Here is a 57,671-nt window from a genome sequence, read left to right as displayed (position 1 = left end):
AAATAGTGGGTGCATGTTGTGGGTTCGTCACGGATCGACCTTGCCTCGCATTTGCTTAACCCGTCCGCGCTGGGTTTTCTGGTCCATACGCTTGCGTTGCGAATTCTTGCTGGGTTTTGTTGGGCGCCGGATTTTTTGCCGCACACCCGCCTGCACGATGAGAGTTTTTAAGCGTTCAAGCGCATCTTCGCGGTTTTTTTCTTGGGTGCGAAATTGCTGCGCCTTAATGACCACGACACCGTCTTTAGTGATGCGCTGATCGTTCATCTTCAGCAGTTTATCTTTGTAAAAGGCAGGCAGAGTTGAATGCTGTATATCAAAGCGCAGGTGAGCCGCGCTCGCGACTTTATTAACATTCTGGCCACCGGCTCCTTGCGAGCGCACATAGGATAAGTCAATTTCCCAGTCGGCTAGAATTATCGAGTTTGAAATGCGTAACATTTAATAATTGTCATTACTGAGCAGTGCGTGTGCTTGCCAGTCTACAATAAAACGTGCTTAAACCACAGCAACCCCTTTTGGGGTTGCTGCTTTTGAGGCGGGGCTGTGTGTTGTGTTGGCGAGTTATTCGGTCGGGGGTGCCTGAGTGTGGGCCGGTTTATGTTTTAAAGCTTCCTCGGTTTTGGCAATTAATCGGTGTCCGGTAGCACGCAACTTTTCAAACACCAGTAGACAGCCGCCCAGTGCAATCAAAGAGATAATAACCCCGAGCCAGCCAAGCGCGCCAAACTCGGCAAAACAGGTCCAGATAAACTGACCGACGCACAGCGCGGCGACCACCAACAAAATGGGTTTGCGCCCCACACGCTCGACGATAAAAACCCCCAGCGGTGCGCCCAGTGCCACCACTGGGGCCGCCGCTAGCCAGTTTTCATACACCCCGGGTTGCCAGCTGTGGGTGATACTCTTAATGATTACGCCATACACCGATCCTGCCGCCATAATGACCACCGAGGTCGGAATTGCGATTTTGAGGTCAGCGCGGCACAGCAGTACCAGTGCTGCGTAGAGCACCATATCGATACCGACCCCGGTTACTGAGACGGCCAAGAGGCTGGAACAAAAACCCAGTGTCAAGCCCACTTTTAAATCCCAACGCTCGTCAAACTCCGTCATCCCGATATTGGATGAGATCTCATTAATACGGTACAGGTGAAGGATGCCAAAGCTACCCCAAAGCACGGCGAATATAATCTTAATCCACAGGTCAGGCACTAGTGGCGCGAAAAATAAAATACCGGGAGGCAGACCGAGTAAACCACCGATTAAGGCGCCCTTGAGCATAGCCCAGGCCAGTGGTTGTCGGCGAGCCAAAATAAAAATAGACGCACTCACCATACCGATGGACTGCACCGCAAAGCTAAAGTCTCGCCCTAAGGTGGCGGGCATTTCAAATAATAAGACCAGAACGGGAAAGCCCACTGTTCCGCCCCCCATGGGGGTGGAGCCTGCTGCATAGCTGCCCACCGCCATAGCCAGTGCCATCGGCCAGTGGCTAATGGCCTGTTGTATTGCCCCCTCTGTTTGCAACAGTAGCACCCATATTAGATAAAAAAGCGCCAGCCATAAGAACCAAACCCATAAGTGTTGTTTTTTTGCAGGGGTAATAGACATAAACCAATCATTCTTTGTTTTGTTATAGAAGTGGCACATTTTTAAGGGTTTACGTCGGAGGTACAAGCATTTGCTCATTGTTTATGGCTATCGTATATTGTTTCAACTTACAAGAAGAGTGGACTATGACGCTAACAGAATTGAAATATGTGGCGGCGCTGGCCGACGAGCTGCACTTTGGCCGCGCCGCCGCCGCGTGTCATGTCAGCCAGCCGACCTTGAGTATTGCCGTTAAAAAATTGGAGCAATCCCTCGGCGTGTCTCTATTTGAGCGCACACGGCGTGGCGTGGGGTTGACGCCGCTCGGCCAGCAGGTTGCCGAGCGCGCGCGCGAGTTGTTGGCGCAGGCAGCGGGTATTAATGATTTAGTTCAAAGCGCGCGCGAGGCCCCCCACGGGCCGCTGGCAATCGGTGCACTGCCTAGTGTTGGCCCCTATGTGTTACCGCAGTGCATTCCTCTATTGCAAAAAACGGCGCCAGCTATGCCGCTGTCAGTGTATGAAGGGCCGTCTTCGGAGTTGGCGCGACGCCTACGCAGCGGCGAGCTGGACGCCGTAATCACAGTGGCGCCTTTTACCATGGCCGATATTGTCTGCCAGCCGCTGTTTGACGAGCCCTTATTGGCCCTGTTACCAGCTCATCATCCGCTGGCTAAAAAGGCCTGTATTGATACGCCAGATCTAGATCCCACACAAATGCTACTGATGGCCGAGGGCGATGAGTTGCGCGAATCGTTACTGGCTATTTTCCCACACCTGCAAACCTCCGTGGCCGGAGAGCATGTGCGAGCTCGGGTGCAAGGGAGTACACTGGAGAGCTTGCGCCATATGGTGGCTTCGGGCCTGGGTATTAGCGTGTTGCCGCAAATGGCTGCGCAAAATAGCTTTTATTCACCCTCGTTGGTTGCCAGTCGACCATTGGCCGACCCCACGGCGATGCGTAGCTTGGTGTTGGCGTGGCGGGTGAGCTTTCCCAGACACGGGGCGATTGAGCTGTTAAAGCAAGCCTTAACCGCTTGTAATGGATCAGGTTGGGCGGGGGAGCCAGCAACTCGCTCGATGGGTTTGTTGGTGGATAATAACGATTGGTAAATAAGTTTATGCAAAATAAACCCATTCAGAAAATAGTAATTGTCGGTGGTGGCACCGCGGGCTGGATGGCAGCAGCAATGTTGTCCGCTCAGTTTGATTCTACCCAATGCAGTATTGAGCTGGTTGAATCGCAAGCGCTGGGAACCATTGGCATTGGCGAGTCCACGCTACCGCCTTTTGTGGGAATGTTGCGTCGCTTGGGGATCGATGAGGCCGAGTTTGTACGCGAAACTCAGGCAACCTATAAGCTGGGCATTAAGTTCTCTCACTGGCAGCAGCGCCACACACAATATTTTCATCCATTTGGCCGGTTGGGGCGGCCGGTGGGCAGTTACGATTTTTATCAGTGCCTATTGCGTGCGCGCGCTGCTGGTGAACCCCTGGGACTGCAAGATTTCTCACCTTGCAGTGTGATGGCAGAGCAGGGGCGTTTTTTCTTTCCCGAGCAGGCACGGCACACGCCAATTGGTGGGGCTAACTATGCCTTACACGTTGATGCGGTCCGTGTGGCTCGCTATTTGCGCCGCTATGCCGAGGCGCGCGGAGTTAAACGTACACAGGGTTTGGTAGAACAAGTGCATCGTCACGACTCGGGTTTTATCAGTCGTGTTCAACTGCAATCCGGTCAGAGCATTGCGGGTGATTTCTTTCTCGATTGCAGCGGCTTTAATGCCTTAATAATTGGTAAGACCTTGGGCAGCGAATTTATTGACTGGCGTCGTTACCTGCCTTGCGATCGTGCGATTGCGGTCAAAACGGCGGCCACGGAAACCATCGCACCTTATACTTTGGCTGCTGCAGAAAAAGTTGGTTGGCGCTGGAAAATTCCGCTGCGCGATAGCACCGGCAATGGTTTGGTGTATGCCAGTGAGTTTAGCTCAGAGCGTGAAGCTCGGGGGCAATTACTAAAGTCGCTGGCCTCTGAGCCTGTGAATGACTTTAAAACCATTCCCTTTGTCAGTGGTCATCGGCGTGAAATGTGGAAGCACAATTGTCTTGCGCTTGGGTTGGCGTCGGGCTTTTTAGAGCCACTCGAGGCAACATCAATTCATTTAATTACCCGCGGTGTAGAGTTATTTCTGCGCTATTTCCCTAATGCCGATTGCCATCGCGCGTTGGTGCGTGAGTACAACCGAAAAATCAGTGCCGATTATGAAGAGGTGCGCGACTTCCTTATGTTGCACTACTGTGCAACAGATCGGCAAGACACGCCATTTTGGCGTTACTGCCGACAATTACCGATGCCTGATTCATTGGCCGAGCGATTAGAATTGTTTCGTGCATCGGGTAATGTGGGGCAAACCCGCGATGAATTATTTCGGCCTAGTAGTTGGCAGTCGGTCTTTGAAGGTATGGGAGTTCGCCCCCAAAATCACAGCGCGCGGGTGAATCAGCTTAATTTACAAGAGTTAAAGCAAGCGCTATCGCTGGACAAGCATGCAATTCGCGCGATGGTGGCTACCTTGCCCAAGCATGAGCAAAGCCTAGGTTAATCAACAGCGGAGCTGAGCCGGGGATGGTGACGTAATGAGTCGGCTAAGAAGAGGGGGTATTATTTTTTAGAGTAGGCCACTGTGCGCGCATCGCACGCGCACAGTGGCTGTTAGCGTATTAAGTATTTTTTAAAGGCTTGTACTTAACGCGCTTAGGCTGCGCGTCTTGCCCTTTACGCTTGACGAAGTCTTCGTGGTAATCGGTGTAGTTACCTTCAAAGAACACCACCTCGGACTCGCCTTCATAGGCAATAATATGCGTGGCGATACGGTCGAGGAACCAGCGATCGTGCGAGATCACCATGACACAGCCGGGGAAGGCGAGAATAGCATCTTCCAGTGCGCGCAGGGTTTCAACGTCCAGGTCGTTGGAGGGTTCATCCAGCAACAGAACGTTGGCACCTTGCTTGAGTGTGTTGGCCAGGTGTAAGCGGCCGCGCTCACCACCGGATAGCTCGCCCACGCGTTTTTGCTGGTCGGAGCCTTTAAAGTTAAAACGGCCCACGTAGGAGCGAGAGCTAACTTCGTAAGTGCCGATGCGCAGAATATCCTGCCCGTCAGAAATTGCCTCCCACACGGTTTGTTTGTCGTCGAGGTTTTCGCGGCTCTGCTCGACATAGGCAACTTGTACCGTATCACCTAAGGTGACGGTGCCACTGTCGGGCTGCTCGGTGCCGGCAATCATACGGAACAGGGTCGATTTACCCGCGCCGTTGCCACCGACAATACCGACCACAGCACCCTTAGGAATGCTCATGGTGACGTCGTCAATCAATAAGCGGTCGCCATAACCTTTGCTGACGTGCTCCAGTTCTATGACTTTATCGCCTAGGCGCTCGCCCGGTGGAATATAAATTTCATTGGTTTCGTTGCGGGTTTGGAATTCCTGGCTTTGCAGTTCATCAAAACGGGCCAGACGTGCCTTGCTTTTAGCCTGGCGCCCCTTCGGGTTTTGACGTACCCATTCCAATTCGGCTTTTAACGCTTTTTGACGGGCCGCTTCGCCGCGCTCTTCTTGCGCTAAGCGGGCTTCTTTTTGCTCCAGCCAAGTGGAATAGTTGCCTTCATAGGGAATACCATGGCCGCGATCCAGCTCTAAAATCCAGCCCGCTGCGTTATCGAGGAAGTAGCGGTCGTGGGTGATGGCGACCACAGTACCGGTAAAGCTTTGCAGGAATTGCTCTAGCCAGTGCACGCTTTCGGCATCCAGGTGGTTGGTTGGCTCGTCCAGCAGCAGCATGTCGGGGCGCGATAACAGCAACCGGCAAAGTGCAACGCGGCGGCGTTCACCACCGGACAGCTTAGTGACATCGGCATCCCAGGGCGGCAGACGCAGTGCATCGGCGGCTATTTCCAACGTGTTATCTAAGTTGTGTGCATCCCAGGCCTGGATAATATCTTCACAGCGCGCCTGTTTTTTTGCCAATTCATCAAAGTCGGCATCGGGCTCGGCGTAATCGGCGTAAATTTGTTCCAGCGCGGCCAGGGCGTCTACCGCTTCGCGAACACCGTCTTCAACATTGCCGCGAACATCTTTTTCCGGGTCCAGTGCGGGTTCCTGTGGTAAATAGCCAATTTTGATATCGGGCATGGGGCGGGCTTCACCGTTATATTCGGTGTCGACGCCCGCCATGATACGCAGCAGGGTGGATTTACCGGAGCCGTTCAAACCCAATACGCCGATTTTGGCGCCGGGGAAAAAGGACAGGGAGATGTCTTTTAAGATTTCGCGCTTGGGCGGTACTACCTTGCCGACGCGATTCATGGTGTATACGTACTGTGCCATTTGTCTGTGCCTCGTGCCTGCCGCAGGGAGCTGTGAATTGCGGTCGATTAGCGATAAAACGCGCAAGTTACCGAAAGGCGAAGGGCTTTTCAATCTTTTGTCGATTTAAGGCTCTAAAAGAGGGAAAAGGAGCAAAGCAGCGTTAAAAATGCCCCAAGTTAGATCATGCTGCAGGAAACATACAGCCGAACGAAACCTCGCCACAAACCTGTAACAATCGCTCGTTAGGCTCTGGCCGACCCGTTCATTCGATAACAGGAGCTAACAATGAAAAAGAGTTTTCCGTACATACTAGCCGCATGCTCGGCTTTGGCTTTAGTCGGTTGTGGCAGCGATAGCGACGATGACGATAATGGCAACCCCGATCCCGGCACGCCGGTGGTCGAAACCCCTTCGTCTATAGCGCTAAGCCTGGTGGGGCGCTACAGCACTGGTCAGTTCGACGAGTCGGCCGCCGAAATTCCCGCTTACGATGCCGCGAGCCAACGCCTGTTTGTTGTCAATGCCGAAAAAGGCATGATCGATGTGCTGGATATGTCTGACCCAGCCGCCCCCGTCTTTATTGATACACTCGATGGTGGCAGTGTCGTTACCGATGGCGAGGTAAACTCCGTCGCCGTGCACGACGGGCTGGTGGCACTTGCCATCGAGGCCGATACCAAAACCGATAATGGCGCTATAGCCTTGTTTAACGCGGCAGACTTGAGCCTTATTTCGAGCGTTGCTGTCGGCGCCCAACCCGATATGGTGACTTTTACCCCCGACGGTAACTATGTATTGGCGGCCAATGAAGGTGAGCCGAGCGATGACTATCAGGTCGATCCTGAAGGCTCTATTGCTGTTATCGATGTAAGTGACAACGCCAACCCCGTTGTTGCTACCGCCGACTTTAACGCATTCAATGGTGACAAGGCGTCTCTTGTTGCCGATGGTGTTCGCATCTTCGGCCCCGGTGCCAGTGTTGCGCAAGATCTGGAACCTGAATACATTGCCGTATCTTCTGACAGCGCTACGGCTTGGGCTGTATTGCAAGAAAATAACGCTATTGCCCGCATCGACATCGCCTCGGCAACCGTTGAGTCAATCGCATCGCTCGGTTACAAAGATCATGGGGTAGAGGCGAATAACTTTAGTTCAGGCAACTTAATGGATGTCAGTGACGAAGGTACCGTAGAGGTGAAGGCTTGGCCGGGTGTACGCGGCTTATACCTACCCGATGCGATGGCCTCGTATGAAGTTGAAGGCACAACTTACTTGGTGACCGCCAATGAAGGTGATGCCCGTGCCTGGGGTGAAGACGATGATGATTACTGGGCCGGCGATGCCAGCAAAGGTTTTGTCGAAGAGTTTCGCGTTAAACACCTAGTGCACAGCGATGGTTTTGATCGCCGCGCCGACGACGACTTACCGCCGCAGCTGCGCGAGCTGGCTGCCGGTGGCTTACTCAATCACGACACCTTCGCATACTGCGGCGCAGAGGCAGGTGATGCCGGTGATTGCCGCGATGATGAGGTGTTGGGTCGATTGGGTATTACCTGGACCATGGGCTATCGTCAAAATGCCGACGGCACGCCAGTTATGTTCGACGCTGACGGTAACGAAGATGCTGCGGGTGACCGCATGATGTACGACAATCTGTACAGCTACGGTGCGCGTTCTTTCTCTATCTGGGATGAAGACGGCGGTCTGATTTGGGATTCTGGCGATATGATGGAGCAATATCTCGCTGGTGATGATTGTATGCTGGGTTCGGCGCGCGATATTCCCTGTAAAGATTTCTTCAACAGTGCCCACGACGAAGGCGACCAGCTCGATAGTCGTTCCGATGCCAAGGGTCCAGAGCCAGAAGGCGTTGCACTCGGCACTATCGGTGACAAAACACTTGCCTTTATCGGGTTGGAGCGTATGGGCGGTATTATGGTGTTCGATATCACCGACCCAGAAGTGCCCGCGTTTATGGATTACTTTAACACCCGCGATGACTGGATGACCGAAGACGCTGAAAGCGTACTCGATACCATTGGTGATTTGGGTCCCGAAGGTCTGGTGTTTATTTCTGCCGAAGACTCACCAACCGACGAGGCTTTGCTGGTTGTTGGTTTTGAGGTTAGTGGTACTACCGTGGTGTATCAAATCGATCAAATGTTTGAATAATATTTGGTACAGCGAGATAAAAAAGGCGCCTATATTTAGGCGCCTTTTTTTTGTTGCCAATTTGTAGGGGGTGGTTCATTTCGGCTTATAATGGCCGAAACAATCAATAAAAGGGCGTAAAATAATGAAGAAAAATGGATGGTTAATGGCCGCAGGTGTATTGACGGCCGGAGCCGCATTAATGCATATCGCGATTATCTTTGGGGGCGCGCAATGGTATCGTTTTTTTGGCGCAGGTGAAAAAATGGCTCAAATGGCGGAGCAAGGTTTGGCTTACCCTGCACAACTCACAGGGGTGATTGCGTTGGTATTGTTTAGTTGGGCGCTGTATGGGTTCTCGGGGGCTGGAGCCATACCAAGGTTGCCCTTTATGCGCGCCGCCTTGGGGTTGATTAGCTTTGTATTTCTGCTGCGTGGGTTGTTTGGTGTTTATGCTGTATTGTTTTTCAATACGCCGTTTATTCAAGGCTTAGGGCACAGCCAGATGTTTTTACTGGTTTCCTCCGCGATATGCCTGCTGTACGGGTTGTGCTATGCCATAGGTACTTGGCAGGTGTGGACGCGACTGTCACCGCCAAAATAGTATTAGCAATTTAGCTCGAAGGTGGCTGCTCTTCTTCGTGGTTTTTTATCTTGGCGCCGGCTTTAATGGCGGCGCTCTCTATCAAAGCCCCCACCTTTAACGGTTTGCGTACGCAGCGAATGCAAGGATGAATGTCGTCTTCTTCGTTTAACACCAGTAAAACCCAGCCCAGCGAGAATACATGCCAGGGCACATCGTTAATGATGTAAATGTTAGTGATATCTTTTAATGCTAATGCCGTTGGTTCAGCACCCAGCAGGCCACCGGCCACTACCATCTCTTCATCTGTTAATGTATAGCGCGTCGTGTAGGCGTCCATCATAAAACCCACCATAATGGCGAACCCCGCAGCACTTAACAGAGGGTGAATGGGAAATAGGGCCAGAGTACACAGGGCAATAAAAAAATAGGGGTATAAATACACCAATACCGAGCAGCGTCCTTGCCAAATAATATGGTTCATATGAATGCGGTTTCCTTTGTTATTTACTGCTTATCTGGTAATACGTTATGGCATTAAACGCGCGATTATCAATGATTTATTAAGTTGGGGTTAAATGTTTCGATCGGCAACTCATCACCAGTATGCAAGTGTACCTGCCAAGCGCCTGCTCCCAGTGCTAGTTCTTGGTATAGCCGGGTCTCAATACCGGTGACGCCGCCCTCGAGTTTTTCTCGTGGATGCATAACCACAATAGGACTGGTAAGCATTGGTTTGAACTGAGTGTGGCTACGCAGTGCGTGGCTCAAAACCTGCTCCGCCTCAATAAAGTGGGCCACCAATAATCGCGGGTGTGAGAATGGATTCAAAACCCGAAGGCTGGTGCTGGCGCGAAGGTCGTAAGCGGCGTTGCCTATAGCGACGATCTTAGGTTTTTTGGCGTGTATGTTGAGGGCGATAAATGGTTTCTCGTCAAATGCTTCGCAGGCGCCAAATGGTTGAACTCTCAGCCGGTTCTCCCACATTTGGACGTAAAAAGTCCGAACAAAAATATTTCTTATTGATTTAATCATAATTTTTTCTGCTATGTAAAACTCAGAAGGTCTTGACGATATCGTTAAGATAAGGCAGACCGGTGCTAGGCCTCAATGATTGAGCGCTGTTTAGTATAGTGCCCGGCTCGGTTTTTAACCTTATCTATGATGGGGCGATACCAGTAGCATAGTTTATATGAATATTTGCCGAGCTACAGCTTCTGCAAGTGTTGAGGCTAACGGCTAAGCGGATTTTAAAGGTAATGTTTTGATGTGACTTTCGAGTATTATCTTAACATCGTCAATAGTATCTTGGCTTAGCTGCTTTTGTTGTAAATTCAGACGTCGCAATAAAGGTGTTCGGCCAGTCAGTAAAAATATCACCTGACCTATTAGTAGGTGTGTTTGCAAAATTGCTTTGCGGTTGTCATTGGGTAATTGGCAAAAACGTGCAATAAGTTGACTTAAAAACGAATGAGCCGAATGAAAAGCGTTTTGGTAGAGTTCATCAAAAGCCTCCGATGGAGATATTTGCTCACGTTGCACAAACATAAGCCACTGTTCCGCTTCTTTGTCTGCTGCAAATAGATCCACGAGACGATGGAGAAAGTGGGTGATTTCTTTTTGAATTTGGTCGGGGCTTAGGGCGTCAGGCGATGGCATGTGGTCGAGTTTTAACTTCTCCGTCAGCCGGGTATTAATTTCCCGAGCGATCGCGATATACAGCCCTTGTTTGTTACCGAAGTAGTAGGCAATGGAGCCTATGTTGGCGCCGGCTTTATCGGCAATCATACGTGTAGTGGTGCCTTTAAAACCCAGATCGCCAAACAAGTGCATGCCGGCGATAAGCAGTTTTTGTGCGGTCAGTTCACGTTCAGGCATGAACATCTCCCCGTGCCGGTTTGTGTTTAATAGTGTCGACAGGAATGTTAAATGCGTAGCTGTATAGCACCGGTACAACCAATAGGGACATTACCGTGCCAACGGCGAGCCCAAACGCCATGGCGCTTGCCATGCCGTAAAACAATGGGTCGTGGCTGAGTATCAGTGGCAAAAAGCCTAATACTGTGGTGACGGTAGACATAATAATCGGGCGCAGCCTGCGCACAGATGCCCGGACAATAGCTTCGGCCGCCTTAAGGTTGGCGTCTTGCCGGTCAATATCGATGCGGTCGATTAATACAATGGCGTTGTTAATAATAATACCCGCTAAGCTGTACAGACCCAGCAACACCATAAAGCCAAAATCGGCCCGCATAATTAATAAACCGGTAGCAACACCGACAATCACTAGAGGAATAGTTAACACAATAAGCATGGGGCGTTTAAAGGAGTTGAATTGGGCCACCAGTAAAATAAAAATCAAACCAATACACATAGGTAAATTTTTCTGTAGGGCGGACTGCCCTTCCGCCGACATTTTGACCACACCGTCGTATTCTATCCAGTGGCCGCTTGGTAGTGAGGCCTCCAGTGTTTTAAAGTCGTTTGCCACAATAGGCTGTAGTTGTTCGGCGGTAAACTCCGAGCTGCGCGCTTGTACCGTGATGGTTCGAACCAAGTCTTCCCGGTCAATGCGACCGTAGCCACTGGTGAGTTTAATTTCCGCCACTTGGTTGAGGGGAACACCGCGACCATTGGATTCCAGCGGGTAAACGGTCAGTGAGCGCAAGCGCTCCAGGTTGTTGCGCTCTTCTTTGTCGTTGCGCAGCACAATAGGTATTAGCTTGTCGCCTTCGCGGTAGCGTGACAGCTGATAGCCGTCGATGGCTCCCTGCAGCGAATGGGCAATGTCTTCGGAGGTAACCCCAGCGGCTCGCGCCTGAGCCTGATTTACATCCACATCAATAGCTGATACCCGTGCTTCCCAGCTGTGCTTAATGTCTTCTGCACCTGCTTGACGGGCCAAAATGGCTTTGGCTTGGCTGGCGGCATTGAATAACACTTCGCGATCAGGCCCTTTGATTTGTACTTCCAGTAAATTGCTATCGGAAGGGCCTAAAAACATTTTGACGACTTGTGCGCGTACTTCCGGGTGGCGCTCACGCATGTAGGTTTTGATTCGGTCAATGATCGTGTCAACCTGATCGCGCTGGCTGACGTTAATAACTAAAAACCCTTTGTTAACCGCCGGGTCAATTGGGGTAAGTGAGAGAACAAAGCGAGGCCCGCCAAAGCCTGCGTAGCCTGCTACGCTATCAACGCCGTCGGAAAGTTCTGGGGTGTTAAGAATATCGGCGCTGAGAAATTGAATAGATTCGTCAGCTAGGGTGGGCGATATATTAACGGGGAAGTCGAGGTAAACTAAGACTTGATTGCGGTCCGAATCCGGGAAAAACTTTTTGGGGACCAGCTGCATTAAGCCTACACCCACTATTAATAAAATGGCCATGCCACATAAAAAAATGATGCGATGGGCGAGTATGTGTCGAATTAAACGGTCGTAGCGGCTGCTCATTACCTGGAATAATTGATCAGATAGAGTGGCTTTAGCTTCATCGCGTGTTTGGGGCTTGGGGGGGATGGTTAAAAAACGGTGGCACAACACGGGTGTGACGGTCAGAGATAAAAACCACGAGGTGCTCAGTGTTATGGCGATGACGATAGAAATAGAGCGCGTGTACTCGCCGGCTACATGGTTGGCCAGCATGAGCGGTAAAAAGACGAGGATGGTGGTCAGCGTGGAAGACAGCAGCGGTAAGGCGAGTTCTGCACCGGTAGTGCGTAGCGCTTCATCGCGCGAGTCGCCGCTCTCCAGCCGGGTTTTAAAATCCTCCGCCACAACAATGGCGTTGTCCACCAAAAGCCCCAGAGAAATCACCAGCGTTGCGAGGCTCATACGCTGCAGTGACATGTCCATAAAACCCATAATCGCTAAGGTGACCAGCATAACCGCTGGGATTAACGAGCCGACAATTAAGCCTGTGCGCATACCTAAAAATAAAATAACAACGGCGAGCACGATGGCCAAGGTTTGCAGTACGCTGGAGGTTACCCCGTACACAGCATTTGCGACCTGCTCGGCTTGAAAGGTCATGGTCTGTAACTGGTAGCCCGCCGGAAGTTCACTCTGCAGCCGGGTAATAACGTCTTTAACCTGGTGGCCGTAATCCAATACGCTGCGGCCATCGAGCATAGAGATTGCCAATACAATCGCGCGTTTGCCATTAAAGTACGCCGTTTGGCTGGCGGGTTCTTGGTAGCCACGCTCAATTGTGCCTAAGTCGCCTAAGCGCATGGAACCGTCGTTATTGGGTAATTGAATCTCGGCGTTGGCGAGATCTTCCAGGTTGTTGTATGAGCCGCTCACCTGAACGGCAAAGCGTTGCTCGCCCGCTTCTATTTGTGCCGCCGGCGGTAGAATATTGCGCTGTTGTAATTGGGAGGTGAGCTGCCCGGGTGACAATCCTAGCTCTGCCAAGCGAGCCTCCGGTAAATCGATATATATTTTTTCTTCTTGTACCCCGAGTAATTCAACGCGCTTTGTGCCGTCGAGTAGGTAGAGCTCGGCGCGAATATGTTCTGCCATCTCCAGCTGCTCGGCATGGCTATACACATCGGACATTAGCGCAGCGGTGACCACCGCGACATCGCCAAAGTCGTCATTTAATACGGTTTTTTGCGTTCCGCTTGGTAGCCTGGAATAGGCGTTGAGTATTTTTTGCCGAACCTCGTCCCAAATTTGGTCGAGATCGAAAAACTCATCGCGCACCTCAATATGAATCAGTGAGCGGCCGCGCATTGAGGTGGAGCTAATGGATTCCACTTCTCCTACTTCGCGAATACTGGCTTCTAGCGGTTTGGTGATTTTTTCTTCGACTTGCTCGGCCGACAGTCCGGGGTAAGACGTGCTTGCCAGTGCTTCGCGTATGACAATTTTGGGGTCTTCACGGGCAGGCAATGCAAAATAATTGCTAATACCGTAAAGTACTGACAGTGCTAGGCAGAGTAGCAATACCGGACGATAACGATAGGCCAGTTGCGAAATATTCATATAGAGTAAACTTCAACGTAAGTGCCCTCATTGCCGTTAATTAACGACCCGGGCTATGTATAAAATAAATCAACATTTTTGATGGAGCTGCGCTCCATACTTGAGCGCAAGGGTCAGTTAAAGCGTTCAGGCCCTTCGCCTAAAATGGCAACCTGTTCTCCGGGGGCAACAAATTCAACACCGCGCGCTACGATTCGGTCGCCCACTTTTAGCGGACCTTTAACTTCGGCTTTTTTCGCCCGGGCTTCTATGACCTCAATTGCTACCGGCTCTAATGTGTAATCACTATTGATTCGCATAACTGAGACGGTTTGCTCTTCTCCGTGCAGCAATGATGTCAATGGCACTAACACGGTATTGGCTTGTGTTGATTGAGTCGACTGGGGTGAGAGCAGCGCCTGGGCTGTCATACCTGAGCGGAGCTCAACGTTAGCGTTGTTAAGTGCGAGCACCAAAGGGTAATTGTTGGACGACTCTGGCCGTGTGCCGATGTGTTCGATGGCGGCCTCCAGTCGCTGGTTACTCAGAGCAGGAATAATCACTTCTTGTTGGCTGCCGCGTTTAAATTTGCTGACTAATGCCTCAGGGACATGGGTGTACACCTCAAACCCGCCGCGCTCAGAGATCGCCTCTAACACAGGCTGATTCGGGCTGACTCGCTGCGCCGGCTCTGCCCGGCGATCGCTGACCGAGCCGGCGAAGGGAGCTTTGATTTGGGTTAAAGCGACGTCGCGCTCGGCAATGCTGACCGATGCCAGCGCCGAGTTTAAACGCGAGCGGGCGGTTTCGAGTGCAGCCCGTGCAGAGTCCAGGTTGGCTTCGCTCACAAAACCCTTACCTTTGAGCTCCTGCAGGCGGTTGTAGTCCAGTTGCTTTTCCGTGAGCGCCGCTTGCGCTTCAGTGGCTGACGCCTGCGCTTGGTTGAGTACCAATCGGTAGCGCTCGGCGTCCAGGCTGGCCAGTACCTGCCCCTGTTCAATCGCGTCGCCAACATCGACGTGAATCTCGGCGATCTCACCACTGACCTCGAAACTTAGTACCGTGCGCTCAACCGCGCGTACTCGACCACTCAGGCTAATACGACTGGCGCCATTTGCCGCCTGTACCTCTGCGGCATCGACAATACGGGGCGCGGCCTGCTCGGGTGGAGCGGTTTTATTGCCGCAGGCGCTCAGCAACCCAGAGGTTAACACCGCCAAGAGGAAAGTTTGCCAGCGTATAGTGAATCGAGCCATCGAGGTCTCCAGGAAAAATTTAATCATTTGATTAGAGTATAATCAAATGATTAAATGTGCAAGTTAGAGAGAGCACTAGAGGGCGGTCTTGTGTCGTGAGGCGCTTTTTACTGTACAACGATCGTTGCGGTGGTAGAGGTTTCCCTCTCGCCGAAAGTTTCTTGAGGCTGCTTATCCTTAAAAATTACACCTATATAAGGTGTTCGTAGCTTGATATTGGGCCAGTCATGCAGAGAAGTCCCAGCAAGCAATTGCTCAACTTCTCGCGCCCCGCATTCAGCGCTGTCATGTGCAAGTATGGCAAAGGCATCATATTTTGGCTGAAAGCGAGCGATCGTATTGGCAAATCCCGAGCCCGGGGGGACACTGACGCTATCCGTTACCTTGCCCGAGCCACAGGAGTCATAGTGGGAAAGTTTCTCCAGTTCACCAGTTTTACTGAGGCCGATAAGCGTGAGTCCGCGTAGCAGCTTAACGGTTTTCTGAGATTTTTCGGATAATACGTACGAGCTTCCAGCAGAATAGGCGGCGGACCTCAAGCTGAAAGTGGCTTTTAACGGCGCAGACAAATAATCGGTATAAATGGAATCGATGCCCAATTCGAAGAAGCTGTCCGCCTCTTCTGGCCTGTTGACTGTATGGACATAGCTCGGTGTGCCGGTGTGTTGTTTGACTTGAGCTCCTAGTCCATCTCTTGCCCGGTGTTTAGGCATTGTCAATGCGTACAAATTCATTGAGCGAATTTGGTCGACTATCTGATGGTTTTCGCCCCGGTAGCGATAAATAGACCATATAATGTCATGGTAACCGGCCAGTTTTGCTTCGTAATATTCTAAAGGTTGATAGATTTGGGGTATAAAGCGTTGCTGTAAACTGGGGAAGTCGGTAGCAATCTTGTTTAATGCTTTAATATTATCTTCTTTGATGTCTGTCACAATCCGGGCATGCTTATTTTTTAATAACCAGTCAGCAAGCGATTGTAATGTGCATTTTTCTACGCTTGAGTGGTTAATGATATTATTCTTAAATTCATCTAATGTTACCTTTCCTTTAGACGGTAAACCGAACGAGCGTGTATAGCTGTCACTCCAGTCATGAATGCAGACTAAGTGTCCATCGGAAGTCCATGAGAAATCAATTTCGAATAATTCATATTTAGATGAATTATCGTTTAATGCATCAATTGAATTAGTGTAAATCTTTTGGTTGTAGCCTCCCCCTGCGTGGGCAACTCTGGGAAGTTTGTGAGTGGTTCGGGGTTTTGTTTTAGGGTGAGCAAGAGGTCGTATAAAATTCGTGGCATTAATTGAAATACTGCTCTGGGGGGAGCCACTTTTTTCAATAATGCCGCCATTGCTAGATAGAATTGCTATGTATGGCGCTCCAGTGCTCAATGATTGCCAGTTTGTTAACCCGGTGTGCTCGAAAAGCAGAGCAAGCTCGTTAGCACTGCAGTTTGTCTGGTAATTGGCAGTGACCGCAAGCGCGCCAAAAAAACCGAAATATCGGGAGATGTAATTTTGAAAGTTAACCCCTGCTGGTGAGAAAGGCGATTTTTGGCAATGATTGATTCGCAACAGCTCGACTGGTGGCGACATTTTGTTGAAGCCGTACAGGGTAATACCTTGCTTGAGATCAATTTCAGTATTGTTTACTAAGTTTTTTAGGTGTGCTTTTCGAGTGCTCTGTTTGCCGGCGGAGGTCAATAAATAATCCCCTGAAAGGGACGGCCGTGGTGTGTAATGTTCGACATCGATCTCACCGTAGATTGCTAGGCTTTGCAGCTTCTCACGGGCTAGTTCGGCACGTTTGGCGGTAGGTTGGCCTTGCTTGAAGATTTCTTGAAGTTCAGAAAAACTTATGGGTGTTTTTTGATTTATTATAAAGGTTTGATTGTTCTCTGAACCCAGAGAGCCAAATACTATACAGTAAATAGACGGGGCTGAAACATATTGGGGGGTTATTGTGCTGTTGTTTTGACAGAGATCAATCCATATGAATTTATCGGAGAACGTCTTATTCTGAACTTGCTCTATAAGCTTTTCTTTTGAGTCGAATTCAAACTCTATATTGACTATCTGTAAGTTTTCATCCAAGTTGATTAGTGCCGGGTAATCAATGTTTCTGTCTTGGATGAGTACAGAGCTTTGCTCGCTGCTTACTACAAAACCACTGCCGATGTCGGGGAAAGACCAAAGGCCCTGAAGGAATTTACGTTGGCTTGCAAGGTAGGTATTTATGTCTCGGGTTGTTTCTGACAGTGAAGGAGTAGGTCTAATAAGCGATCGACCGAAACCAAATGATTCTATGTCTGCGTTTAATAAATCTAATAAAGTTGGGGTGATGTCCAGCAGCGAGCCAGGGCTGAAGTTCCTGTTGGGCGTAATTTCGCTGCCCATGATCAATAATAGGTTTTTTCGGTTGCCATTACTGAGCTGTGAGTAGGCAGTATTTCTCATTGCTAGATGATCAGATGCGATGATCAATATCGTATTGCCGTAAGTTGGGCTTGTTTTTATATGGTTGACTAAGTCAGCAACCAATTTATCGGTGCAGTGAATGGCGTTAAGGATAGGATTTGAGCCATCCCCGTAGACTATATTTTGGCAGGATGAAGATACGTGCCCTTTAGGGTGGTGAGTGTCCAGAGTAAGGGTGAATAGTCCAAACGGTTCTGGGCGGCTAGCGAGTTGGTCATAGCGTTTTTTTACTTGTTTGAAAAGGCTGTCGTCATAGAGTCCCCAGCTGTTTTGGTAATCGAGGTCTTCGAGCTGGGTCTTCAATGTCTCGATGCCTTCTACACGGCCAAATCCGTGAGATTTGTAGAAGTTTCCTTTCCCCGCGAACTTGAGGCTGGAGCCACCCATGTAAACTAGCTGATACCCGTTCGACCTTAATATGTCGCCCAGGCACGTTGCCTTGGGTAAAAATGTGTCCATGCCTCTCATTGAGTTTCCGTTCCCTGGGGTGATTAGGGGTACCCCACACTGCGAGCTTACTTTACCTGCGATAGTCCAGCCAGTTCCGTAGACTTGTTGAATATTGGTGAAACTGAGAGATTCGCTATCAAGTTTATTTAAATTCGGCGTTAAGCCAGGAAACATTTCGTTGTTTAGATAGGTGCGCTCAACGGACTCAAGGTATATGTAAACGATATTTTTTTTGTTAAATTCTTGAATAGAAGGTGATTTGTATAATAAGGGGGGAACTAAACCCTCAGTGTTTGTGGTGTAGGACGAAAAGAGTAATGTAAGGCTTGCGCTTGCGGGATTTAGCGCAAGCGACGCTAAGGCCAACACCACTCCGGCTACATAGGTACGTTTCGATTGTTTGGCTTCTTGCTTGCTGAGAGATTTTCTGTACGCGATGAAGGATAGCAGGGCTGAGATGAGTAAGTACATCAAACTGATGGCAATGAGACCATAAAATTCTTTTAAACCGGCATCTTTTTTACTCATTACGAGGTGGAAATAAACCGATTCATCTATGCCATTGCCTGTAAGATAATGGGCCAGGATTTGAGCTCCAATTAGAAACAGCGATAAAAAAATATAAAAACCAATGGCTGAGGCGGCGGCTCGGCTGGTTGTGGATCGATTAAATACCAGTGCGCTACCAAAAGTGAGCAGCGCTGAAAAGTAAACCATCATTATAATTATCCTGTTTAACTAAGCGGCGCACTTAGAGTGTTGGACTCAGTCCTGTGGGGTAGGTGTCTCTAAAAAGCGCAGGTGCCGAAATTCTATTTGCGTGTGCGTTTACCCTGGCGGCAATTCTTGTATTTTTATTCCCAAACGGCTACAAAGTTTTTCCTGCTCTGCAGTATGATTTGCGTTTGAGCTTAAGCAAGCGGCTAAGCGCATCAGCAGCAGCTCAGGCTTTACCTCGCCTTGTGTTGTGGCGTAGGTGGCGCCGATGCGCTCACGCAGCTCGATGGGCAGGCGCCACTTAAATTTTAGCCGGTTGCCGTAGTGGGCCGCGTGCTTCTGTACGGCTGATTCAATTTCTTCGTCAGTCGCCTCCCCGCCCGAGTCCAGATAAAGTTGAATGGCTTCCAGTGTGGCCAACTCGCCCAGTCTTACCATTAATCCCGCGGTGTAACAGTTGGCCACGCTGACCCTTAATTGCTTGGCGAGTAGGGCGGCACTTTCGGCTAGCTTTTGTGTTTGTTCGGCATAAACTTCGCTCAGGGCTTGCAGTTTTGTTTGCCGCAGCTGGTTTTTGTTGGCGAGTGACAGGGCCAGCACCTGTGACAGTGCCATATCAACACCGACCGCAGAGATGGCTTCGCGCAGTGTGGTTAGGGCGCGGCCGGAGCGGCGCATCAAACTGCTATTGGCGAGCCATATTAAGCGTGTGGTAATAGCGCTATCGTTTTGCCACTGCTGGGCCAGGTCCAGAGCGGAGGGTTTGTCGTCGCGATTGAGAGTCTGCAGCGCTGCCTCAGCGCCCGGCAACAAGGTGAGGCGTGCGAGAACAGCGTCTACGTCGCTAATAAAGCTCTCCAGGCTCTTGCCGCACTTGGGGGCGTGATCGGGTGTGGTTTTATCGTTGTCGAAATAGCGCTGCAAACGCTCCATAACTGAAGCCGGTTCAAACGGTTTGACGATAAATTCATTTACCCGGTGCTGTAAACTGCTTTTTACCGTGGCCCGGTCGCCGCTACCGGTAATCATTACAATGGGCAGTTTGGCATTTTTTTCACGAATAGTTTTAACCAGTGTCAGACCGCTTTCCTGGTTGGGAAGGTTTAGGTCGCAAAGCACCAGTCCGATAGGATGCTTGCGCCAAAAGTTGATGCCTGCGGCGACAGTATCGGCGCGGTAGATGTGTACCTGGCTGTCGATTCCTTTGAGCAAAGAGGCCAGCAACTCTTGCATGGACGGATCGTCCTCAACGACTAATACATGCATGTCTTTGCCTTTGCTAAAAATATACGTCAATCGATTTTTGGGTTACTTTTTAAATAGGAGAAAGTGATCATCCCCTCTGTCACTGGTATCCCAATGGTTTTGTCTAAATAATTTCAGCCAATCGTTCCGTTTATTGCCGAGCATGAAAAAATTGAACTGGGTAGTGTAGGTAAAAAGGTGCATGTTGGAGAAAAGGCTAAGTATTTCATGTTTTGTATACTCTCTAACATGCCCTCTAAAGACACTGGGTGCTTTGTATTCTAGTGTATTGCTGATGGCTTGATAGGAGCAGGGGTTTGGGGTGGTTAGCACTAAAAGTCCATCTTTTTTTATGATTCGGTGAATTTCTTGTGCGTAGCGCTTGGCTCCGGATTCATGGAATAGTTCCAAATCATATATATCTTTTTCGGGCTGGTCTTTAATGTGCTCTAGCACTTCTAATGAAATGACAATGTCTGCAAACTCACTTTCGATATCTAAATTGATTCTTAAGTCAGACTCGGTACTATAGCACTCATTATATCGTCCTAAATATAGTGATATGGGTGAGGCACAGCCTGTTTCGACAATAATTTTATTTTTAATTTCACCTAGTTCCTGCAATAAGGCGCCAAAAGTATTCAGGTAGCGGTAATAATGGTCCGAGGTTAGAAATACTTGATTGCTCGATAAAAAGTCGAAGAACTCTACCCACTGAGGGAATTCTTTATAGGTAGGGGTGAGGTCTTTTTTTACTAAGTGAGTTATATGGGCGAGTTTCTGTTCATCACACTGTGTAGTGCCTTCAATAAAGGTGTTTGGATTAACTTGTATCATTTATTCCCCCAAATCCTCGCCACCGCCCGGTCTTCACCCAGTGCGCCAACAATTAGTCCGTACAGGCCAGCCAATGTAAAGACTAAAACCGGAAAGTAATAACCGAGGTCGGCGCCTTCAGGGATAAGCCAAGCGGCGAGTAAGCCCAGAAAGGTAAAAACCGCGCCAAAGAAAAACAGCACTTTTCGGCTCAAGGGTTTGTAGTGATAAGGTTCTGTGCCCGCTTCAAGCGGTGCCAGCAGGGGCTTGAAAACTTTGCGTAGTGAGGTTTTCACGAATGTTCTCTGTTAGAGGTTGCAGTGTTTGTCGGCGTGCTCTTTTGCGATCAAAGGCCCACTATTGAGCCGTTCCAGTGCACGCGTTTACTCTTTGACAATGCCATACCTCATAATCAAAGTAAACTCAAAACCTTGGGCTACCTCGGGCGCTGCTATACTGAGTTGCTATTGGAGGGAGGTGTTAGGTCATCTTTTGCGTTCGATAATCAGGGGAGTTTTCTCGATGCGTAACCCAAATCGTCAGGTGTTTGTGAAGTTTTCAGCTTTGCTTCTTATTTTGGTGTTGTATTTTGGCTACTTAACCTACCAATATGACCTGCTGACGGGAGGTGTGGCGGCACTGATCACCTGGAGTTTTTTTGTTTTGTGTACGCCAGTGGCCGATGCCGGTTTTTTGCTGGACTTTCCGATCAGGGTTTTGTTCGGGGTGCGGATGATTTGGTCCGAAATCGTGGTGTGGATGATTGCCATTGGGATCAATGTTATTGCAATGACTTCTTTTAGCCATTTTTATGAAGTTACATTTATCACCAAAACGATGCACGCTATTTTGACAAATCCGTGGCCGTATTGGAGTGTTATTGCATTGTCTGCGGCGGGAACTTTTCTCTCAATTCGCTTTGGCGATGAGCTTATGGATGTATTGCACCATAAGGATAGAGCCTTCTACCTGAGTCACCAATTTAAACACGAGATCATTTTATTTTTGTTCTTTATTTTTGTGTTGTTTGGTTATTACGAAATTATCTCTACACTGGGTATTGAGTATTAGCGCAAGCTAATGTGAAATCAGCTATTGCAGCAAGGCCGACTCCTCGCCACTGGGGCGGGGTGTCGGCCCTCTAAACTACATAGTTACTCGTCTTCGATAGCAGCCTTGTAGCCGTCAGCATCTAGGGCGTCGTCCAGTTCAGACAAGTCACTCGGTTTAACTTTGAAAAACCAGCCGTCGTCGTAGGGTGAGCTGTTCACCTGCTCGGGCTCGTCTTCCAGTGATTCATTGACCGCAATCACTTCACCTGTCACGGGAGAGTAGATGTCGGAGGCCGCTTTTACCGACTCTACCACACCGGCATCTTCGCCAGCGGCAACGTTCGCGCCCACTTCGGGCGTCTCAACGTAGACCACGTCGCCCAGGCTGTCTTGGGCGTGCTCGGTAATACCGATGGTCACGGTGCCGTCTTCTTCCACCCGGGCCCACTCGTGACTGGGTAGGTATTTCAGTTCGCTGCGAATCTCGCTCATGGTGTTTTCCTGTGTCTGTTTAAACGAGTGACTGTCCGTGACGGACAAAATTAGGTTTGACTATAGTAACTGGCAAGCGCTTATTGCGCACCTCTACAACGGCCTCTCCCTCGGCTTCGGCAGGTACCCGTGCCAAGGCTATGGAGAATCCCAAGGTAGGAGAAAAGCTACCGCTGGTGATCACACCGGTCGCCTCTACGCCATCGACAATAATAGTCTGTTCCGCGCGCAATACCCCGCGTTCGCGTAAAACCAACCCGACCAGTTTAGCGGGTACGCCTTCGGCTTGCTGCGCTTCTAGTGGGGCGCGGCCAATAAAATCTCGCTCGGCGTCTTTTAGGTCAATGGTCCAACCCATATTGGCTTGCCAGGGGGAGACGGTCTCATCCATTTCGTGGCCGTAGAGGTTCATGCCGGCCTCTAAACGCAGAGTGTCGCGTGCGCCCAGGCCGCATGGGGCTACGGCATTGTCGATTAGTGTTTGCCACAGCGCGGGGGCATCGGCCTCTGGTAGCATAATTTCCAGCCCATCTTCGCCGGTGTACCCGGTGCGGGCGATAAACCAGTCGCCAGCGGTTGCGCCGTGAAAGACCTTTAAGCCGTCAATAAGATCGTTTTGTTCGGGCAATGCTTGTTTGGCTTGTGCCAAGGCTTTGGGGCCCTGCACGGCAATCATGGCGAAATCGGCGCGCTCTTGCAGTGTGACCGCAAACCCTTCGCTCTGCCGGGTCATCCAAGCCAGGTCTTTATCGCGGGTGGCGCAGTTGACCACGACGCGGTACCAGCCGTCCAGGTGGTAGACAATCAAGTCATCGATGACTCCACCAGCTTCGTTTAGCATGCCCGAGTAGAGGGCTTTGCCGATAAAATCGTCCAATTTGGCAATGTCGTTGGCGAGCAATGTGCGCAAATAAGCGCGGGCATCGGGGCCAGTTACATCCACCACGGTCATGTGGGATACATCAAACATTCCGGCATTTTGGCGCACCGTATGGTGTTCTTCGATTTGTGAGCCGTAATTGATTGGCATATCCCAGCCGCCAAAGTCGACGATTTTAGCGCCGGCATCAACATGGCTTTGATAAAGGGCGGTGCGGTTTCCCATTCTGAAGTCCTGCGGGGCAAAGTTAGTAACGAAAGGGCTATTTTAGCGCGAGGGGTGGTCTTATAACTACCCCCAGTACGAAGTCAGTGGTAGTCGATGGCAGCTAACGAGCGAGCCTGCTATGCTCGATCCATCGCGAATTATCAGGAGGCTCTCCAATGAAACGCCTATTGAAAATCATTGTGGGCATTGTTGCCTTGCTAATTTTGATGGCAGTGGCACTGTTATTTTGGCTGGACCCCAATGTCTTTAAGCCCCGTATTCAAGCACTGGCCGAAAAGCAAGGCGTGCACCTGAGTATGGAGGGCGACCTCAGTTGGCGTTTTTGGCCCAGTGTCGGTATAGAGCTGAACAAAATTGCGGTAGCTTCTATTAATAACCCCGATGAGCCCGTGGCAAAGCTGCAAAGCGCCAGTCTAATGGTGGCGACTGCACCGCTCTTCTCGGGCGAGCTAGTGGTAGAGAGTTTGCTAATAAACGGTGCCGAACTGGACTTAACCGTCAATGAGGCCGGGGCGGGTAACTGGCAAGCGCTTACTGCGCGTGAAAAAGCAGCGATCCAAGATTCCGCTGCCGCCCAAGAAGTGTTGCAGCGCCAAGCCGCTGAAGCTGACTCAACACCGGCCGCGCCGGCAGAGGCGGGTGAGGCGGGTAGTATCAAGCTCGCCATCGACGTGATTGAAGTCTCTAACGCTCAACTCAATTATCAAGATGCGCGAACAGGCACCGAGCTGGCCCTGGGTGTCGACGCCTTAAGCCTGCTGGGCTTTAATTTCGAAAACCGCCCCTTTGCGCTGAATCTGCAATCCGTAGTAGCGCTTACCGATCCGGCCAGTTTTCCGCGGGGGCCGGTGCAGCTCGCACTGAACTTACAAGCGAGTATGACGGTCGATCAAGCCATGAATCAATTTGAGCTGACTTCCTCCGAGCTTAATGCGGATATTACCAGCGGTGCCGGCAATGCCGATTTGACGGTTAACTTTGATATGACCGCGCAAGATCTGCAGGGCGATTTAACCTATCAGGGTAAGCTTACCGTTAAGCCTCTGGATGTTAAGGCGGTATTGGCAAGTTTAGGCCAAACGGTGCCCAGCACTGCCAATCCCGATGCAATGAGCGCCGTCGGTTTTACCGCAGAAGTGGCCGGCGGCTTGCAAAGCGCGGCCCTCAATAACGTGATGATTACGCTGGATGACACTACATTCACCGGTACTTTGGCGATTACTGATATTCCTAGTCAAGCTATTGAGCTGGCCCTGGCTGGCGACAAAATTAATGTGGACCACTATCTGCCGCCCGTGAGCGAGGAGTCGCCCAACGAATCCGAGGCGTCAACGGCCGATTCAGGCGAGCCCGCGGCCGACTCAGATGCGACCGCAACAGGGAATCAAACGGCGTCGGTACCCGAGGAGCCCCTGCCACTGGAGACCTTGCGCAACTTAAACGTAATGGCCGACTTAAGTCTGCAAGAGGTTATCGTCAATCAGCTCACCATGACCAATGTGCAGTTAACTGCAAGGGCTAAAGATGGTTTGCTGGAGCTGCAAGATGCCAGCTTAAACACCTATCAAGGCCGATTAGAATCAACAGCCACTTTGGATGCACGCGGTGAGCAAGCCCGGGTAAACTTTGACGCGGACCTGGCTGGGGTAGAGATGGCCCCACTGTTGCGCGATTTACAGTTGGATGAGAGCGTACAATTAACCGGTGCGTTAAACTTCGATGCCTCGGGTAGCACACAAGGGGCATATGCCTCCGAGCTGGTTGAGCGTTTGAGTGCCGATGCGAACTTCGCCGGGGACGATGTAGTGTTTGCCCCGATTAATGTGGAAGAGTACTTCTGTAAAGCGGTCGCACTGGCCAACGATGAAAAAGAAAGTGAGGACGGTCAAACCGGTGAAGAGCGTCAGTGGCCGGACAAAACGCCCATGCGGGCGCTGGAAGGTAAAGTGACCATTCGCGATCAGATCGTCCAAGTGGAAAACTTCTCTGCCGGCGTTCAGCACCTGATTGTATCCACCCTCGGCAGCCTCAACCTGGGCAAGCAGCAATACGACTTTAGTTTGCCCATGACCCTGCTGGAAGAGTCCACCAGCGAGATGGGTTGCACCGTCAAAAGTAACTATTGGCTTAACCGCAGTTTATCGCTGCTGCGCTGCAAAGGCTCGCTGGCCAATGTTTCGCCGCTAAAAGACTGTGGCCTCGACTCTAAAGCGCTGGAGTCTCTGGTGGGGGATTACGCCAAACATCGCTTGCAAAAAGAGTTGATTCGCCAATTGGCCGGTGACGATGAAGACGGCGATGGCGATGGTAATAAAGAACAGAGCGACACCGAAAAAGCGGTCGAAGGTTTATTGAAAGGTTTATTTAAAAACAACGAATGACAGATACTTTTTCCCGCGCCGTGCTCATCTGGTTTGATGAGCACGGCCGTAAGCATTTACCCTGGCAACAAAACATTACCCCGTATCGGGTGTGGCTGTCAGAAATTATGTTGCAGCAAACCCAAGTCACCACCGTTATTCCCTACTTTGAGCGCTTTACCCAGCGCTACCCGAGTGTGCAGGCGCTCGCTGCCGCACCGCTGGATGACGTGCTGCACCTGTGGACCGGCCTCGGCTACTACGCTCGGGCCCGCAACTTACACAAGTGCGCGCAACAGGTCGTTGAAAATTACGATGGCGACTTTCCGGGCACAGTCGAGCAATTGGCCGCGCTGCCCGGCATTGGTGAGTCCACCGCTGGCGCCATTGTCAGCATTGCGTTCGGTAAGTACGCGACCATTCTCGATGGCAACGTAAAGCGCGTACTGGCCCGCTACCACGCCATTGACGGCTGGCCCGGGCAGAGTGGGCCGTTAAAAGCACTGTGGGAAAAGGCGCGTTTGCACACGCCGGAGTCTCGTTGTAACCACTACACCCAAGCCATGATGGACTTGGGGGCGACCGTCTGCACGCGCAGCAAACCCGCCTGCGAACACTGCCCCTTGGGCGATGGTTGCACCGCCCGCGCCACCGGCCGCCAGTTAGACTACCCGGGTAAAAAGCCGAAAAAAGACAAGCCGGTAAAATCGACGTATCTGTTAATGCTGCGCGCGCCCGCGGGCGGGCTCTTGCTGCAACAGCGGCCCGCCACTGGAATCTGGGGCGGTTTGTGGAGCTTTCCCGAGTACCCCTTACAGGCCGACCTCGCCGCCGAGTGCCGTCAGCACTTCGGTGAGCCAGGCGCTATTGAACTGTGGGACACCTACCGCCACACCTTCAGCCATTATCACCTCGACATTACTCCGGCTTATATACCGCTGTTGAGTTTGCCCGACAAGGTGATGGAAGCCGGGCCCTCACTTTGGTATAACGTGCACCAGCCCGAGTCCGTCGGACTGGCCGCACCGGTAAAACGCTTGCTGGAAAAGCTAGCCCAGCTCGATCCGCTGTCCACCTAAATCACCAACGAGGTCTACCTATGAGCCGCACAGTCTTTTGTCGCAAATACCAACAGGAGTTGCCCGGGCTGACGCAGGCGCCTTTCCCCGGAGCCAAGGGGCAGGACATTCTGGACAACATCAGCGCTAAAGCCTGGCAGGAGTGGATGGCCCATCAAACCATGCTGATCAACGAAAAACAGCTCAACCTAATGGACACCGGCACGCGAGTTTACCTGGGCGAACAAATGACCAAGTTTCTCTCCGGTGAAGAATACGATGCCGCTGAAGGCTATGTGCCCCCGGAACAGAACAAGGATTAATCGCATTTGATTAGTCTTTATACAGTGGCAAGGTAGGGGCAATTTTTTCCAGCCACAGGGCTTGACTCCAAGCGCCCCAACAGGTTTAATACGCGCCTCTTGTGACAGCTGCTTTATTAAATAGCCGCTAACACAAAGCCCGGATAGCTCAGTCGGTAGAGCAGTGGATTGAAAATCCTCGTGTCGGTGGTTCGATTCCGCCTCCGGGCACCATACAGAAAAAAAGGCTCGGTCCTCGGATCGGGCCTTTTTTGTATCTGCAGGTTTTGTGCGGGCGAAATCGAACCAGCTTTTTATGGCGGTTCGATTGACTCGGGGCGTCCTGCCCCTCGCCCTTCGGGCAGCGAAGCTGTCCAACGCGGCGTCCTGCCGCGTTGTCCGCCTCTGGGCACCATAAATAAAACCTCGCTCTGCGGGCAGCGAAGCTGTGAATCGCGGCCTCCTGCCGCGCTTTCCGCCGGGTGCAGTGTGCCATTGTCGTCAAAAAAGGCTCGGTCCTCGGATCGGGCCTTTTTTGTATCTGTAGGTTTTGTGCGGGCGAAATCGAACCAGCTTTTTATGGCGGTTTGGCCGAGTGTGCTGCATTCGATACTGAGTGTGTCTAAGCCATGAGCGCCGAGGGGGATTGCGCTAGTTGGATCCCTCTTTTGATTTAAGTCTGTTTTGTGTTGCGAGGTTTATCTCGCTTAGTGTTGACGATATTTTTTACCGTTGACTTGGCTGTTTATGTGGATGTCGGTTTGACACTGGGGTCGGTATTGCGCATGGCGACATGCAAGAATATTGCACCTGTACAGAGTCCGGCCGTCAGGGCCATAATTCCCTGCCAGCCATAGGTAGTCATAAGGTGTACGCCGGCGATGGCTCCTGCCGAGGCACCTAGGTAATAGAACAGCATATATACGGCGTTTAATCGGCTTTGGGCCGAGGGGGCAATGGCAAATACTCGCACCTGGTTGGGGACTTGAGCGGCAAACACGCCTAAATCAATCAGTACGATGCCCAGCACGAGGCCGGCGAGCGAGTATTGAAAACTCCAGAGTACAGCCGTGCCTGCCAGCAGAACCATTAGTGCCAGACATATTGTCCGCCACGTGCCCAGTGAGGTTACCCAGCGGCCGGAGGCCTTGGCGCCGATAATACCAGCCATGCCTGCGAAGCCAAACAGGCCGGCTTGCTGCAAATCAAGATTGAGTGGCGCGCTTGTAAGGTGCAGTGACAGGCTAGCCCAAACGGCATTGAACGCGGCAAACCAGAGGGCTCCGGTCATGGCCGACACTCTTAGCAGCGCATGCTGGCGAAAAAGTGTCAGCATGGAGGTGATCAAAGCAGGATAGCGCATGGTCGTTGTTCGTGTGCTTTCTGAGGGTAGTACACGCCAAAGCAACAAACCCCAGCCGAGTGCAGCGGCGGCCGCCGCCCAATAAACTGCACGCCAACCTAAATGCTCGGCGATGCTGCCGCTAAACACTCGCGACAGTAAGATTCCCAGTGTCAGCCCACTCATTAAGGTGCCCAGTACCCGCCCCCGTTGTTGTGGGCTGGACAGGGATGCGGCCAGAGGAATGAGTTGCTGTGTGATATTAGCCCCCAACCCCATCAAAAACGTACCCGCTATCAGCAGTAAGGCGCAACCGGCGCTCGCCTGCATTGCCAGCGCGCAGGTAAGCAGTAATGATAGGGCGGCTATTAGCGTGCGCCGAGGAATGATATCGCCCAGTGGCGAAATAAACAAAATGGCGACGGCGTAGCCCACTTGAGTTGCAAACGGCACCAGGCTGAGCAGATTATCGCTTAGTGCCAAACCGTCGCGCAGAGCTGGTAAGAGTGGCTGATAGTAATACAAATTGGCGGCCGTAAAAGCCACTGCCGCTGCCATTATTAGCAAAAGCGGTGTGGAAGGAGCTGTTGGCCGAGGGGAATCTACCGGTGACTCGGTAATTTGTGTGGTTGGCATAAGTAGGTCTCTGCATAACTGTCCCAAAAACGGGTTAGGCCAGACTCTAGCGGCTATTATTTAATAATAGAAATGATGTTATGGTATTCAACCTATAGCAAAATTGTATAAATCGGGGCGGTAAGTGGAGCTGAAAACTCTCAGAACATTTGTCGCGGTGGCAGAGTTGCGCAACTTCTCGGCCGCCGCGCGCAAGTTGCATACAGTTCAGCCCGCAGTGAGCCGGCAAATTGCCGACTTAGAAGCCGAGCTTGGCACCTCACTGCTTTGGCGCAGCACTCGCGAAGTGAGAATGACCGCGGCCGGCGAGGTATTGTTAGAGGACGCTCGCCGCTTACTGGCGCTCGAGGTGGAAGCTCGTGAGCGAGTGCTGCGAGCCGGGAGCGGACAAATCGGCCAATTGCGCATCGGTTATATGAGTTCGGCTACCGCACGTTTTCTGCCCGCTTTGCTCCAGCGGTTCGGTCGCGCTCACCCCGATGTACATCTGGAGTTGTTTGAAATGACAGCACAGCAGCAGTTGGAGGCCTTTGCCCGCGAGGAGATTGACCTGGGGTTTTCGAGACCTCTGCCGGAGCGCGTCGAACTGGCAAGTTTGCCGTTGTATAGCGACCCACTCGTAGCGGTGGTGCCGTTGTCACACTCGTTGGCCAATCGCCGGCGGCTGTCACTTGAGGTCTTGGCACAAGAGAATTTTGTGCTATTTGAGCGTGCTCAGGCCAGCGATTTGTTTGACCGAATCATCGGCGCTTGCGGCGCGGCGGGCTTTTCACCTCGTGTGGTCAGGCAGGCTGCGCACATGCAAACCCTGCTCAGTCAGGTGGCAAGTGGTATAGGCGTCGCTATTGCGCCCGCCTGTATCCGATTTCTGCAAAGTGAGGGGTGTGTGTTTATTGCACTACAGCCGGCGCTACCAGCCATTGAGTTGGAACTTCACTATGCTCATTATCCCGTGCGGCCGACCGTTGAATCTTTTGTTGCGCAGGCTTGCCAAATGCGTGAGCACATTAAAACGCAAATGGAGTACCGAGAGCTGGGCGGGCGGAAATAAGTTAAGTCTAAGAATTATTGACAACGTTGTCTTTAGGGGTTAATGTCAGTATATCAGACGAATATATGAGCAAAATCGAAACGGCTAGCCTGTGGCTGGCATTAGCTACACAACAATAAAGATCGCATTGGCCTTGGGCCTCGGCGACGCTGGAAAGGGTAAGGTTTATGACTGATCAAAAAACAACGCAGGCCACGGGTAGTGTGGTTGTTCCTATGGCGATTATCGCCGGGCTGTTTTTCATTTTCGGTTTTGTGACATGGCTAAACGGGGCCCTAATTCCGTTTTTGCAAACTATTTGTGATTTGAGTGCGTTCCAGGCCATGTTGGTCGCCTCGGCGTTTTATGCCGCTTATACCTTTATGGCCTTGCCAATGGCGTACATCATTGAGCGCACAGGTTATAAAAACGGTATGGCATTGGGTTTGTTTATTGTTGCCGCCGGTGCTTTGGTTTTTATTCCGGCCGCTTATGGGCGCGACTTTACGATCTTTTTGTTGGCACAATTTATTGTGGGTTCTGGTTTAACCATTTTGCAAACCGCCTCTAACCCTTATGTGGTGAAACTGGGGCCGCCTGAGTCAGCGGCGGTGCGCATCTGCATTATGGGGCTGTTAAACAAGGGTGCGGGCGTCGTGGCGCCGGTGGTATTTACCGCCTTGGTGTTGTCGGGTATTACCGGCGTATCGGAGGCTGAGCTAGCTCTATTGCCGGAAGTTGCACGCGATGCCAAGTTAAATGATTTGGCCGGTCAATTAGTTAGCCCATATATCGGTATGGCTATCGCGCTGGCCGTGTTGGGGGTGGGTATGATCTTTGCTCCGATCCCAGATCTTGAAGACGAAGTCATTGAGGGGCAAGAAGACGGTGATATCCGTCTGTCGGGTGTGTTCCAATTTCCACATTTGGTGTTGGGCGCGTTGGCGTTGTTCTCCTATGTGGGGGTGGAGGTTATCGCTGGTGACGCCATTGGGCTGTTGGGTAAGCAGGCTGGTCTAGACAGTTCCGTGACATCTTTGCTGACCTCGTACACGATGATCTTTATGGTTATTGGCTACGCCATCGGTGTGGTGGCGATACCGCGCTTTATTAGTCAGCAAGTCGCGTTGACCGGATCGGCGATTCTCGGAATTATTTTTACCTTTTGTGTTATGACCGGCTCAATGGAAAATCAGCTGATGTCTGCCACAACCTTGAGTCTTTTTGGAATGCCCGAAATTCCCAATGCAGTGTATTTTGTCGCTCTGCTTGGTTTTGCCAATGCCATGTGCTGGCCGACAATCTGGCCGCTGTCGCTACAAGGTTTGGGTCGCTATACCTCCAAAGGCGCAGCGCTGCTGATTATGGGTATTGCCGGTGGTGCGGTACTGCCTCCCATTTACGGTCACTTTGCCGACAGTGGTGATGGTCAGCTGGCGTATGCGGTGTCGTTGCCGGCTTACTTATACATCTTGTTTTATGCGCTCAAAGGCCACAAACTCACATGCTGGGGTGGTAAAAAAACTGCACAGAGTGCAGCAAAGCAGGCGTAAAAAAATAGCGGTTATTAAAAAGGCCCTGACAGCAATGTCAGGGCCTTTTTTTGTGGAATTGAAAAATGTTTAAGGCAGGTTTTTCTGAACGTGTTGCATAATGTTGATGTAAGTATCTACCCAGTAGTCTTGTTTGTTTTTATCAAAATACGCTAATAATTCTCGGTGAGTTTGATCGCTAACGGATAGGTGGTCCCCGCCAATGCCGTGAAAAATCAATTGTACTAATGCGTATTCGGCGCTAGCGGCTTCAACCATGCCGATCAACTCTGCGCCACTTTGGCCATGGGGAAGAAAAACTTGAGTAAAGTTTTTCGGTTGCGGTTGTTCCGATCCTTTAATCGAGACAAAAAGATCGCTTACCGCGGGTAAATAGTTACCGTTGGCGGTTTCGGTGTGGCCACACGGCGGGGTAAAGGTGCGCCCTTGTTTGCCGTCAATCGCATGAAGAAATGCATTGGCCACTAAGATTTCATCACGCATCTGCTCGACCGTGCGCTTATCTATATCGTTATACGCCTTTACCCAATCTGTTCCCGGCTGCGACTTGCTGCATGCGTGATAAATGGTGTGGTTGCCTAACTCGTGTCCATCTGCTGCCGCCTGGCGCCACTCGGTCAAACGATCATAGGTAACAGATGCTGATAGGTTTAAGTAAAACGAGCCTTTGAAGTTGTATTGGTTAAGCGCGGGTATGGCGTTGTCGAGCTGACTGTTGAGCGAATCATCGTAAGACAGACTAATCGCCGTTTTTTGACCGGCGGGCCAAGGGCTAGGTTCCGCTGCATGAAGGGCGGGCAAGCAAAGCACAGCGGCTACAAAAACACAGGTTCGTTTCATCACAATTTCCTTAATCAGTTATTGATCTTCTGTCGCGAAGAATATATCAAGTGACAACTACAGTCTTTGCGCGCAGCCTGTAAAAGTTAGGAAATAAATGCAAAGACTACAATGAACCTTGCATGAAATAAACCAGAAGAATTATAAGATGTTGAAAGTATTGGGCTTTTTCTGTTGGTATGGTTTCTGCTGAGTATGGGCAATGACCTTAACTCAGGAGAAAGTTATGACCAGTCAAAAAAACAAAGCGCGACTGAAGCAAGGATTGTTAGTTGCCGCGTTTATAAGCTTTACCGCTTGCGGTGGGGACGACTCTTCGAACGACAACGTTAATGTCAGCTCGTCAGTAAGTTCCGCGGTAAGCTCATCGAGTAGCTCGGTTGCGGCCAATTCCGCACCACTGGTTTCGGCTGGCGAAAATCTTCAGGTACAGGCCGGTGAGACTGTTAACTTAACCGGTCAGGCGAGTGACGACGGCGTCATCAGCCAGCAATTTTGGCTACAGGTATCAGGGCCGAGCGTGGCAACAGAAGCGCTTGGGGATGGTCAAATCCAATTTAACGCTCCAGCCACAGGCAATGCTGAGCAGCAGGTGACATTGGTGTTTGAGTATGCCGCCATCGACGATGAGGGCGCGCAATCTACCGATGCCGTGTCGGTAACGGTAGCGCGGGTTAACCAATCGCCGGTTGTACAATTGTCGCCTTTTAGGACTGAGAGCGGGTTAGTAGAAGTGGCGCTGCAAGCGGAAATTTACGACCCAGACGGCACTGTTAGCAGCATCCAGTGGCAGCAACTTGAAGGAGATAGCGTGGTTTTAGCTGACGCTGACTCCACTCGCGCAACTTTTACTGTGCCGGCCTTTGAGGGAGAGTCACGTTTTACCTTTAGCGTGGTCGCAATTGATAATGACGGTGCCAGTCAACGTCAGCAGCAAACACTGGTGTTAACGGACGAAAGTTCGCCCGAGGTGACTCTAGATTTCCCGCCTGCTCAGGGCACCTACTCGGCAGGTGCCGTGGATGTTGTGGGCAAAGTGAATACGGCTGACGGCGCCGCTATCAGTCGTGTGATGGTCAGCGGGGGTGTTAACGAGGTGAGCGCAGTGGTTCAGGCCTCTGGTGAGTTTCGTGCCAGTGATGTTGTTTTGCCTAGCAATGGTACCGCGCAATTGACCGTTACTGCAGAGGATGATCAGGCAAGAGCTGGGTATGCTCAGTCGAGTTTGATCATAGCACCTGAACATGAGCCAGGCGGTGGTGCCCACTGGGTGCAGTCAACCGCACTTGTTGCCAGCCCTGAAGGTGGCAGTGTCTGGGTGTTAGGCCGTGCCGAGGATGCCACCGATTTAAATTTAATTGAGGTTCAGCTAGACAATGGTTTTCGCAGTCTTGAAGTGACCGATTTTGCGGATGTCGAACAAGGTTCGGTGGCCGATAACTTCTCAGATATGGTTTACGATTTGGCTAGAAACAAGTTTTATCTTTCGGCATGGAATGAAGTGACGGTTGGAGAGGGTGATTCATCTTACATTCAGTATGAAGGCATGTTACTGAGTGTTGATGGCGCTACCGGCGAGCGCACTAAGCTGGAGCTACAATGGGTTGGCGATTCTGAAACCTTACAGCAGCCGCAGGGTTTATTTATGCGCGAAGAGCATCTCTATATTGCAGATCCTCAGGCGGGGCAGGTTGTTGGGCTGAATGTCACCACGTTGGAGGCATCGGTCATTGCCAACGAGCAGACGGTTGAAGTTTCTATTGCCGAGCCAGTACAAGTGTCTTGGAGTGAAACTTTACAAGAGTTGATCGTATTAAATCGCGGGGCCGGCACGGTGAGCGTGATGGCCTTGGATGAATCTCAGCAGCCGGCCTATTCGAGATTAATCTCGGATGGAGCAGGCATTGATTTTGGTCCAATGCCGCTAGAGTCGGCTGAGGCGGTGGCGATCGATCAAGTATTGAATAAGGTCTATTTGCTGACAGCGGTACAAAACAATGTGACCGTAGTAGATTCCGAGACTGGACAGCGTGAGGTAGTAACAGAAAATCTTGCTTCGGGCGAGTCAGGTTCGGCGGATATGATTTTTCACTCAGCCTCAGGGCTGCTCTATGTTGTGGGTGGTGAGGATTATCATCAACAATTACAGGCAGTTGAGCCGGTCAGTGGTGATCGGGTAGTGGTAAGTCAAAGCCGGTTTTAAATTATCGACATAATTGATCATCATTTGAGCGACTATATCCATAAGGTATGGAGCCGCGTTAGTCAGTAACGGCTAACGCTGTTTTTCAACTGGGCTTGGGTGGTTATTCATAATAATCGTTAAATTTACAATTCCTTGCGCTGTTTCGGGGCGCATAAATTCTCTGTGCGCCGTCACGGGTCGCTATTGGTGGTTTTTTTCGCATTAAACTTATGCAGTCAACGATTGGAACAACCCTTGCGTAGAGACTAGTATCAGGGCTGAAACCTCTATTTGTTTTTGCCATCGATTCTAAGGAGCTGTATGACACAACAGTGGCAAGAGATTATCAGCCAAGCTCAGGCACTGCGTAGACAACTTCACAGTGAGCCTGAACTGGGTTGGCAGGAATTTAATACAGCACAGCGTATTCGTCAGGAATTGGATCTGCTCGGTATTAGTTGGCGAATTTGTGCCGAAACCGGTACGGTCGCTACATTAGCTCCCAAGGCCCCAGGTCAACACATCGCATTGCGTGGAGATATAGATGCGCTACCCATCAATGAGAGCACTGGCCAACCCTGGTCGTCCACTCGCGCGGGTTGCATGCACGCTTGCGGTCACGACGGGCACACCGCCACTCTAATGGCATCGGCGATGTGGCTAAAACAGCATGAAGCGCAATTATCGGGCCCTGTGACGTTATTGTTTCAACCGGCCGAAGAGGGTGGGCACGGCGCTCGCGAGATGATTAAAGATGGTGCCCTTGAAAATGTTGACTGCATTTATGGTTGGCACAATTGGCCTGCAATCGAGTTTGGAAAGCTTGTTTGCCCCGATGGTATTGTGATGTGTGGTAACGGCACATTTGACATTATTCTTCACGGTCAAGGTGGTCATGCCAGTCAGCCTGAGCTGTGTCGAGACCCTGTGCTGGCGGTGGGGGCATTGGTACAGGCACTACAGCAAATTGTCAGCCGGCGCTTACCCCCTCAGCAAGCCACAGTGCTTAGTGTCACCTCAATTGAGGCGCCCAGTGGTCCCACCGTTATTCCCGAAACTGCGAAAATTGGCGGTAGCATTCGCGTGTCAGATCGAGCAGCACGCGATCAAGTTAATCAATTAATTACTGAAATTTCTGAGCAAATTGCCGTTGCCTACGGTGTCACCGCCGAGGTGAATATTTATCCGCGCTATGACGCCACCATTAATCATGCCGAGTATGCGCAAAATATGCGTCGCTTGTGGTGCCGCAATAACACAGGTCAGGTTTTGGATGAGAATATTGCTATTCCGATCATGGCGTCGGAGGATTTTAGCTACTACCTTAAACAAGTCCCGGGGGCGTTTGCCCTTATTGGCGCCGATGATGGTGATAATCATCACTATGCCTGTCACAACCCAAATTACGATTTTAATGATCGATTGATCGACCCAGTGGTGAAATTATTTAGTCAGTTAGTGGGAGCACCCATGCCACAGTAAGTACCACATCGAAGGCTGTTTAGCCGTGTCAAGGTTAGGAGAAAGTTATGAGTATTTTTACAGCGCGTGAATCTGAAATCCGAGGTTACTGTCGTGTCTATCCTGTTGTGTTTGATACGGCGAGTAATGCGATTCAGGTGGATGATCAAGGCAAAGAGTATATTGACTTCTTTGCCGGTGCCGGAGTGTTGAACTTTGGCCACAACAACGAGCGAATGAAACGCGCGGTAATTAATTACATCGAGTCCGATGGTGTAACGCACAGCTTGGATATGCACAGCACGGCCAAGCAAAAGTTTATGGAGCGTTTTACCTCTACCATTCTGGAGCCGCGCTCGATGCCCCATAAAATGCAATTTATGGGGCCCACTGGCACTAATGCGGTGGAAGCTGCCCTTAAGATTGCGCGCCGAGCAACAGGGCGTACGCAGATAGTTGCTTTTACTCACGGCTTTCACGGTATGACGCTGGGAGCACTGGCGTGTACTGCCAATCAAGCTTTTCGCGCGGCGTCAGGCGTACCACTGGAGCACGTGTCCCACTTTCCTTTCGATTGCACCGAGGCTAACGCTATTCCCGGCGGCGGCGCAGATGTGATTGAACAGATGCGCTGGCTATACACAGAGGGCTCATCCGGCATGACCCCGCCGGCGGCTTTTTTGGTGGAAACCATTCAGGCTGAAGGTGGCGTTAATGTAGCCAGTAAAGAATGGCTGCAGAGTTTGGCTGCGCTTGCGAAAGAACTTGGTTCGTTGTTGATTATTGATGATATTCAAATGGGCTGTGGTCGAACTGGTTCGTACTTTAGTTTCGATGAAATGGACATTGATCCAGATATTATCTGTCTGGCAAAAGGTATCGGCGGTTGGGGTACACCTATGGCGATGAATTTAATTAAGCCCGAAGTGGACAAGCATTGGAACCCGGGTGAGCACACCGGCACCTTCCGAGGTCAAGGGCTCAGTTTTATTGCTGGAGCTGAAGCGCTCGGTTATTTCGAGACGCCAGATTTAATGGATGAGGTCAAAGTCAAAGGCAAGGCTATGTATGACGCCGTTGCCCCGTTAGAAGAAAAGTACGAGTCGGTACACATACGCGGCCGGGGTATGGTTTACGGCGTGGATGTGGGCGATGGTGCAACCGCCAAGGCAATTATCAGTGCTTGTTTTGACGATGGCTTGCTCGTGTCGGCCTGTGGTAGCGGTGGGCGAGTGATTAAACTTATTCCGCCTTTGACAATTCCGCAAGATCAGATGGAAACCGGTTTGGCAACGCTGCTTAAGCATGCCGAAAAAGTGTTAGGGGGTGGTGCATGATTCAGCGCGATGATATGACATTCCCGTTCGAAGAATACGAGCGGCGTTTAACGGCACTGCGGGCGCGCATTGAAGAGCGGCATTTAGATGCCGTAGTAATTACCGACCCCGAAAACATCATGTATTTAACGGACTATCAAACCACCGGTTACTCCTTTTTTCAGGCGTTGGTAGTACCGTTAGAAGATGAGCCTTTTATGATTACCCGCGCCATGGAGGAGTCCAACATTATTGCGCGCACTTGGGTCGAGCGCACTCGTCCCTACCCCGATACTGGGGACGCCATTCAAATGTTGGTAGATGCGTTGCGTGAATTTGGTTTGTCCAAAAAACGCATCGGCTACGAGCGCAACAGCTACTTCTTCCCCGCGTATCAGCAAGACACAATCCATACCACGTTAACTGAGGCGAAGCTGCTTGATTGTTTTGGTATTGTCGAAGAGGGACGCGTATGTAAATCACCGGTGGAAATTGCTGTGATGCGCAAAGCGGCACTGGCTACCGAGGCCGGTATGTCAGCTGGTATTTTGGCGTGTAAAGCCGGTGCCACCGAGAATGAAATTGCGGCCGCCATCAGTGATGGAATGTTCCGCGCCGGCGGCGAGCCCCCCGCGGTAATGCCCTATGTCACATCTGGGCCGCGCAGCATGATAGGTCACGCCACCTGGGAAGGTCGCACCGTACAGCCCGGTGAACATGTGTTTTTGGAGGTGGGCGGTTGCTATCGGCGCTACCACACCGCCATGATGCGTACGGTTGTGCTGGGTGATTTAACTGACTCTATGTATAAAGCGCAAGAGAAAATGAAACACGCGCTGTCAGCTATGCACGATTATTTTCAACCGGGTATGACGGTGTCAGATGCGGATAATTTAATTCGCAATATCATTTCTGACAATGATGTCGGCGCGCGCTTAATTACCCGCTCCGGTTATTCCATTGGTATCGCTTTCCCTCCCAGTTGGGACGAAGGTTATATTGTCAGTCTTAAGCAAGGCGAGTCGGCGGTGCTTAAAGAGGGGATGACTTTCCATATTATTCCCTGGATGTGGGGCGTGGATGGCGACAAAACCTGTGGCATCTCAGATTCCATTCACATTACCGATGAAGGTTGTGAGTCATTTTTCAAAATGGATCGTGACTTCACCGTTAAAAGTGATGAAGGTGTCAGTGTCGCGCAATTAAGTACACAGCGCGCCAAGCAAAAGAAATCGGACAAGTCCCCCGCGCCTGCGGACGATGACAAAACCCAGGAATCCTAGGAGGTGATATGTTAACAGCCAACAATCCGTTCACCGGAGAAAAAATCGCTGAATACGAATCGCTGGATGCCGAGCAAGTGAGCGCTCGTATAGGTCAGGCGAGCGAAGCCTTTACGACCTGGCGACACACCTCTTTTGCCGAGCGCGCCAAAGTGCTAACCGCTGTGGCCGCTGAGTTGCGTAAACGCAAAAGCACAATAGCGCAGTATATGGCCGATGAAATGGGTAAGCCGGTACGCGAAGGTGAGCCTGAGGTGGAAAAAGCAGCCTGGTGTGCCGAGTACTATGCAGAGCATGCTGAGGAATACTTAACGTCGGAGTCACTGCCTTCCGATGCCAGCCGCAGTTATGTCTGCTATCAACCGCTGGGCACGCTCTTGGGGGTTTTGCCCTGGAACGCGCCTTTGTGGCTGGCCTTTCGTTATTTGGCGCCGGCGTTAATGGCGGGTAATACCTGTGTTATGAAGCACGACCCCAATGTGCCGGCCAGCGCTCAGTCTATCGCCGATGCTTTTGTCGCCGCCGGTGCGCCGGAAAATATTATGGTGAATTTGCCGGTGGAAACGAGTTTGGTGGAAAAAGCCATTCGCGATCCTCGCATTGCCGCGGTGTCTTTTACCGGCTCGGCCGGTGCCGGCAGTAAGGTGGCCGCGGTGGCCGGTAGTGAAATCAAACCCTGTGTGCTGGAACTCGGTGGTTCCGATCCCTGTATTGTCCTGGCCGATGCCGATTTAGAGGCTGCAGCGGATGTTGCGGTTTTATCTCGCATTATTAACGCCGGTCAGTCCTGTATCGCCGCCAAACGCATACTGGTTGAAGAGTCAGCATTGGATAAATTTGTCCCTATGCTGAAGTCGCGCCTGCAAGCTTTAAAAATGGGTGATCCTAAAGACGAGCAAACACAAGTCGGCCCCATTGCCCGGCGCGATTTGCAGCTAAATCTACATCGCCAGGTTAGCGAGACGGTCGAGGCCGGGGCAAAATGTTTGCTGGGTGGTGAGTTGCCAGACAGTGCAGGTTACTTTTATCCAGTGACTTTATTGACGGAAGTGACTGCGCAAATGACGGCGTTTCGGGAGGAAACTTTTGGCCCCGTAATGGCTGTCACATCGGTGTCTGGCATTGAGGAGGCGATAGAGCTTGCCAATGACAGCGATTACGGCTTGGGCGCCGCTATCTGGACGGCGGATGTCAAACAAGCCGAGCAGTGGGCGCAGCAAATTGACGCAGGTCAGGTGGCCATTAACGGAATTGTCAAAACCGACCCGCGCCTTCCCAGTGGCGGCATCAAGCGATCTGGTTTTGGCCGGGAACTCGGCCCGCACGGCATTAAAGAGTTCGTCAATGCCAAGCAGGTTTGGGTGAAGTAGTGGTATAGGTTGCCGGTGTGCGGAGAGCGACTAACAGTTGGTTGCTCTCCGTATACCTGAGCCAGATACTGTACCGCAGAACGCAGAACGCAGAACGCAGAACGCAGAACGCAGAACGCAGAACGCAGAACGCAGAACGCAGAACGCACATAAGTGCGATACTGCCTCTTACCTCAGTACCTTTTAAGGCCGAGTCTTTGTACGGTTGGACTGCTTGTTAAGTCACTGTGCAATGAGCAGAACTTTTCTGGCCAGTGTTTTTGCTTTTAGCAGTAGTAAACCCGAGAATAATAGCTCCAGAGCCGTTGCCACCATATTGGCTTTGTTGTCTGCATCTAGATAGAAAGGGTCGAGGCTACGCTCCGCAATGAGCCATAAAGTGGCCCAGTAAACGGCATCGACGATCGCGTAATAGAGAAAATAAACGGCCATGGCTAACAGTACGGTTGTTAGTATTGATAGAACGTCCATGGCTTCAATCGGCTGATCAATCTCCGGCTTTACAATAAGATTGGCAAGCTTTAAGGGAAAGAACCAAAAGCACAAAGCAGCCAAAAGCGGCGCTGCTGTGGTTGTAAAAACAAAGGCTAAAGGCAAGTCAATGTGATTGCTGCCGCCTGTGGCAACACCGACCAATAATGAAAATTGCGGTACGCTGTATAAAAGTAACAGTATGGAAAATATCCGTATCGCGATGGCCAGATAATGTGTCGGTCTCATTTCTATTCCCTTATTCCAATCCGTGTGTGGTGTGCAGAGCCCGTCATAAATTTGCCAAGTCAACGGCTTATGACGGCCGGCTCAATGTAATGCCTTCTCTCCTTCCTGGCAACCGGTGGCCCGGTTCTGCGCTGGCGAAAACGTGCCTTGCCAATGTTGGGTTCCTAAAACCCGCGATATTCACTAGACTGGGTGCACTATACATTCAGAATTTAGGGGCACGGGTGATGTGGCGAGCTTTGGGAGTGGCCGTTTTGGCTATGGTACAGCTGACTGCTTGTTCTTCTGTGCCTTCGTATGGTTCGACGCCCGAATCGCTCGGCATTGATGTTTTGCCTAATGGCAGCAAGCAGTTTGTGTATCGGGTGGGCTTACCGCCTGAGGTCGAGGCTCGCTTAAACCCCCGCGCCCGGCCCGGTCGCCCGCCAGGCGAGCGCGACTATCGCAAACTGCAAAACCGAACACTGTATGTTGTCACCCAGACGGGCTATTGTCGGTCTGGCTATTTTGAATTGGATTACCGGTTGGGAAATCAGGTGCAGTGGATTCGCGGTGAGTGCCGTGAGGGCGCGAGCGCTGAGGATGAGCGCAACTTTGCCGAACGCCAACAATTGCCCCTGGATGCACTGGAATAAAACACTACCGTATTGCCCTGAACGAGCCATGTCGCTAAGTAGAGCTTTCTCTTGGCGTTTGTATCAAGAGGAGCTAATCCCCGCTTTTACCGGCAAACTTGTCTATAATGCGCGGCTCTAACCGGAGCCTTTATCATGTCACTAGCCACTCTCTATCTAAACCCGCAAAAAGATCGCCGAGTAAAACGCGGCCACCTTTGGATTTACAGCAATGAAGTCGATACCAAGCGCTCACCGCTTAAAGGGATTGAGCCGGGTATCGCTATGCGCGTGGTGAACGCCCGCGATCAGTTTATCGGGGTGGCTCTGGTAAACCCTGCCAGTTTAATTTGCGCGCGTTTAATTAGCCGACAAGATGCGCCGTTTAGTGCCGCCGACTTTGCGGCCAATTTGCTGCCTCAGCGTCTGCAAAGTGCGCTGGGTGTACGCGATGCCGCCTTCTCCGAGCCTTATTACCGTTTAATATTTGGTGACAGTGACTTTCTGCCCGGCTTGGTGGTGGACCGCTTTGGTGATTACCTGGTGGTGCAGATTGCCTCGGCGGGAATGGAAAACCTGCGTGCCGAGATTGTCGAGGCTTTAGTGACTCTGCTGTCTCCTAAGGGCGTACTCTTGGCCAATGAACACAGCGCTCGCTCGCTGGAGGGATTGCCGCTGTACACCGAGGTCGCCTATGGCGAGGTGCCGGAGCAGGTGCCCTTAATCGAAAACGGCGCGCACTTTTTAGCGCCGGTACGAACTGGGCAAAAAACCGGTTGGTTCTACGATCACCGCATGGCTCGCGCCCAACTGCAATCCTGGGCCAAGGGTGCCCGGGTGCTCGATGTATTTTCCTATATTGGCGGTTGGGGGATTGAGGCGCTGGTAGCCGGTGCTGAGTCGCTGGTGTGTGTCGATGCGTCGCAATCGGCGGTGGATGCGGTGTACGCCAACGCGGCCTTAAACTCAGTAGAGGATCGGGTCGAGGCTATTGCCGGTAAAGCGATTGATGTTCTAAAGCAGTTGATAGCGCAGGGGCGACAGTTTGATGTGGTGGTGCTCGACCCACCGGCGTTTATTAAGCGGCGCAAAGATCAACAGGCCGGCGAGGCCGCCTACCGTCATATCAATGAGCTGGGTTTGCAGTTGTTGGCCGACGGAGGGCTGCTGGTGTCGGCCTCCTGCTCGATGCATCTGGCCGAACAGACCCTGATTGAAATTGTGCATGCCAGTGCCTGGAAGCGCGGGCGCGATGCCCGCATTATTCAGCGTATGGGGCAGGGGCCAGATCACCCAACTCACCCTGCCATTGTTGAGACCAATTATTTAAAGGCTATTTTTGCGCGGGTGACGACTCGGCCAAGCTAGTTTTTTGCAATGCCAGCTTCAGGTGTTGCTGGCGCTCTGTAGCGGATAAGCTAGGGTCGTTTTGCAATGAATTTAGCTGATTTTCAAGCGCTAGAATGTTTAGTTCGGGTAACAAATCGTGCTCGCTGCTAAAGCTAAGTAGTTGTTTTACCGAGTCTGAGGTTAATTGGCATCCATCGGGTGCAAACTCGCAATGATCGATATCGAGTGCTGCGTCAATGGTGGCCGATAAGGCATTGCGCCACAACGCTAATTGGCTACGTGCTGGCAAACGCTGGTAGGTTGATACAGTAACGCTGGCCGGTTGCCAGTGGCTGGCGAGTTTCTCGATGCTGTCACAGGTTAGGCGAGTGGTTAATTCTAAGAGTGTTCGCCGCCTGTTTTGCGGCAGCTCTGACACTTTGAGCTGCCCGTCGCTTTGGTGCTTCTGTTGGTATTCCTGGGCTGTTCGCTGCCCGTCATCTGCGTACAATAAAAACTCCACCACATGCAGGCCGATGGTGGCCTCACTATCGTCGGTTAAACCATGCTGGGTGAGTAAGGTGTCGCGATGAATCGGCAGGGTCACATCGTGTGCTAAGCCGCTGACGGGGTAGCCCTCAACACTGTCGAGAAAACCCGGTGCAATAGGCGTCTGGTGAATGTATTTAATATCCCGAACCAACTGCGCAAATAAATTGGGGTTGCTTTCGGCCATGCCCAGGGTGAGGTTTGTTAAATGCACCGCCGCGTGTAGGGTGTGCCATTGCGCTTGGGCGGCGGCAAGCCCTGAGTCTTTAGGGCTTTCTAAAAAGGCCTCCACTCGCTGTTGCAAGGTTTGGCAGGCCTGACTTAAGTCGGTGGTGGCAGTTAAGGTGTGCTGCCGCAATTGCTCAGAGAGTTGATTTAATTGAGCGGCGGTCGTTGGCGCCTGCCGGTGTTCTGACTCTGGCGCGGGCGGTGTATCCATCGGCACTGGTGCTGTTTGTCGCTCGCACCCAAGTAGCAGGGTGCAGCATAGGCTCACCGCCAGCAGGCTGGCCCAGGTGTTCATGCAGGCTCTCGCAAATCGAGTATGGGCCATTGTTTATCACATGCGGTTTGCTCCAGCGCTGGATCTGGGTTAACCACCACCGGGTGACCTACTTCTAGTAGTAAGGGTAGGTCGTTGATTGAGTCGCTGTAAAAGTAACTGTCGTGCAGATCGAAGGGGTGATCTTGCAGCCAGTGGTGGAGGTTCTCAACCTTACCTTCGGCAAAACAGGGTGTGCCGAGATAGCCGCCGGTGTATTGCCCATCGATCAGCTCAGGGTCGGTGGCAAGGATGTGGTCGACCGCCAGAGCTTCGGCAATCGGGCGGGTAATAAACCCGTTGGTGGCGGTAATAATTAATAAATAATCACCCTGTTGGCGGTGTTTATCGAGTAACTGCAGGGCCTTGGGTAGCATAATGGGGGTAATGGCTTCGCGCAAAAAACCTTGATGAATGCGCTGCCACTGGGCTTCCGAACGCTCTGGTAGCGGTGACAGGGCAAACTTTAAATAGGCATCGATATCCAGTTCGGCCCGCTGGTAGGCCAAATAAAACTCGTCGTTTTGGCGGCGGTAGGCTTTTTCATCGACCAAACCTTGCGCAATAATGTACTCGCCCCACAGGTGATCACTGTCACCGCCTATCAGTGTGTTATCTAAATCAAATATGGCCAGCGCCACGGGTTTGCCTCCCAGATCCTATAAAGTGCATAGCATACTAGATCTTACACTTGAGGAATAAGCATTTGGTATTCCTTGCCAGTTTGTGTAACCTCAATTGATTAGACGTGATGTTTTGTGGAAAAATGCTCGCTAAACCCTTAAAAAGCCTCAAAATAGCGACAGACACATCCGCGGGGCAAAGGCCGCAGTGGCTAGGGCCTGAGCTAATGAATTGGGTCCATAGCCACAATAATTATATAGTTGGGAAGGTGCAGTGATAGATTCCGATGGGTTTCGCCCCAATGTAGGGATAATTCTAACAAACGAGCAAGGACAAGTCCTTTGGGCTCGCCGTGTGGGTGGGCAAGACGCCTGGCAGTTCCCGCAGGGGGGGATTAATCACCACGAGACTCCCGAGCAGGCTTTATACCGTGAGTTAGGTGAAGAAATAGGGTTGACTGAGGCCGATGTGGATATTATCGCCTGCACCCGCGGCTGGCTGCGTTATCGGCTGCCGCATCGATTGGTTCGACACAATGCTCAGCCGCTGTGCGTGGGACAGAAACAAAAATGGTTTTTGCTCAAGCTTAAAGGCGACGAGCAGCGCATTACGGTAGATAATGACGGTCACGCAGAATTTGACGATTGGCGCTGGGTGTCCTATTGGTATCCCTTGGGGAAAGTGGTGGCTTTTAAGCGTGATGTGTACCGCAGGGCTCTTAAAGAGCTGGCGGCGGCTCACAGTCAAATGGAGCGTATGCAGTTTCTAACATCGTAGGGCTCATCACAGTGGTTGAGACCGACGGAATAACATCTTGAGTGAACACTAATGGCAACTATGCTTAATTCACTGCGCAGGATCGTACAGGAAGTTAATACCGCCCGGGACCTGAATAAGGTACTGGGTATTATTGTCGCACGTGTTAAGCAGGCCATGCAGACCCAGGTGTGTTCGGTTTATTTGCGCGATCACGTCGGTGACTACGTATTAATGGCCACCGAGGGTTTGCAGGCAGAGGCGGTGGGGCAGGTGCGTCTTGCTCGTGGTGAAGGTTTGGTGGGTCGGGTAGTGGTCCGCGAAGAGCCGGTCAACCTTGAAGATGCCGAATCTCACCCCAGCTATCAATATTTCCCCGAAACCGGTGAAGAGCGTTACAGCTCCTTTCTCGGTGTGCCGATTGTTCACCACCGCCAAGTGCTGGGTGTGCTGGTGGTCCAGCAAAGTGAAAGGCGCCGTTTCGATGAGGGCGATGAAGCCTTCTTGGTAACCATGTCAGCCCAGCTGGCCGGAGTCATCGCCCACGCGGAGGCAACTGGCACCATGTTGTCTGTGGGGCAGGCGCCAGCTCAGGCGAAGTTTGCCGGGGTGTCCGGTGCGCCAGGGATTGCCATTGGCCAAGGGGTGGTTATTGCACCTTTGGCGGATTTAAAGTCGGTCCCGTTTCAAACCTGCCAAGACATAAGCGCTGAAATTGATTTTTTTCAGCAGTGTTTAATGGCGGTGCGTGAAGATATCAAAGGGCTTGGGCAGCAGCTCGAAGAGCGGCTTAACCGCGAAGAGCGCGCCCTGTTCGATGCCTACCTCGCCATGCTGGATGACGCCTCTTTGGGGGGCGAGGTAATTGCCAAAATCAAAGAGGGCACCTGTGCGCCTTACGCCTGGAGTGAGGTGATTCTCGAGCACGAGAATACCTTTGCCAGTATGAGTGATGACTATCTGCGTGAGCGGGCGACCGATGTGCGCGATCTTGGGCGCCGGGTGCTGGCGTACCTGCAAGAGTCCAATCAGCACTGCAAAATTTACCCCGATAAAACCATTCTTATTGGCGATGACTTAACCGCCTCTATGTTGGGCGAAGTGCCGGCGGATAAGTTGGTGGGGCTTGTGTCTGTGCAGGGTTCCAGTAACTCTCACGTGGCTATTTTGGCTCGCGCCATGGGAATCCCCACGATTATGGGGGCGCAGGACTTACCCTACACCCGCATGGACGGTCGGCCCTTGATTGTCGATGGTTACAAAGGGGCGGTTTACAGTGACCCAGGTGCGCAGCTGTTAAAGCATTACGAAGCCATTGCCCTTGAGGAGCATGAGCTGGTTAAGGGGCTGGAGGCACTTAGTGACCTCCCTTGTGAGACTCTGGATAAGCACCGATTGCCTCTGTGGGTGAATACGGGTCTGATGACCGATGTGTTGAGGTCACTAGAGCGCGGCGCCGAGGGCGTGGGCTTGTACCGCACCGAGGTGCCATTCTTATTGCGCGACCGCTTCCCCTCCGAAGAAGAGCAGCGGATCATTTACCGCGAGCAGCTCGAAGCTTTCGCCCCACACACGGTGACGGTGCGTACCCTGGATATTGGGGGCGATAAGGCGCTGCCGTATTTTCCGATTTCTGAAGACAACCCATTTTTGGGGTGGCGCGGCATTCGGGTTACCCTCGATCATCCGGAAATTTTCCTAGCGCAGATAAGGGCCATGTTGAAGGCCAGCGTTGGGCTTGATAACTTGCGTATCCTGTTGCCGATGATATCCGGTATTACCGAGCTCGAACAGGCTAAAACGCTGATTTACCGAGCCTACCACGAACTGTTGGAAGAGGGTTTCGAGGTCAATTTGCCACCTATTGGGGTTATGATTGAAGTGCCGGCGGCGGTCTATCAGGCGCGTGAGCTGGCCGAGCGTGTAGACTTCTTGTCGGTGGGCAGCAACGACTTAACTCAATATCTATTGGCGGTGGATCGCAATAATGCCCGAGTGGCAGATTTATACCAAGCCTTCCACCCCGCAGTGTTGCGAGCCCTGGAGCAAGTGGTGCAGGCCGGCCACTCGCAGGGGGTGAGTGTTGGGATTTGTGGTGAGCTTGCCGGCGACCCCGGTGCAGCCATTATTTTAATGGCGATGGGTTACGATGTATTGTCGATGAACGCCTCTAACTTGCCTAAAGTAAAATCGGTCATTCGCTCCATTAATATGGATCAGGCCGAGGCCCTGTACTCGGATGTCATGCAGTTGATCGATGCGGAGCAAATTCGTGCCCGCATTGCACAAACCTTGCGTGAGGCGGGAGTCAGCCGTGTGGTTCGCCCGCTAGAAGAAGACGAAACTCGCCAGCTGAATTAACACGGCTCGTTCGCCCTTGAGCCGTCCGCTGGCTTCTCGCTGGGCGGCGCTTCCCCCTGTCACAATCGCGATGGTATGATGCCATCCTTTTCGTTTGCCGCCAGAGTGATACCAAATACTATGCTGACCCACCCGAATTTTGATCCTGTAGCAATCTCTGTTGGCCCGCTGGATGTGCACTGGTACGGCATTATGTATTTGCTGGCGTTCGCGGCGGCCTGGGGTGTAGCTATGCATAGGGCCGGCCGGGCCGGCTCTCCCATTACCCGCCCCCAGGTAGAAAACCTAATTACCTACGGAGCCTTCGGCGTGGTGCTGGGCGGCCGGTTTGGTTATGTGGTGTTTTATAATTTTGACGCATGGATGAACGACCCTTTGTGGTTGTTCCGTATCTGGGAGGGCGGCATGTCTTTCCATGGTGGCTTTATCGGCGTCGTATTGGCGATGTTGTTTTACGCCCATCGCCTGCATATCCCTTATTTGCGATTAACCGACTTCGTAGCGCCGATTGTGCCTTTGGGGCTGGCTTTTGGTCGATTGGGCAATTTTATTGGTCAAGAACTCTGGGGCCGAGCTACCGACCTGCCTTGGGCGATGGTGTTTCCTAAAGACCCGGAGCAGCTGGCGCGTCACCCATCGCAGCTTTATCAGATGGCTCTGGAGGGCATTCTGCTCTTCATTATTGTTTTTTGGTTTTCCAAAAAGCCTCGCCCGGCGGGTGCGGTTAGCGGTGTTTTCTTGATTGGTTATGCGCTGTTTCGGATCTTGGTCGAATTCGCTCGGGAGCCGGATCAGCACATACAGTTCGACCTGTTCGGTTGGGTGACTCGTGGACAGCTGCTGTCGTTACCGCTTCTTGTATTAGGTGTGGGTTTGTTGGTGGCAGCCTATGGCAGTCATAAGTTGATGGGTAAGGCCGCTCAGGGGGGAGACAAGTGAAACAATATTTGGATTTAATGCGCGATGTGGTGGATAACGGCCTTGACCGGGGAGATCGCACCGGTACAGGTACCCGCTCAGTGTTTGGTCGGCAGATGCGGTTCGATTTGGCTCAGGGCTTCCCGCTAATGACCACTAAAACGGTGCATCTAAAGAGTGTGATTGTTGAGCTTTTGTGGTTTTTGCAAGGCCGTACTGATGTGCAATGGTTGCAAGAGCGCGGCTGTCGCATTTGGAACGAGTGGGCCACCGCAGACGGTGACCTAGGGCCGGTGTACGGCAAGCAGTGGCGCAGCTGGGCCTGCCCCGATGGCTCCACTATTGATCAGATTACCCAAGTGATCGAACAAATTCGCACCAAGCCCAATTCGCGCCGGTTAATTGTCAGTGCGTGGAACCCTGCTGACTTGCCCGATGAGGGGGTGTCGCCCCAGGACAATGTCGCGGCGGGTAGAATGGCCCTGGCGGCGTGCCACACCTTGTTTCAGTTTTATGTGGCCGATGGCAAGTTGTCGTGCCAGTTGTATCAGCGTAGTGCCGATTTGTTTTTGGGGGTGCCCTTCAATATTGCCAGTTACGCACTCTTGACCCATATGATTGCCGAGCAGTGTGAACTCGAAGTGGGCGATTTTGTCCATACTTTTGGCGACTGCCACCTTTACAATGACCACCTGACCGACGACATAGTCTTCGCTCAGTTGGAGCGCGAACCGCGCACCTTGCCCAAGCTAGTGATTGCGCGAAAACCGGCGTCTATTTTTGACTATGAGGTAGATGATTTTCAATTTGAGGGCTATGATCCCTATCCGCGCATAAAAGCGCCGATTTCGGTTTAACCTGGATAGTTAGGAGAAGCCCCTTGAGATTAGCCATGATAGTCGCCTGCGGCGCCGAAAACGCCATAGGCAAAGGCAATACCATGCCTTGGCATTTGCCGGCTGACCTGAAGTACTTTAAGCAGGTTACCCTCGGCAAGCCGATTATTATGGGCCGAAAGACTTTTGAGTCGATTGGTCGACCGCTGCCGGGGCGTCTTAATATTGTCATTTCTCGTGACGAGCACTGGCCTGCCCCCGAAGGAGTGGCCAGTGCAACCAGTGTTGATCGGGCGATTGACCTGGCGCGGGATCATGTGCCTGCCGGGGTGGGTGAGATCATGGTTATCGGTGGCGAGCAAATATATCGCGCAGCTTTGGCGCGGGCCGACCGAATCTATATGACAGAGATTGATGTGGCTGTGGAGGAGGCTGATGCCTTTTTTCCCGAGCTACCCGAGAGCGACTGGCGAGAGATATCTCGCCAAGCGGGTGAGGCGGATGCTCCGCTGTCTCACTGTTTTTTGGTATTGGAGCGTAACGCCCGGGCGATTGCTTAAAACGTTTATCGACCTATTTGGCATCTTTTATAATTAATGTGTGGTTAAATATTGGGCAAGCGTTACCTGTGCCTTGTGATGGTGCGGTAAAGTGTTACCTGTATGATACCAATATACACAGTTGTAAAGGCATTTGGATTAGGCATTGAATGTAGAGGAAGCCTCTTATTACAATGCTGCGTTCTTAACGACCTCGTAAGAGGCTCAGTGGATATGCGTCTGTGACAGCAGTCTGTCGCACAAACCTGATGAAGCACCCGAGTTGGGGGATATATGAAAAAGCAGCGAATGAAAGCCGTGGCTCTGACCACTGTGCTTTCTGCCAGTGCGCTAATGGGTAGCGCTGTCATGGCAGATGAAACCTTGGAGCAAGTTCTCCAGGTTAGCCAGACAAAAACAACCTTGGCCAAGGACTCCCAAGTCCGTATCGATCGTCTTGCTCAGGAAACTGACGACTTGCTGGTACAATTTAAGCAAGTCAACAAGTCAATCGAAGATATGCGTCTATACAACAGCCAGCTCGAGAAGCAAATTGCCGCTCAGCTTACGGTTATTGAAGACCTCAACGATTCCATTGAAAACGTTACTGTTATTCAGCGTCGCATTCAGCCGCTGGTGATTCGTATGTTGGATGCGCTGGAAAACTTTGTAGAGTTGGACAAGCCATTTAAGCTGGAAGAGCGTCTTGACCGTATCGCTATGCTGCGTGACAACCAAGACCGTGCCGATATTTCGGTTGCTGAGAAGTTCCGTCAGGTGCTTGAAGCTTACCGTATCGAGAGTGAATACGGCCGCTTCATCGAAGCCTACCGTGACACTTTGAATATCGATGGTCAGGATCGCGAAGTCAATATTTTGCGTATCGGTCGTGTCTCTTTGATGTATCAAACAACTGACACTGAGCAATCAGGTGCCTATGACCCAGTTCAGGGTGAATGGGTTGCCCTGGATGACTCCTACCGCGGTCAGATCCTTAAAGGCCTGCGCATCGCCCGCAATCAGGCCGCTAAAGACATTATGTTTGTACCAGTCCAAACTCCGGAGGCGGCGCAATGAAAATGAAGTTTGCTAAAAGCTGCCTGGTAGCCTTGGCTGCCGGCCTGTTCGCCACCAATATCGCAATGGCTCAAAGTGACGACAAGGCTGCTAGCCTTGATGAACTGTTGAACATGGTGAAAGAGTCGCGCATTAATGAATCTGCCGAACACAAGAAGCGTGAGCAGCAGTTCCAGCGTGAGAAAAACAACCAAGCGGGTTTACTTAAGCAGGCGCAGGACACCCTGGCTGCTGAAGAAGCTCGCTCTGCTCGTTTGGAAGACACTTACGCCAAGCAAGAGCTGGATGTTGATGCCAAAACCAAGCAGTTCAACGAAGAGCTGGGTTCACTGAAAGAGCTGTTCGGTCATCTGACCTCAACGGCCGGTGATTTACGCTCTACTTTGAGCACCTCGCTGATTTCGGCTCAGTACCCCAATCGCGGTGAGTTCTTAACCACCTTGATCGATAAAATGAACAGCAACTCTCGTCTGCCTTCGATCCAAGAGATCGAGCGTCTGTGGTACGAACAGCAGCGTCAAATGGTTGAGAGCGGCAAGATTGTTAAGTTTAACGGCACTGTTATCAAACCAAATGGCGAGCAAGTAAGCCAAGAGGTTGTACGTGTTGGTTCTTACAACCTGCTGTCTAACGGCAAGTACCTGAACTACATCTCCGACGGTTACAAAATGGAAGAGCTGACCCGTCAGCCTACCGGTAACTATCTGAGCGCGGCTGATGAACTGCAAAACGCCGGTGGCGGTCTGGTGGGCATAGGTATTGACCCAACAGGTCCTACCGGTGGTTCTCTGTTAACTGCATTGATCGACAGCCCAACGTGGGGTGAGCGTCTGTGGAGTCAGGGCGGTGAAGTTGGTTACGCCATTATGATCGTTGGTGCTGTTGCACTGCTGATCGGTGTGTGGCGCTTCTTGTACCTGTTCACTGTCAGTGCCAAGGTAAGCTCGCAGCTGAAATCTAGCAAAGCCAACACCAATAACCCACTGGGTCGTGTGTTGAAAGTAGCCGAAGACAACCCAACCGTTGACGGCGAGACACTTGAGCTGAAACTTGAAGAAGCTGTATTGAAAGAGCGTCCTGCTATTGAGAGTGGCTTGTCTATTCTGAAAATCATCGCAGCTGTCGCGCCTCTGATGGGTCTGTTGGGTACCGTTACCGGTATGATTCTGACCTTCCAGGCTATTACCATCTTCGGTGCCGGTGATCCGAAAAACATGGCCAGCGGTATTTCCTCTGCCTTGATCACCACCGTTTGGGGTCTGTTGGTTGCTATTCCAACCGTACTGATCCACACCGTTGTGAATGGCCGTGCCAAGCGTGTTCTGCACGTACTTGAAGAGCAGGCTGCAGGTATCATCGCCGAAAACGCCGAGCGCAAGTAGGAGTAAAAGATATGGGTTTAATGGAAGCAGTAGCCGCCATTAAAGCCTTTCTAGACCAGGGCGGCCCCATCTTGATCGGGATCGCCGCCCTAACCTTCGTAATGTGGACACTCGCTTTCGAGCGGATGTGGTACTTCAAAGGTGGTTTGAAGGGCGATGTACAGAAGGCCTTGGATGCTTGGGAAGCACGCTCCGAGCGCAAGTCCTGGAATGCACACCAGATTCGTTATGCGCTGATCTCTCGAGTTGAGGATAAGGTCAACACTAACATGGACATGATTGCCACTATGGTAAGTTTGTGTCCGCTCCTCGGTCTGTTGGGTACTGTTACCGGCATGATTGAAGTGTTCAATGTGTTGTCTGTAACCGGTGGTGGTGATGCCAAAGAGATGGCAGGTGGTGTCTCGAAAGCGACTATCCCGACAATGGCGGGTATGGTTGCAGCACTGTCTGGCCTGTTTGCCAACACCTATCTGACTCGCATAGCCAACCGTGAAAATCAGTTGCTTGCTGACCATCTGACGATGGATCACTGAGGCTGGCAAGACTAGCAACCAGTTAAAAGAGAATTGCCATGAGCAGTAGAAACGAAGCTGAAGACGAGCAGAGCGGAGCGATTGACCTCACTCCTATGCTGGACGTTGTCTTCATCATGCTGATCTTCTTTATCGTAACTGCCACGTTCATTAAAGAGACCGGGGTAGAGGTTGATCGTCCTGATGCGACTACGGCGGAAGAGAAGAAAGACGCCAGTATCTTGATTGCGATTACCGATGGCGATGAGATCTGGATCGACAAGCAAGAGGTGGATCCTCGTGGGGTGCGGGCGCAAATAGAGCGTCTGCTTGCAGATAATCCAAACGGCAGTGTTGTTATTCAGGCCGACGCTGAAGCGAGTGTAAAACTGCTTGCTGAGGTGGCCGATACCGCTCGTCAGCTGAGTGTGAGTAACATAGCCGTTTCAACTGTGAAGAATTAGGCCGCTATGAATTTTGGAAGAGTAATAATTTCGATTGCATTAGCGGTAGGCACCACGTTTGGCCTTCTATTTCTGATGCAGGCATTGATTAACACTGATCTGAAAGCCGAAGATAAACCTGAGACTACTCGGATCGAAAATATTCAAATGCCGGATACCACGATTGAGACTCGCTACGAAGCAGCGAAGCCGGACAAGCCGGAAACGCCGGAGACACCTCCGCCGGATATTCCAGAGCCCGACTTCAAGGCACCAGATATGAACCCACAAGGTTTAAATATGGATGCGCCTAGTCTCGGTGCCGATATCAACATCAGCACTAGTGGCTTGGGTGGCGATGGTGAGTATTTGCCTATCGTAAAAGTTGCACCTCAGTACCCACGACGCGCCGCTCAGCGTGGTGTTGAAGGGTTCGTGACCGTCGAATACACAGTAACCACTACCGGGGCAACTCGCGATGTGGTGGTGATTGAGGCGATCAAAAAAGATGGTAGTGAAACTACTATGTTTAACCGAGCTGCGATTCGTGCTGCCGAGAAATTTAAATACAAGCCACGGGTAATCGACGGTACTGCGATTGAAGTTCCAGGTGTTCGCAACCGCTTTACCTTCGAACTGGCGAAGTAGGGGTGGTGAAAATGAAGAAGTTGAAATCCGTAATTACCAACACCTTGCGTAAGTCAGTTGCAGTGTCGGTTGTTGCTGCGGCTCCGTTTGCCTTATTGAGTGCTGCCGATGTGTCAGCACTGGATGTGGCGCCGGCTGGCGCAAAAGCGCTGCAACCTGCTGAAAAGCGTCCTGATCCACGTCGATTGCCGGGCTTGCCTCAGTCTTTTCTGGAAGACTATAGCGAAGTCACATCGACCCTAGAGCCAAATGATGAGCAAATTGCTGACGGCGCCAAGCCGAACCCAGCAAAAGCTTTTGAGATGGCCAAAGAAATGGAAGAAGATGCCGACGACCTGAATCCATACGCCAAGGCGATGTTGTTTCAGGTATTAGGGCAGATTTACTACGAACGTGAAGATACAGCGAATACCATTCGTTATTTCGAAAAGGTCGTAGGCCAATCCCCTAATTTGCCTGTTGGTACCGAGGCTCAGTTCTACTACTTCTTGGGTCAGCTTTACGCACAAGAAGAAAATGAACAGAAAGCTGTAGAGTATTTGGAAAAGTGGTCAAAAATGGTGGCGATGATCTCGCCTAGCCAATATGCGACCCTCGCTCAGATATACTATGGTGCCGATCAGCCAGAGAAGGCTTTGGCTAACATGCTGCATGCAGTTCAAGTGTATGAAGCCGAAGGCAAAGTCCCTCGTGAAGATTGGTTGAGCTTTTTGCGCGCACTTTATTATTTCAAAGAAGACTTTCAGTCGACTTTGAGTATTGTAAAGACACTGGTTCGTCACTATCCGAAGATGAACTACTGGACTCAGTTGTCTAGCTTGTATTATGAGCTGGGGCAAATGGAGAATTTCAGTCGCGCTCAGGACTCCATGTATGTGATGGGTGGACTGAAAAAAGAAAATGAACTGAAAGGTTTAGCCGGTTACTTCATCGAGAATGAAGCGCCATATAAAGCGGCTAAAGTGCTGGATAAAGCCATCAATAACGATAAGCTGGTAGATCCAACATCAGCGAATCTCGAGTTGTTGGCGAATTCATGGCGCTTAGCGCAAGAGACCGATAAAGCTCTGGTAGAAATGAAGCGTGCCGCCGCCAAGTCTGATGACGGTGATCTTTATTTTAATCTGGCGCGTTTGTTGTTCTCTCGCGATGAGTTTAGTGCAGCGTCTTCAGCGGCTAAAAATGCGCTGAGTAAAGGCGGTTTGAAGCGACCTGATCAAGTTCATATGACCATTGGTCAAACCGAGCTTGAGTTGGGTAACTTTGAAGAGGCGATTGAGGCGTTTACCAAAGCGTCACGTGATAAGCGCAGTCGTCAGTTTGCCAACCAGTGGATTAAGTTTACTGAAGGTGAGCGCAAGCGTCAGGAAGCATTGAAAGAAGGCTAGTTCGCTTAGATCTTCTACAAAAAAACCGGCCTTATGGCCGGTTTTTTTGTTTTAAGTATCGAGGATTTTTTCTTAGGCATTAAAAAACCCGCCGTAGCGGGTTCTTTAATGCGCTTGAATCAAGGTTAATCCAGCAGGTTTAAATCACGCACGGCACCTTTATCAGCACTGGTGGCAAGCATGGCATAAGCTTTGAGCGAAGCGCTGACACGGCGCGGCCTGACTTCAACGGGTTTCCAGGGGTTGTCGCTAGCATCCATTTTTTCGCGTCGGTCGTGTAGCTCGCGAGTGGAAATTTGAACATCGATCGTGCGATTGGGGATGTCGATACGAATAGTGTCACCACTTTCGACCAATCCAATAGCGCCCCCAGCTGCGGCTTCGGGTGAGGCGTGGCCAATGGAAAGGCCCGAGGTTCCACCTGAAAAGCGACCGTCGGTCAGCAGGGCACAGTCTTTGCCGAGACCTTTAGATTTAAGGTAGCTTGTAGGGTAGAGCATCTCTTGCATGCCTGGGCCGCCACGCGGGCCTTCGTAGCGGATAATAACGACATCTCCCGCCTTTACCCTGCCTTCCAAAACATCTTCTACGGCAGCTTCTTGGCTTTCAACGACATGGGCTGGGCCTTCGAAGACTAAAATGGAATCGTCTACGCCGGCGGTCTTTACCACACAGCCATTTTCAGCAATATTGCCGTAGAGAACGGCCAGACCACCTTCGGTGGAAAAGGCATGATCGATATGGCGAATACAGCCCGTTTCACGATCCCCGTCCAGGCTGGGCCAGCGCGCGGCTTGGCTAAAGGCGACTTGCGTGGGAACGCCGCCGGGGCCGGCTTTAAAGAACTCGACTACCTCTGGGCTCGGGTCACGCATGATGTCCCATGTGTCGAGCGCTTCTTTTAATGTGTCACTGTGGACGGTAGGCACAGTGGTATCCAATACGCCTGCGCGATCCAATTCGCCGAGTATGCCCATAATGCCACCAGCACGATGCACATCTTCAATATGATATTTTTGTGTGTTGGGGGCAACCTTACAAAGCTGAGGTACTTCACGTGAGATGCGGTCGATATCGGCCATGCCAAAATCCAATTCAGCTTCTTGCGCCGCAGCCAATAAGTGCAAAATGGTATTGGTTGAGCCGCCCATGGCGATATCCAGTGCCATCGCATTGCCAAAGGCTTTTTTATTGCCAATAGCGCGGGGTAGAAGGTGTTCTTCATCGCCCTCGTAATAACGTTTGGCAATTTCGACAATACGGTGTCCGGCGCGTTTAAATAATTGTTCGCGGTCGGCGTGGGTGGCCACAATTGTGCCATTGCCAGGTAGCGAAAGTCCAAGGGCTTCGGTCAGGCAGTTCATTGAGTTAGCGGTGAACATGCCCGAGCAGCTACCGCAGGTGGGGCAAGCGCTGCGTTCAATTTCAGTTAGTGTTTCATCGTCAACGCTGTCGTCGGCTGCCATGACCATGGCGTCGATTAAGTCCAGACCATGATCGAGCAATTTGGTTTTGCCGGCTTCCATAGGGCCGCCGGAGACAAAAATTACCGGGACATTAAGGCGCATGGCGGCCATGAGCATTCCGGGGGTGATTTTGTCACAGTTGGAAATGCACACCAGCGCGTCGGCACAGTGAGCATTGACCATATACTCCACGGAGTCGGCGATAATATCGCGCGAGGGCAGCGAATAAAGCATGCCGTCGTGGCCCATGGCGATACCGTCATCGACCGCAATCGTGTTGAATTCTTTGGCAACACCACCGGCCTTTTCAACTTCGCGTGCCACCAGCTGACCCATGTCTTTCAAGTGCACATGGCCGGGAACAAACTGAGTAAAAGAGTTGGCAATGGCGATAATTGGCTTTTGAAAGTCGTCGTCTTTCATGCCGGTTGCGCGCCATAATGCGCGGGCACCGGCCATATTGCGGCCGGCGGTGGTGGTTCTGGAGCGATAAGTAGGCATAATTTCCCCGGATTAATGGCTGCAGCCCCGCAGGGGCCCGAATGAATAACCGGCAAGGATACCAGATTTACTGGCAGGACGAGAACTGTCAGGCACCGGGGTACCGGTATTATTACGGACGCTGTTAAATATCTTTAAAAAAGATCTTTGAGCCGCGCTGTAGGTTATACAGTGACTGTTTTTCAATGGGCAGATCATCGATTTGGCCGGGCACAAAGCCCTGTTCCAAAAACCAATGGGCGGTCTGGGTGGTTAAAACAAATAAACGGCGTATGCCTTGTTTGCCAGCGCCCTGTTCCAATTGCTCAAGTAAAGCTTGAGCTCGTCCACCTTTGCGATAATCCGGATGGGTGGCAACGCAGGCCAGCTCAGCGATCTCGCTATACGGATGCAGTGAGGCGCAGGCGATGATCGTGCCGTCTTTTTCCATGACGTTAAACTGG

Annotated in this window: 49 protein-coding genes, 1 tRNA gene and 1 pseudogene (2 of these 51 running past the window's edge); 29 read left to right on the top strand and 22 right to left on the bottom strand. The window is 51.5% G+C overall.

The window, feature by feature from the left end; translation table 11 throughout:
- The 3 genes from Q4563_RS04110 to Q4563_RS04100 form a co-directional block, all read right to left on the bottom strand.
- Positions 1-31, bottom strand: the 5' portion of a protein-coding gene (locus Q4563_RS04110; RefSeq protein WP_303603691.1) for a YaiI/YqxD family protein. 437 nt of this gene lie to the left of the window's left edge; the window shows 31 of its 468 coding nt (coding positions 1-31); it begins with the start codon at positions 29-31; the stop codon falls past the left edge of the window.
- Positions 28-441 carry an alternative ribosome rescue aminoacyl-tRNA hydrolase ArfB gene (arfB, locus tag Q4563_RS04105; protein WP_215976877.1) on the bottom strand — a complete coding sequence of 138 codons (414 nt, stop codon included), beginning with the start codon at positions 439-441 and terminating at the stop codon, positions 28-30. Before arfB ends, Q4563_RS04110 begins: the two co-directional genes overlap by 4 nt.
- 123 nt (positions 442-564) lie before the next feature.
- Positions 565-1,614: a sulfite exporter TauE/SafE family protein gene (locus tag Q4563_RS04100; protein ID WP_303603690.1), complete on the bottom strand. Its 1,050-nt coding sequence runs from the start codon at positions 1,612-1,614 to the stop codon at positions 565-567.
- Positions 1,615-1,739: 125 nt separating this feature from the next.
- Between Q4563_RS04100 and Q4563_RS04095 the strand changes: the two genes are divergently transcribed.
- Both Q4563_RS04095 and Q4563_RS04090 read left to right on the top strand, forming a co-directional pair.
- A complete protein-coding gene (locus Q4563_RS04095) occupies positions 1,740-2,705 on the top strand; it encodes a hydrogen peroxide-inducible genes activator (RefSeq protein ID WP_303603689.1) in 966 nt (321 codons plus the stop codon).
- 8 nt (positions 2,706-2,713) lie between these two features.
- Entirely contained in the window at positions 2,714-4,198 is a 1,485-nt protein-coding gene (locus tag Q4563_RS04090) for a tryptophan halogenase family protein (protein ID WP_215976880.1), read from the top strand.
- 118 nt (positions 4,199-4,316) lie between these two features.
- Here the strand turns inward: Q4563_RS04090 and ettA are convergent, their stop codons facing one another.
- Complete coding sequence (ettA, locus tag Q4563_RS04085) at positions 4,317-5,984, bottom strand: energy-dependent translational throttle protein EttA (protein WP_303603688.1); 1,668 nt, start codon at positions 5,982-5,984, stop codon at positions 4,317-4,319.
- 267 nt (positions 5,985-6,251) lie between these two features.
- Here ettA and Q4563_RS04080 point away from each other — a divergent pair, with 267 nt between their 5' ends.
- A complete protein-coding gene (locus tag Q4563_RS04080; RefSeq protein WP_303603687.1) occupies positions 6,252-8,138 on the top strand; it encodes a choice-of-anchor I family protein in 1,887 nt (628 codons plus the stop codon).
- 124 nt (positions 8,139-8,262) lie between these two features.
- Positions 8,263-8,721 carry a hypothetical protein gene (locus Q4563_RS04075; protein WP_303603686.1) on the top strand — a complete coding sequence of 153 codons (459 nt, stop codon included), beginning with the start codon at positions 8,263-8,265 and terminating at the stop codon, positions 8,719-8,721.
- A 10-nt stretch (positions 8,722-8,731) separates the two neighbouring features.
- Here the strand turns inward: Q4563_RS04075 and Q4563_RS04070 are convergent, their stop codons facing one another.
- The 9 genes from Q4563_RS04070 to Q4563_RS04030 all read right to left on the bottom strand — a co-directional run bounded on the left by Q4563_RS04070 (position 8,732) and on the right by Q4563_RS04030 (position 20,929).
- On the bottom strand, positions 8,732-9,184 hold the full coding sequence (locus tag Q4563_RS04070) for a hypothetical protein (protein ID WP_303603685.1): 453 nt from the start codon (positions 9,182-9,184) through the stop codon (positions 8,732-8,734).
- A gap of 68 nt (positions 9,185-9,252) precedes the next feature.
- A complete protein-coding gene (locus Q4563_RS04065) occupies positions 9,253-9,735 on the bottom strand; it encodes a rod shape-determining protein (protein ID WP_215976885.1) in 483 nt (160 codons plus the stop codon).
- Between the two features lie 204 nt (positions 9,736-9,939).
- Complete coding sequence (locus Q4563_RS04060) at positions 9,940-10,578, bottom strand: CerR family C-terminal domain-containing protein (RefSeq protein WP_303603684.1); 639 nt, start codon at positions 10,576-10,578, stop codon at positions 9,940-9,942.
- Complete coding sequence (locus Q4563_RS04055) at positions 10,571-13,690, bottom strand: efflux RND transporter permease subunit (RefSeq protein ID WP_303603683.1); 3,120 nt, start codon at positions 13,688-13,690, stop codon at positions 10,571-10,573. Before Q4563_RS04055 ends, Q4563_RS04060 begins: the two co-directional genes overlap by 8 nt.
- A 113-nt stretch (positions 13,691-13,803) precedes the next feature.
- Positions 13,804-14,925 carry an efflux RND transporter periplasmic adaptor subunit gene (locus Q4563_RS04050; RefSeq protein ID WP_303603682.1) on the bottom strand — a complete coding sequence of 374 codons (1,122 nt, stop codon included), beginning with the start codon at positions 14,923-14,925 and terminating at the stop codon, positions 13,804-13,806.
- 107 nt (positions 14,926-15,032) lie between these two features.
- Positions 15,033-18,575, bottom strand: coding sequence for a sulfatase-like hydrolase/transferase (locus Q4563_RS04045; RefSeq protein ID WP_303603681.1), 3,543 nt, complete (start codon positions 18,573-18,575; stop codon positions 15,033-15,035).
- Positions 18,576-18,683: 108 nt separating this feature from the next.
- Positions 18,684-19,838: a response regulator gene (locus Q4563_RS04040; RefSeq protein ID WP_303603680.1), complete on the bottom strand. Its 1,155-nt coding sequence runs from the start codon at positions 19,836-19,838 to the stop codon at positions 18,684-18,686.
- A gap of 42 nt (positions 19,839-19,880) precedes the next feature.
- On the bottom strand, positions 19,881-20,654 hold the full coding sequence (locus tag Q4563_RS04035) for a class I SAM-dependent methyltransferase (protein ID WP_303603679.1): 774 nt from the start codon (positions 20,652-20,654) through the stop codon (positions 19,881-19,883).
- Positions 20,651-20,929, bottom strand: coding sequence for a hypothetical protein (locus Q4563_RS04030; protein WP_303603678.1), 279 nt, complete (start codon positions 20,927-20,929; stop codon positions 20,651-20,653). Before Q4563_RS04030 ends, Q4563_RS04035 begins: the two co-directional genes overlap by 4 nt.
- Before the next feature lie 196 nt (positions 20,930-21,125).
- Here Q4563_RS04030 and Q4563_RS04025 point away from each other — a divergent pair, with 196 nt between their 5' ends.
- Positions 21,126-21,704 (top strand): hypothetical protein, encoded by a 579-nt coding sequence (locus tag Q4563_RS04025; protein ID WP_303603677.1) that lies wholly within the window; start codon positions 21,126-21,128, stop codon positions 21,702-21,704.
- 83 nt (positions 21,705-21,787) lie between these two features.
- On the opposite strand, the gene gcvH is transcribed toward Q4563_RS04025, so the two are convergent.
- Together gcvH and gcvT are read right to left on the bottom strand one after the other, a co-directional pair.
- Positions 21,788-22,177: a glycine cleavage system protein GcvH gene (gcvH, locus tag Q4563_RS04020; RefSeq protein ID WP_303603676.1), complete on the bottom strand. Its 390-nt coding sequence runs from the start codon at positions 22,175-22,177 to the stop codon at positions 21,788-21,790.
- A gap of 19 nt (positions 22,178-22,196) precedes the next feature.
- Positions 22,197-23,282: a glycine cleavage system aminomethyltransferase GcvT gene (gcvT, locus tag Q4563_RS04015; protein ID WP_303603675.1), complete on the bottom strand. Its 1,086-nt coding sequence runs from the start codon at positions 23,280-23,282 to the stop codon at positions 22,197-22,199.
- A gap of 158 nt (positions 23,283-23,440) precedes the next feature.
- Here gcvT and Q4563_RS04010 point away from each other — a divergent pair, with 158 nt between their 5' ends.
- From Q4563_RS04010 to Q4563_RS03995, 4 genes are all read left to right on the top strand, one after another.
- Positions 23,441-25,666 carry an AsmA family protein gene (locus tag Q4563_RS04010; RefSeq protein ID WP_303603674.1) on the top strand — a complete coding sequence of 742 codons (2,226 nt, stop codon included), beginning with the start codon at positions 23,441-23,443 and terminating at the stop codon, positions 25,664-25,666.
- Positions 25,663-26,724, top strand: coding sequence for an A/G-specific adenine glycosylase (mutY, locus tag Q4563_RS04005; RefSeq protein WP_303603673.1), 1,062 nt, complete (start codon positions 25,663-25,665; stop codon positions 26,722-26,724). The genes Q4563_RS04010 and mutY overlap by 4 nt, the downstream gene beginning before the upstream one ends.
- A 20-nt stretch (positions 26,725-26,744) precedes the next feature.
- Positions 26,745-27,026 (top strand): oxidative damage protection protein, encoded by a 282-nt coding sequence (locus tag Q4563_RS04000; protein WP_215976906.1) that lies wholly within the window; start codon positions 26,745-26,747, stop codon positions 27,024-27,026.
- Between the two features lie 137 nt (positions 27,027-27,163).
- Positions 27,164-27,239: transfer RNA gene (locus Q4563_RS03995), tRNA-Phe, on the top strand.
- A gap of 511 nt (positions 27,240-27,750) precedes the next feature.
- Here Q4563_RS03995 and Q4563_RS03990 read toward each other — a convergent pair.
- Positions 27,751-28,983, bottom strand: coding sequence for an MFS transporter (locus Q4563_RS03990; RefSeq protein ID WP_303603672.1), 1,233 nt, complete (start codon positions 28,981-28,983; stop codon positions 27,751-27,753).
- 124 nt (positions 28,984-29,107) lie between these two features.
- Here Q4563_RS03990 and Q4563_RS03985 point away from each other — a divergent pair, with 124 nt between their 5' ends.
- Positions 29,108-30,034: a LysR family transcriptional regulator gene (locus Q4563_RS03985; protein ID WP_303603671.1), complete on the top strand. Its 927-nt coding sequence runs from the start codon at positions 29,108-29,110 to the stop codon at positions 30,032-30,034.
- Positions 30,035-30,201: 167 nt separating this feature from the next.
- Positions 30,202-31,566: a sugar MFS transporter gene (locus Q4563_RS03980; protein WP_215976909.1), complete on the top strand. Its 1,365-nt coding sequence runs from the start codon at positions 30,202-30,204 to the stop codon at positions 31,564-31,566.
- Between the two features lie 69 nt (positions 31,567-31,635).
- Here the strand turns inward: Q4563_RS03980 and Q4563_RS03975 are convergent, their stop codons facing one another.
- Positions 31,636-32,406 (bottom strand): polysaccharide deacetylase family protein, encoded by a 771-nt coding sequence (locus Q4563_RS03975; protein ID WP_303603670.1) that lies wholly within the window; start codon positions 32,404-32,406, stop codon positions 31,636-31,638.
- Positions 32,407-32,608: 202 nt separating this feature from the next.
- Between Q4563_RS03975 and Q4563_RS23590 the strand changes: the two are divergent.
- The 5 genes and pseudogenes from Q4563_RS23590 to Q4563_RS03950 form a co-directional block, all read left to right on the top strand.
- A pseudogene (locus Q4563_RS23590) lies at positions 32,609-33,328 on the top strand (PKD domain-containing protein); the annotation flags it as partial.
- A 1,584-nt stretch (positions 33,329-34,912) separates the two neighbouring features.
- A complete protein-coding gene (gene doeB2 / locus Q4563_RS03965; RefSeq protein ID WP_303603668.1) occupies positions 34,913-36,073 on the top strand; it encodes a N(2)-acetyl-L-2,4-diaminobutanoate deacetylase DoeB2 in 1,161 nt (386 codons plus the stop codon).
- 47 nt (positions 36,074-36,120) lie between these two features.
- The gene (locus tag Q4563_RS03960; RefSeq protein ID WP_215976912.1) at positions 36,121-37,389 is read left to right on the top strand and encodes an aspartate aminotransferase family protein; all 1,269 of its coding nucleotides are present in this window, start codon (positions 36,121-36,123) and stop codon (positions 37,387-37,389) included.
- Positions 37,386-38,651, top strand: coding sequence for an ectoine hydrolase (gene doeA / locus Q4563_RS03955; protein WP_215976913.1), 1,266 nt, complete (start codon positions 37,386-37,388; stop codon positions 38,649-38,651). The genes Q4563_RS03960 and doeA overlap by 4 nt, the downstream gene beginning before the upstream one ends.
- Before the next feature lie 8 nt (positions 38,652-38,659).
- Positions 38,660-40,021: an NAD-dependent succinate-semialdehyde dehydrogenase gene (locus Q4563_RS03950; RefSeq protein WP_303603667.1), complete on the top strand. Its 1,362-nt coding sequence runs from the start codon at positions 38,660-38,662 to the stop codon at positions 40,019-40,021.
- 222 nt (positions 40,022-40,243) lie between these two features.
- Here the strand turns inward: Q4563_RS03950 and Q4563_RS03945 are convergent, their stop codons facing one another.
- Positions 40,244-40,741 carry a hypothetical protein gene (locus Q4563_RS03945; protein ID WP_303603666.1) on the bottom strand — a complete coding sequence of 166 codons (498 nt, stop codon included), beginning with the start codon at positions 40,739-40,741 and terminating at the stop codon, positions 40,244-40,246.
- A 227-nt stretch (positions 40,742-40,968) separates the two neighbouring features.
- Between Q4563_RS03945 and Q4563_RS03940 the strand changes: the two genes are divergently transcribed.
- Both Q4563_RS03940 and Q4563_RS03935 read left to right on the top strand, forming a co-directional pair.
- A complete protein-coding gene (locus Q4563_RS03940) occupies positions 40,969-41,376 on the top strand; it encodes a hypothetical protein (RefSeq protein WP_303603665.1) in 408 nt (135 codons plus the stop codon).
- A gap of 135 nt (positions 41,377-41,511) precedes the next feature.
- The gene (locus Q4563_RS03935) at positions 41,512-42,723 is read left to right on the top strand and encodes a class I SAM-dependent rRNA methyltransferase (RefSeq protein WP_303603664.1); all 1,212 of its coding nucleotides are present in this window, start codon (positions 41,512-41,514) and stop codon (positions 42,721-42,723) included.
- Here Q4563_RS03935 and Q4563_RS03930 read toward each other — a convergent pair.
- Complete coding sequence (locus Q4563_RS03930; protein WP_303603663.1) at positions 42,689-43,756, bottom strand: imelysin family protein; 1,068 nt, start codon at positions 43,754-43,756, stop codon at positions 42,689-42,691. The genes Q4563_RS03935 and Q4563_RS03930 overlap by 35 nt on opposite strands.
- Positions 43,753-44,415 carry an HAD family hydrolase gene (locus Q4563_RS03925; protein WP_303603662.1) on the bottom strand — a complete coding sequence of 221 codons (663 nt, stop codon included), beginning with the start codon at positions 44,413-44,415 and terminating at the stop codon, positions 43,753-43,755. The genes Q4563_RS03930 and Q4563_RS03925 overlap by 4 nt, the downstream gene beginning before the upstream one ends.
- Positions 44,416-44,671: 256 nt before the next feature.
- On the opposite strand from Q4563_RS03925, the gene Q4563_RS03920 reads away from it, so the two are divergent.
- The 11 genes from Q4563_RS03920 (at position 44,672) to Q4563_RS03870 (ending at position 55,261) form a co-directional block, all read left to right on the top strand.
- Positions 44,672-45,175 carry an RNA pyrophosphohydrolase gene (locus Q4563_RS03920; RefSeq protein ID WP_215976920.1) on the top strand — a complete coding sequence of 168 codons (504 nt, stop codon included), beginning with the start codon at positions 44,672-44,674 and terminating at the stop codon, positions 45,173-45,175.
- Between the two features lie 60 nt (positions 45,176-45,235).
- The gene (gene ptsP, locus Q4563_RS03915; protein ID WP_303603889.1) at positions 45,236-47,515 is read left to right on the top strand and encodes a phosphoenolpyruvate--protein phosphotransferase; all 2,280 of its coding nucleotides are present in this window, start codon (positions 45,236-45,238) and stop codon (positions 47,513-47,515) included.
- 120 nt (positions 47,516-47,635) lie between these two features.
- The gene (lgt, locus tag Q4563_RS03910; RefSeq protein ID WP_215977111.1) at positions 47,636-48,454 is read left to right on the top strand and encodes a prolipoprotein diacylglyceryl transferase; all 819 of its coding nucleotides are present in this window, start codon (positions 47,636-47,638) and stop codon (positions 48,452-48,454) included.
- Positions 48,451-49,290: a thymidylate synthase gene (locus Q4563_RS03905; protein WP_303603661.1), complete on the top strand. Its 840-nt coding sequence runs from the start codon at positions 48,451-48,453 to the stop codon at positions 49,288-49,290. The genes lgt and Q4563_RS03905 overlap by 4 nt, the downstream gene beginning before the upstream one ends.
- A gap of 23 nt (positions 49,291-49,313) precedes the next feature.
- Entirely contained in the window at positions 49,314-49,829 is a 516-nt protein-coding gene (locus Q4563_RS03900; protein ID WP_303603660.1) for a dihydrofolate reductase, read from the top strand.
- Between the two features lie 273 nt (positions 49,830-50,102).
- The gene (locus Q4563_RS03895) at positions 50,103-50,885 is read left to right on the top strand and encodes a DUF3450 domain-containing protein (RefSeq protein ID WP_215976922.1); all 783 of its coding nucleotides are present in this window, start codon (positions 50,103-50,105) and stop codon (positions 50,883-50,885) included.
- Positions 50,882-52,267, top strand: coding sequence for a MotA/TolQ/ExbB proton channel family protein (locus tag Q4563_RS03890; RefSeq protein WP_215976923.1), 1,386 nt, complete (start codon positions 50,882-50,884; stop codon positions 52,265-52,267). The genes Q4563_RS03895 and Q4563_RS03890 overlap by 4 nt, the downstream gene beginning before the upstream one ends.
- Before the next feature lie 11 nt (positions 52,268-52,278).
- Complete coding sequence (locus Q4563_RS03885; protein WP_215976924.1) at positions 52,279-52,803, top strand: MotA/TolQ/ExbB proton channel family protein; 525 nt, start codon at positions 52,279-52,281, stop codon at positions 52,801-52,803.
- A gap of 38 nt (positions 52,804-52,841) precedes the next feature.
- Complete coding sequence (locus Q4563_RS03880; protein WP_215976925.1) at positions 52,842-53,246, top strand: ExbD/TolR family protein; 405 nt, start codon at positions 52,842-52,844, stop codon at positions 53,244-53,246.
- A gap of 6 nt (positions 53,247-53,252) precedes the next feature.
- On the top strand, positions 53,253-53,873 hold the full coding sequence (locus tag Q4563_RS03875; RefSeq protein WP_215976926.1) for a TonB family protein: 621 nt from the start codon (positions 53,253-53,255) through the stop codon (positions 53,871-53,873).
- Between the two features lie 11 nt (positions 53,874-53,884).
- Positions 53,885-55,261, top strand: a complete 1,377-nt coding sequence (locus Q4563_RS03870) for a tetratricopeptide repeat protein (RefSeq protein WP_215976927.1) — start codon at positions 53,885-53,887, stop codon at positions 55,259-55,261.
- Between the two features lie 125 nt (positions 55,262-55,386).
- Here the strand turns inward: Q4563_RS03870 and ilvD are convergent, their stop codons facing one another.
- Both ilvD and argA read right to left on the bottom strand, forming a co-directional pair.
- Positions 55,387-57,228: a dihydroxy-acid dehydratase gene (ilvD, locus tag Q4563_RS03865; RefSeq protein WP_303603659.1), complete on the bottom strand. Its 1,842-nt coding sequence runs from the start codon at positions 57,226-57,228 to the stop codon at positions 55,387-55,389.
- Between the two features lie 124 nt (positions 57,229-57,352).
- Positions 57,353-57,671 carry the 3' end of an amino-acid N-acetyltransferase gene (argA, locus tag Q4563_RS03860; protein ID WP_303603658.1) on the bottom strand. The gene runs 998 nt beyond the window's last position, so 319 of the gene's 1,317 nt are visible here — the last part of the coding sequence; its start codon lies beyond the right edge, outside the window — the gene reads right to left on this strand; the stop codon is at positions 57,353-57,355.

This window comes from Gilvimarinus sp. 1_MG-2023, from assembly GCF_030548285.1.
The sequence above is the reverse complement of the archived record's forward strand: the minus strand, read 5'-3'. Positions and strand labels throughout refer to the sequence as shown.

Excerpts from the sequence above, each read along its gene's own strand:
- arfB (WP_215976877.1), bottom strand. The coding sequence starts at position 441 with ATGTTACGCATTTCAAACTCGATAATTCTAGCCGACTGGGAAATTGAC.
- Q4563_RS04100 (WP_303603690.1), bottom strand. The coding sequence starts at position 1,614 with ATGTCTATTACCCCTGCAAAAAAACAACACTTATGGGTTTGGTTCTTA.
- Q4563_RS04095 (WP_303603689.1), top strand. The coding sequence starts at position 1,740 with ATGACGCTAACAGAATTGAAATATGTGGCGGCGCTGGCCGACGAGCTG.
- Q4563_RS04090 (WP_215976880.1), top strand. The coding sequence starts at position 2,714 with ATGCAAAATAAACCCATTCAGAAAATAGTAATTGTCGGTGGTGGCACC.
- ettA (WP_303603688.1), bottom strand. The coding sequence starts at position 5,984 with ATGGCACAGTACGTATACACCATGAATCGCGTCGGCAAGGTAGTACCG.
- Q4563_RS04080 (WP_303603687.1), top strand. The coding sequence starts at position 6,252 with ATGAAAAAGAGTTTTCCGTACATACTAGCCGCATGCTCGGCTTTGGCT.
- Q4563_RS04075 (WP_303603686.1), top strand. The coding sequence starts at position 8,263 with ATGAAGAAAAATGGATGGTTAATGGCCGCAGGTGTATTGACGGCCGGA.
- Q4563_RS04070 (WP_303603685.1), bottom strand. The coding sequence starts at position 9,184 with ATGAACCATATTATTTGGCAAGGACGCTGCTCGGTATTGGTGTATTTA.
- Q4563_RS04065 (WP_215976885.1), bottom strand. The coding sequence starts at position 9,735 with ATGATTAAATCAATAAGAAATATTTTTGTTCGGACTTTTTACGTCCAA.
- Q4563_RS04060 (WP_303603684.1), bottom strand. The coding sequence starts at position 10,578 with ATGCCTGAACGTGAACTGACCGCACAAAAACTGCTTATCGCCGGCATG.
- Q4563_RS04055 (WP_303603683.1), bottom strand. The coding sequence starts at position 13,690 with ATGAATATTTCGCAACTGGCCTATCGTTATCGTCCGGTATTGCTACTC.
- Q4563_RS04050 (WP_303603682.1), bottom strand. The coding sequence starts at position 14,925 with ATGGCTCGATTCACTATACGCTGGCAAACTTTCCTCTTGGCGGTGTTA.
- Q4563_RS04045 (WP_303603681.1), bottom strand. The coding sequence starts at position 18,575 with ATGATGGTTTACTTTTCAGCGCTGCTCACTTTTGGTAGCGCACTGGTA.
- Q4563_RS04040 (WP_303603680.1), bottom strand. The coding sequence starts at position 19,838 with ATGCATGTATTAGTCGTTGAGGACGATCCGTCCATGCAAGAGTTGCTG.
- Q4563_RS04035 (WP_303603679.1), bottom strand. The coding sequence starts at position 20,654 with ATGATACAAGTTAATCCAAACACCTTTATTGAAGGCACTACACAGTGT.
- gcvH (WP_303603676.1), bottom strand. The coding sequence starts at position 22,177 with ATGAGCGAGATTCGCAGCGAACTGAAATACCTACCCAGTCACGAGTGG.
- gcvT (WP_303603675.1), bottom strand. The coding sequence starts at position 23,282 with ATGGGAAACCGCACCGCCCTTTATCAAAGCCATGTTGATGCCGGCGCT.
- Q4563_RS04010 (WP_303603674.1), top strand. The coding sequence starts at position 23,441 with ATGAAACGCCTATTGAAAATCATTGTGGGCATTGTTGCCTTGCTAATT.
- mutY (WP_303603673.1), top strand. The coding sequence starts at position 25,663 with ATGACAGATACTTTTTCCCGCGCCGTGCTCATCTGGTTTGATGAGCAC.
- Q4563_RS04000 (WP_215976906.1), top strand. The coding sequence starts at position 26,745 with ATGAGCCGCACAGTCTTTTGTCGCAAATACCAACAGGAGTTGCCCGGG.
- Q4563_RS03990 (WP_303603672.1), bottom strand. The coding sequence starts at position 28,983 with ATGCCAACCACACAAATTACCGAGTCACCGGTAGATTCCCCTCGGCCA.
- Q4563_RS03980 (WP_215976909.1), top strand. The coding sequence starts at position 30,202 with ATGACTGATCAAAAAACAACGCAGGCCACGGGTAGTGTGGTTGTTCCT.
- Q4563_RS03975 (WP_303603670.1), bottom strand. The coding sequence starts at position 32,406 with ATGAAACGAACCTGTGTTTTTGTAGCCGCTGTGCTTTGCTTGCCCGCC.
- doeB2 (WP_303603668.1), top strand. The coding sequence starts at position 34,913 with ATGACACAACAGTGGCAAGAGATTATCAGCCAAGCTCAGGCACTGCGT.
- Q4563_RS03960 (WP_215976912.1), top strand. The coding sequence starts at position 36,121 with ATGAGTATTTTTACAGCGCGTGAATCTGAAATCCGAGGTTACTGTCGT.
- doeA (WP_215976913.1), top strand. The coding sequence starts at position 37,386 with ATGATTCAGCGCGATGATATGACATTCCCGTTCGAAGAATACGAGCGG.
- Q4563_RS03950 (WP_303603667.1), top strand. The coding sequence starts at position 38,660 with ATGTTAACAGCCAACAATCCGTTCACCGGAGAAAAAATCGCTGAATAC.
- Q4563_RS03945 (WP_303603666.1), bottom strand. The coding sequence starts at position 40,741 with ATGAGACCGACACATTATCTGGCCATCGCGATACGGATATTTTCCATA.
- Q4563_RS03940 (WP_303603665.1), top strand. The coding sequence starts at position 40,969 with ATGTGGCGAGCTTTGGGAGTGGCCGTTTTGGCTATGGTACAGCTGACT.
- Q4563_RS03935 (WP_303603664.1), top strand. The coding sequence starts at position 41,512 with ATGTCACTAGCCACTCTCTATCTAAACCCGCAAAAAGATCGCCGAGTA.
- Q4563_RS03930 (WP_303603663.1), bottom strand. The coding sequence starts at position 43,756 with ATGAACACCTGGGCCAGCCTGCTGGCGGTGAGCCTATGCTGCACCCTG.
- ptsP (WP_303603889.1), top strand. The coding sequence starts at position 45,236 with ATGCTTAATTCACTGCGCAGGATCGTACAGGAAGTTAATACCGCCCGG.
- lgt (WP_215977111.1), top strand. The coding sequence starts at position 47,636 with ATGCTGACCCACCCGAATTTTGATCCTGTAGCAATCTCTGTTGGCCCG.
- Q4563_RS03895 (WP_215976922.1), top strand. The coding sequence starts at position 50,103 with ATGAAAAAGCAGCGAATGAAAGCCGTGGCTCTGACCACTGTGCTTTCT.
- Q4563_RS03890 (WP_215976923.1), top strand. The coding sequence starts at position 50,882 with ATGAAAATGAAGTTTGCTAAAAGCTGCCTGGTAGCCTTGGCTGCCGGC.
- Q4563_RS03885 (WP_215976924.1), top strand. The coding sequence starts at position 52,279 with ATGGGTTTAATGGAAGCAGTAGCCGCCATTAAAGCCTTTCTAGACCAG.
- Q4563_RS03880 (WP_215976925.1), top strand. The coding sequence starts at position 52,842 with ATGAGCAGTAGAAACGAAGCTGAAGACGAGCAGAGCGGAGCGATTGAC.
- Q4563_RS03875 (WP_215976926.1), top strand. The coding sequence starts at position 53,253 with ATGAATTTTGGAAGAGTAATAATTTCGATTGCATTAGCGGTAGGCACC.
- Q4563_RS03870 (WP_215976927.1), top strand. The coding sequence starts at position 53,885 with ATGAAGAAGTTGAAATCCGTAATTACCAACACCTTGCGTAAGTCAGTT.
- ilvD (WP_303603659.1), bottom strand. The coding sequence starts at position 57,228 with ATGCCTACTTATCGCTCCAGAACCACCACCGCCGGCCGCAATATGGCC.